Annotated in this window: 36 protein-coding genes (2 of these 36 cut by a window edge); 1 reads left to right on the top strand and 35 read right to left on the bottom strand. The window is 44.2% G+C overall.

Annotated features, from left to right (window positions below; translation table 11 throughout):
- The 7 genes from C4F40_RS11600 to C4F40_RS11570 all read right to left on the bottom strand — a co-directional run.
- Positions 1-35, bottom strand: the start of a protein-coding gene (locus tag C4F40_RS11600; protein ID WP_196939563.1) for a Gfo/Idh/MocA family protein. Its footprint begins 1,036 nt before the window's first position; only the first 35 of its 1,071 coding nucleotides appear in the window; its start codon is at positions 33-35; its stop codon lies off the left edge, out of view.
- An 84-nt stretch (positions 36-119) separates the two neighbouring features.
- Entirely contained in the window at positions 120-1,343 is a 1,224-nt protein-coding gene (locus C4F40_RS11595; protein WP_196939562.1) for an extracellular solute-binding protein, read from the bottom strand.
- A complete protein-coding gene (locus C4F40_RS11590) occupies positions 1,336-2,478 on the bottom strand; it encodes a CaiB/BaiF CoA transferase family protein (RefSeq protein ID WP_196939561.1) in 1,143 nt (380 codons plus the stop codon). The genes C4F40_RS11595 and C4F40_RS11590 overlap by 8 nt, the downstream gene beginning before the upstream one ends.
- A 2-nt stretch (positions 2,479-2,480) precedes the next feature.
- Entirely contained in the window at positions 2,481-3,629 is a 1,149-nt protein-coding gene (locus tag C4F40_RS11585) for a CaiB/BaiF CoA transferase family protein (protein ID WP_196939560.1), read from the bottom strand.
- Positions 3,622-4,788 carry an ABC transporter substrate-binding protein gene (locus C4F40_RS11580; RefSeq protein WP_196939559.1) on the bottom strand — a complete coding sequence of 389 codons (1,167 nt, stop codon included), beginning with the start codon at positions 4,786-4,788 and terminating at the stop codon, positions 3,622-3,624. Before C4F40_RS11580 ends, C4F40_RS11585 begins: the two co-directional genes overlap by 8 nt.
- A gap of 288 nt (positions 4,789-5,076) precedes the next feature.
- A complete protein-coding gene (locus C4F40_RS11575) occupies positions 5,077-6,963 on the bottom strand; it encodes a RagB/SusD family nutrient uptake outer membrane protein (RefSeq protein WP_196939558.1) in 1,887 nt (628 codons plus the stop codon).
- A 36-nt stretch (positions 6,964-6,999) separates the two neighbouring features.
- Positions 7,000-10,131, bottom strand: a complete 3,132-nt coding sequence (locus C4F40_RS11570) for a SusC/RagA family TonB-linked outer membrane protein (protein WP_196939557.1) — start codon at positions 10,129-10,131, stop codon at positions 7,000-7,002.
- Positions 10,132-10,615: 484 nt separating this feature from the next.
- Here C4F40_RS11570 and C4F40_RS11565 point away from each other — a divergent pair, with 484 nt between their 5' ends.
- Positions 10,616-11,377 carry an IclR family transcriptional regulator gene (locus tag C4F40_RS11565; protein ID WP_196939556.1) on the top strand — a complete coding sequence of 254 codons (762 nt, stop codon included), beginning with the start codon at positions 10,616-10,618 and terminating at the stop codon, positions 11,375-11,377.
- Between the two features lie 182 nt (positions 11,378-11,559).
- Here the strand turns inward: C4F40_RS11565 and C4F40_RS11560 are convergent, their stop codons facing one another.
- The 28 genes from C4F40_RS11560 to C4F40_RS11425 all read right to left on the bottom strand — a co-directional run.
- The gene (locus C4F40_RS11560) at positions 11,560-13,140 is read right to left on the bottom strand and encodes a sodium:solute symporter family transporter (protein ID WP_196939555.1); all 1,581 of its coding nucleotides are present in this window, start codon (positions 13,138-13,140) and stop codon (positions 11,560-11,562) included.
- Entirely contained in the window at positions 13,137-14,222 is a 1,086-nt protein-coding gene (locus C4F40_RS11555) for a Gfo/Idh/MocA family protein (protein WP_231390037.1), read from the bottom strand. The genes C4F40_RS11560 and C4F40_RS11555 overlap by 4 nt, the downstream gene beginning before the upstream one ends.
- Before the next feature lie 10 nt (positions 14,223-14,232).
- On the bottom strand, positions 14,233-16,725 hold the full coding sequence (locus tag C4F40_RS11550; protein ID WP_196939554.1) for an L-rhamnose mutarotase: 2,493 nt from the start codon (positions 16,723-16,725) through the stop codon (positions 14,233-14,235).
- A gap of 21 nt (positions 16,726-16,746) precedes the next feature.
- A complete protein-coding gene (locus C4F40_RS11545; protein WP_196939553.1) occupies positions 16,747-19,128 on the bottom strand; it encodes a glycoside hydrolase family 2 TIM barrel-domain containing protein in 2,382 nt (793 codons plus the stop codon).
- Positions 19,129-19,163: 35 nt separating this feature from the next.
- Positions 19,164-20,270, bottom strand: coding sequence for a glycoside hydrolase family 130 protein (locus tag C4F40_RS11540; RefSeq protein ID WP_196939552.1), 1,107 nt, complete (start codon positions 20,268-20,270; stop codon positions 19,164-19,166).
- Positions 20,271-23,003, bottom strand: a complete 2,733-nt coding sequence (locus tag C4F40_RS11535; protein WP_196939551.1) for a family 78 glycoside hydrolase catalytic domain — start codon at positions 23,001-23,003, stop codon at positions 20,271-20,273.
- Positions 23,004-23,064: 61 nt separating this feature from the next.
- Positions 23,065-24,561: a glycoside hydrolase family 28 protein gene (locus tag C4F40_RS11530; protein ID WP_196939550.1), complete on the bottom strand. Its 1,497-nt coding sequence runs from the start codon at positions 24,559-24,561 to the stop codon at positions 23,065-23,067.
- Positions 24,562-24,587: 26 nt separating this feature from the next.
- Positions 24,588-25,472 (bottom strand): sugar phosphate isomerase/epimerase family protein, encoded by an 885-nt coding sequence (locus tag C4F40_RS11525; RefSeq protein ID WP_231390036.1) that lies wholly within the window; start codon positions 25,470-25,472, stop codon positions 24,588-24,590.
- A 150-nt stretch (positions 25,473-25,622) separates the two neighbouring features.
- Entirely contained in the window at positions 25,623-27,002 is a 1,380-nt protein-coding gene (locus C4F40_RS11520) for a DUF4974 domain-containing protein (RefSeq protein ID WP_196939548.1), read from the bottom strand.
- Entirely contained in the window at positions 26,995-28,572 is a 1,578-nt protein-coding gene (locus C4F40_RS11515; RefSeq protein WP_196939547.1) for a sodium:solute symporter family protein, read from the bottom strand. The genes C4F40_RS11520 and C4F40_RS11515 overlap by 8 nt, the downstream gene beginning before the upstream one ends.
- A 3-nt stretch (positions 28,573-28,575) precedes the next feature.
- Positions 28,576-29,700 carry a four-carbon acid sugar kinase family protein gene (locus C4F40_RS11510; RefSeq protein WP_196939546.1) on the bottom strand — a complete coding sequence of 375 codons (1,125 nt, stop codon included), beginning with the start codon at positions 29,698-29,700 and terminating at the stop codon, positions 28,576-28,578.
- Between the two features lie 7 nt (positions 29,701-29,707).
- Complete coding sequence (gene pdxA, locus C4F40_RS11505) at positions 29,708-30,736, bottom strand: 4-hydroxythreonine-4-phosphate dehydrogenase PdxA (protein ID WP_196939545.1); 1,029 nt, start codon at positions 30,734-30,736, stop codon at positions 29,708-29,710.
- Positions 30,729-31,664 carry a dihydrodipicolinate synthase family protein gene (locus tag C4F40_RS11500; protein WP_196939544.1) on the bottom strand — a complete coding sequence of 312 codons (936 nt, stop codon included), beginning with the start codon at positions 31,662-31,664 and terminating at the stop codon, positions 30,729-30,731. Before C4F40_RS11500 ends, pdxA begins: the two co-directional genes overlap by 8 nt.
- Before the next feature lie 3 nt (positions 31,665-31,667).
- A complete protein-coding gene (locus C4F40_RS11495) occupies positions 31,668-32,819 on the bottom strand; it encodes an iron-containing alcohol dehydrogenase (RefSeq protein WP_196939543.1) in 1,152 nt (383 codons plus the stop codon).
- Between the two features lie 17 nt (positions 32,820-32,836).
- On the bottom strand, positions 32,837-33,982 hold the full coding sequence (locus C4F40_RS11490) for a sialidase family protein (RefSeq protein WP_196939542.1): 1,146 nt from the start codon (positions 33,980-33,982) through the stop codon (positions 32,837-32,839).
- Between the two features lie 128 nt (positions 33,983-34,110).
- Positions 34,111-34,743 (bottom strand): DUF3826 domain-containing protein, encoded by a 633-nt coding sequence (locus C4F40_RS11485; protein ID WP_196939541.1) that lies wholly within the window; start codon positions 34,741-34,743, stop codon positions 34,111-34,113.
- Positions 34,744-34,748: 5 nt separating this feature from the next.
- Positions 34,749-37,481 (bottom strand): alpha-L-rhamnosidase, encoded by a 2,733-nt coding sequence (locus tag C4F40_RS11480; protein WP_196939540.1) that lies wholly within the window; start codon positions 37,479-37,481, stop codon positions 34,749-34,751.
- Positions 37,482-37,494: 13 nt separating this feature from the next.
- The gene (locus C4F40_RS11475; protein WP_196939539.1) at positions 37,495-40,272 is read right to left on the bottom strand and encodes a glycoside hydrolase family 2 protein; all 2,778 of its coding nucleotides are present in this window, start codon (positions 40,270-40,272) and stop codon (positions 37,495-37,497) included.
- A 10-nt stretch (positions 40,273-40,282) separates the two neighbouring features.
- Positions 40,283-41,716, bottom strand: a complete 1,434-nt coding sequence (locus C4F40_RS11470) for a sialate O-acetylesterase (RefSeq protein WP_231390035.1) — start codon at positions 41,714-41,716, stop codon at positions 40,283-40,285.
- Complete coding sequence (locus C4F40_RS11465) at positions 41,717-43,546, bottom strand: exo-alpha-sialidase (protein ID WP_196939538.1); 1,830 nt, start codon at positions 43,544-43,546, stop codon at positions 41,717-41,719.
- A 47-nt stretch (positions 43,547-43,593) separates the two neighbouring features.
- Positions 43,594-44,505 carry a glycoside hydrolase family 43 protein gene (locus C4F40_RS11460; RefSeq protein WP_196939537.1) on the bottom strand — a complete coding sequence of 304 codons (912 nt, stop codon included), beginning with the start codon at positions 44,503-44,505 and terminating at the stop codon, positions 43,594-43,596.
- Positions 44,506-44,519: 14 nt separating this feature from the next.
- The gene (locus C4F40_RS11455) at positions 44,520-45,926 is read right to left on the bottom strand and encodes a glycoside hydrolase family 140 protein (protein ID WP_196940397.1); all 1,407 of its coding nucleotides are present in this window, start codon (positions 45,924-45,926) and stop codon (positions 44,520-44,522) included.
- A 149-nt stretch (positions 45,927-46,075) separates the two neighbouring features.
- Positions 46,076-49,237 carry a DUF6298 domain-containing protein gene (locus C4F40_RS11450; RefSeq protein ID WP_231390034.1) on the bottom strand — a complete coding sequence of 1,054 codons (3,162 nt, stop codon included), beginning with the start codon at positions 49,235-49,237 and terminating at the stop codon, positions 46,076-46,078.
- A 286-nt stretch (positions 49,238-49,523) separates the two neighbouring features.
- The gene (locus C4F40_RS11445) at positions 49,524-51,134 is read right to left on the bottom strand and encodes a polysaccharide lyase (RefSeq protein WP_196939535.1); all 1,611 of its coding nucleotides are present in this window, start codon (positions 51,132-51,134) and stop codon (positions 49,524-49,526) included.
- A gap of 18 nt (positions 51,135-51,152) precedes the next feature.
- Positions 51,153-52,790, bottom strand: coding sequence for a polysaccharide lyase (locus tag C4F40_RS11440; RefSeq protein WP_231390032.1), 1,638 nt, complete (start codon positions 52,788-52,790; stop codon positions 51,153-51,155).
- A gap of 146 nt (positions 52,791-52,936) precedes the next feature.
- Positions 52,937-55,480, bottom strand: coding sequence for a T9SS C-terminal target domain-containing protein (locus tag C4F40_RS11435; protein WP_196939534.1), 2,544 nt, complete (start codon positions 55,478-55,480; stop codon positions 52,937-52,939).
- Positions 55,481-55,744: 264 nt separating this feature from the next.
- Positions 55,745-56,704: a hypothetical protein gene (locus tag C4F40_RS11430; RefSeq protein WP_196939533.1), complete on the bottom strand. Its 960-nt coding sequence runs from the start codon at positions 56,702-56,704 to the stop codon at positions 55,745-55,747.
- Positions 56,705-56,735: 31 nt separating this feature from the next.
- On the bottom strand, positions 56,736-57,671 hold the 3' portion of the coding sequence (locus C4F40_RS11425; protein WP_196939532.1) for a RagB/SusD family nutrient uptake outer membrane protein. It continues 930 nt past the right edge of the window; only the last 936 of its 1,866 coding nucleotides appear in the window; its start codon lies beyond the right edge, outside the window — the gene reads right to left on this strand; its stop codon occupies positions 56,736-56,738.

Here is a 57,671-nt window from a genome sequence, read left to right as displayed (position 1 = left end):
GTCTGCGGCAACACAGCCTTATATTCAATATTCATATGTGTAAAATTTGTCTTTAAAGGCGATGTGGAATATCCATTTTTTATTCATTGGTGGTCTGTATTCTAACCATAGATATTTCATCAGTGTATCTTATTTATCTTTTCCTGCGCTTCTGCCAACAACGTCGAACTCGCGTCATCAGTAGTGATGGCTTGGCTCACGGTTTTATCTATTATATGTGCAATATCGGGCCAGTTGGCCAATCTCGGTAAAGTACGAGCTGTCTCATGCAATGCTGCAAGCTTATTGTAAAACGGAATATGGGCATTAATATTGGTGTCGTACCAGGTCGAATAGCGACACCCGACACCCCCCTCCAGCGATAGCGCTTTATCCTGCTCTTTAGCGACTGCAAAACGTATAAAGTCGTACGCCAATGCTTTATGGTTGCTTCCTTCAGCAATCGCATACAGCCAGTACACATTGAGTGAAGGTGCAGCAACATTTTCATTAGCAGGTATAGGTGCAATGTCTACTTGACCTCGTACAGCGGATGTCTCATCAATTTGGGCCCACGAGGCGAAACCAAACCAATTAACCATCATCGCGACCTCTCCCCTTGCAAAAGCCTGTCCTGCCTGGACGGACTCGTACACTGCCGAACTTGGGTGCAAACAGCGCTTACCACGAAATAGGTCTCTATAGAAATCTAAGGCTTCCGCGGCGATTACCTGATTCAAATTAACGTTTCCCTCACTATTGAGTAGTTCTCCTCCTCGTGACCAAAGTTGTATACAGAAGTCAAACACGGCGTTATGTCCATCCGGATAACCGGCAAAAACAGTTCCGTACAAATTGTCGGCAGGTCTTGTAAAAAAGTCGGCAACCAACAGAAAATCTTCCCACGTTTTCGGAACAGCTAGTTCCCGCTTATATATATTGAAAAATTGCTGTTGTTCTTTTTTACTTTCAAAAAGATCTTTGCGAATCACCAGACATTCTGGACCATCGTGAAAGGGAAGCCCTACAATCTGTCCTTCGAAATTTTGAAATCCCAGCAGGCTTGAGCTCCATGCTTCAGAATATTCCTCAGGAGGATTACGATTCAGGTCCTCATTTAAAACATGTAACCCGCCCTGTTCAAAAGCCTGTGCAATCCAGTCGGTATTGATATGTACAAGATCCCAATCGCCATTATCAAGCCCTCGTTTCACAAACAGCGTATCGTATAATTCTTCTAAATCCAACGGCACGAATTCGATATCCACATCTACCGCATATAGTTGCTTATATTGATGCCAAAATTTAAGCATAGATTGCTCAAAAGGGTCAAATTTTCTAACAGCAAAGCGCAGTTTAGCCATACAATTCGTTTATAATTTTTTGGTTATGCTCCCCCAATTTAGGAGAACCTTTATCCGAATATAACACTTCTCCATCAATTCGTATAGGACAGCGGGTAGTATCGTATACGAACCCATCACCCATGGTCACCTGTTGTATCATTTCCAGCACCTTAAAGCCATCGTGTTGCAGCAGTCTACTCCAATCCAGCACGTCGGCACACCAAATATCTGCTGCCTCTAATATAGCAAGCCAATATATCGTTTCTTGTGTACATAAATGCTTGGTAAGCACACTTTTAATCGCATCACGTTGTTCAAAAGCCTGTGCGCCGTCCGAAAAAGCTTTCAGTTCTTCGCAAGCCAATAAGTTCCCGAGATGGGGAATTGACCCCATGGCTAAGGCCAAATAACCATCCTTTGTTTTATATATTCCGTAGGGAGCACCTAAGTAAGCATGCGCATTACTTATGGCTGTACGTTCAGGCAGTTTTCCTCCGTCGCGGTAATAGGTGGTTACCGCCTCAAACTGTATATCGACAGCTGAATCCAACATACTCACTTGCACGTGTGCCCCAATATGCTGTACAACCTTACGATACAGACACGCTAAAATGCCGCTGCACAAATTAGCACCTGCGAACATATCAACAATCGACAATCCCATTGGGATTGGTCCCTGATCCGCGTTCCCGCTTAGCCAGGTCATTCCCGTCATCGATTGCAACAATAGGTCCTGTCCTGGTTTCGCCGACCAAGGCCCATCTGTCCCGTATCCAGAGATTTCAGCATACACCACAGTAGGATTCATCGCCCGAACACTTGTTTGGTCAAAGCCTAATCGTTCCATCACACCAGGTCGAAAATTATGAATAACCACATCAGCTTTCTCGACCAATTTAGCAATAGTCTTCCGATCCTCGTTGTTTTTAAGGTCTAGCGCAACACTTTCCTTATTTCTGTTAATGGCATGAAACACGGTCGATGTTCCATTTAAAACAGTATCTGATGTATACAGTTGTCTACAAATATCTCCTGTCCCCGGCTTCTCTATTTTGATTACTCGAGCACCTAGATCAGCTAGGCGTAGGCTCGCTAAAGGCCCCGAAAGAAACTGGCTAAAATCGACAACGGTATAATTTTCTAGCGGTAACATAGCTAATCGTTTAAGTAATCGTTAACAATAATCTGGTTGTGCTGTCCCACCCGCGGCGCTGGCTTATCACTAAAAAGATAATGCCCGTCAATATGGAATACACTGCGTGTCGTCTGTAACGATCCACCATCCTGTAGCATCACATCCTGCAACATGCTAGATTTTTCCAACCCTTCGCTTGCAAAAAATTGCTCGTAGTTGCTTACGGCTGCACACCAGAGGCCATTGCCTTCAAACAACTTTTCAAGCTCCTGCGTATCCCATTGACCAATGGACCTGCCCAATTCGTCCAAAATTTGGTCACGGGATGCGAACCATTTGGATGGTTCCTGATAGTGGGTACCTTCAAGACCTAACAACTGAGCCATCTTATTCACATCGCCCATTGCCAATGCGATATAACTATTTTTCGTCTTGTAAACCCCATATGGCGCACTTAGGTAAGCATGTCCGGCTCCGCGCACCTTACTGCGCTGTGGCAATTTGTTACCATCATTCAGGTAGGTAGTTAAAACTTCAAACTGCATATCTAACGCAGACTCCAGCAAACTGACTTCCACCAATACACTACGATTTGTTTTGGCACGCTTCAACAAAGCCGCTAATATCCCTTGCGTTAAGTGAGTAGCGCAATACATATCAATGACAGCCAAACCAAAGGGGACGGGTCCATCTCCCTCACTACCTGATAGCCAGGTTAAGCCCGAGATCGATTGCACCAACAAATCCTGACCGGGCTTCTTTGCCCATGGGCCTTCTTTTCCATAACCGGTAACTAAGGCATAGATAATACGGTCGTTGATCTGCTGTACGTTCTCGTAGTCCAAACCAAGCTTTTCCATGATGCCGGGTCTGAAATTATGCGTAATGACATCTGCTTTTTTGACCAATTTTTTGATGACCGCCAGATCTTCTGGATTTTTTAAATCTGCGGCAAAGGACTCCTTATTTCGATTGATCGTATGAAATACCAAGCTACTATCATCTACAAATATATTTTTAATAGCAATCTGTCTTCCTGACTCGCCGGTTCCTGGGCGTTCTATTTTAATGACACGGGCCCCCAGATCTGCCAAACGCAGCCCCGCAGTTGGCCCTGCCATAAACTGTGAGAACTCTAATACGATCAGGCCTTCTAACGGTTTATTCATTACTTCCAACTAATTGTAACGATTCTTTATACATGGTATTCAGCGTCGATAATACCGACAGCTCATCACCACCATTTCTTAAATAATCAACGACGACATCCCCAGCATGGTCTTGGAAATGCATATGACCATAATATCTGGGTCTTAGAAAAGCGCGTTCCAATGTAGGCAAAGTTTCTCCAAAGAAATCTGCTGTACGTCTATTTACCTCTTCGTTTTTCCAAGCCTTCAAATGGCCAGGTTGCCCCCCATTTTCGACGTATAATGTAGCCTGTATTTCGGGTGATGCCACAAAACGGGCATACTCCGACGCTACTTCAATATGCTCCGAATTAGAAGAAATGGCTAATCCTGCACCACCGAGCGTACTTGTCATCGGTCCGTTGTCTTCCAAAGCGACCAGATCGTGAAAATGCAAGACTTTGCGTCCATAGCCGTCACGCGAATAGTTCGAGTAACCGTACGCGAACGGACAGTAAGCGATGTCGTCATTGTTTACCATATCCTCATATACCATAAATGGGTTTTTGCTATAAAAACGCTCATCGACATGGTCAGCTAAGGATTTAAATAACTTTAGCGCTTTAATCCCGACCTCGTCGCTGATGATGCGTTCGGTAGTCAGGCAAGGATTTTCCCCCAGTGAACAACAGAACATATAAAAGCTCATCAATACATCAATCGGAATCAGTGCAAACGCGACTCTTCCTTGTTTTGCCAATTCCAATAGATCGGAAAACGTTCGGGGAACTTCAACCCCCAACTGCACTAGCAAATCTGGCCGACTAGCCGCTACCGGCGTAGCCGCATCTATCGGGAGAGCCCATTGCAACCCTTCAAAATTATAGCTGCTATATGATTGACCAACACTATTTTCCTTCTGGTCTTGTAAAAACTCCTTTGTCAGCACGGAATCAAAGGGAATCACCTTCCGCAGAGCCGCAGCATGACCTGTCCAAGGATGATCGATCACCAACAAATCATACTCCTCCGCTAATTGCGTGATGGATTTGTCGGCAAACTCCTGTAACGTCCGCTTCTTCCAGATAATCTCTACATTTGGATGTAATTCTTCAAACCGTTGAGCAGTAGCAACCATGGGCAATAAGCCTCGGGAATGTCCCCATGTTATACCCTTGAGCTGGATTTTATTTGACATATAACCTGTTATAATTTTTTAATAAAATGACCAAAACCTACTGCAGTCTAACCACATATCGCATAACAAACGCGTTAAATCCGTTATAAAGTTTAGCAGGCAAATACACACGTGTTACCTACTACACTAGGCTTATCATATGATTCAAATATAAATACATTATTTGAGTATAAATACTGATATATCAAATTTTTATATCCCCTTCCCATACTATTTCCATATAACAACGACAAGGTCTTCTTTTGTTCTAAAAGAAGACCTTGTCGCTAACCATTGAGCAAATCCATTTTAATAATTTTCATTTTGCTCGAATTCCGTCGGATTAGCGATCGCATCCAAAAACGGCTGCGGTATGGGACGCACGCTATGTTTTGCGGGATCAAAGAATAAGATCTCCGGATTGGTCTGTCTCAGATAGGTAGGATTCAGTTTACCCATACGCTTGAGATCGTACCACCGTGTTTGCTCGCCCACTAGTTCACGGCCTCGTTCAGCTAGGATAAAATCCAGCGTCACTTCGCTAGCGTCAATCTCCATCTCACTCTGTCTACCCACCACAGCAGCTCTTCTACGAATTGTATTAATGTAGGTCTGCGCCTTGTTCACATCGTTACTGGACAATAGTGCTGCCTCGGCTGCTATCAAATAGACCTCACCTAAGCGAATAATCGGAATATCACCCATCCAGTTTTGGCGGTCATATACCCATTCCAGGCTGGAAAATTTCTTCAAAGATGGATACACTTCGCGATCGTAGATGGCGCTAGCACTACTCCCCGCAACAACCCATTTACCTTCGGCATCAAACATGTCTGCAGGGTCTACAATCCAAAATGGAAGATCGGCTTTTTCAGCTGCTGACATAGTCCAGTTTGGCGCAAAAACGGAAAGTCCATCTAACCATCCATCGCCATCGTTATCTACCATGTTAACCAATCCCATATGGTTGATAGCGCGGCCGCCTTCCACTTGACTCTGGCCAGTGGCAGCCGTATTTTTAATTACGTGCCCCACAAGATTTGGATTCTTCCCGTATGTATTAACCATACCCGAAGAGACCACTTTATCAGACCATGTTGCATTGTAATACGCATAAAAGAAACTTTCTTTGAAACGGGTATCGGCAGGATCAGCCACGGGTTCAAATATCTCTGTTAGCAGATACTTTGTCGGTTTAAAAGCTCGACTGTTCGCTCGGCTTAACCAAGCATCATTCTCCTGCATACCCCAAGGAGCTCCAGTAGTTTTAGCGTCCATCAGATAGTACTGTCGTGTTCGCCCTCTATTCCAGTTCTCCGGATTACGTCCATCTATATGGTCTACAGCCTCCAGAAACAAAAATTCTGTGTTGTTTTTGTTGTTTGCTCCGTCCCAGAGTTTACCAAATCCGGACCTTTGCGCATCAGACTCATAAAGGGCTGCTCCGTACTTATCTCCATTATTAATCAGCTCCTCAGCAGCCTCAAGCGCCAAACGAGCATATTCTTCCTGATCACCCAAACGCGTACGCTGCAGCAATGCTTTCGCGAGCATAGCATAAGCGGCCTTTTTAGTCAAACGTCCCCGCTCTGCACTCGTTCTGTCCGGCAAGTTCGCTGCAGCAAATTGCAAATCTGAGATAATCAGGTTGTAAAATTCTTCCTCGGATGAACGCGTCGGGTTGTTTTGGCTAGCCCGATCCGTTTCCGTAGACGGAACCGTAGTCAATGACACACCACCAAACTGTTCTACCAAATGCCAATTGGCCCAGCCTCTTAAAAAGTGAGCCTCGGCTACTTTCACGTTACGTTCTGCTTCTGTATAGCCCTCTACCATAGGTGCGTAATGGATAGCTGTATTACAATAGTTCACCGTTGCGTACATCCCGCCCCATATTGTATTCAGGGTACCCAACTGTGGATTCATATTACTGTTATATAAAATAAAACCACTTTCGGTATTTGTTACATTCGTCCACAGATCCGTTCCCATTTCCATTGCGCCGATACCATCTACTTTACCATAAAAGTAATACAAACCGTCGTAACAGTAATTGATTAAACTTTCGAATCCACCTCGGTTAGTATAAGCAGTCTCTACATCTACGGTGGACGGATTCCACTCATCTAACGAACAGGAGGAAATACCTATACCCAGCAATATACATAGCGAGAATTTGTAATATATCTTTTTCATTATTTTCTGCATTTAAATTTCACAACCTCTATCTATTTAGAAAGACAGATTAACCCCAAAGACCATTTGACGATATAACGGGAACTCATCCGAAGCACCTGTTTCAGGATCCATACCCTTAAGCAGATGACTTTTGGTAAAGATGACTGGATTAAACATCGTTGCGTAAATACGACATTTCGAAAGTCCGATGTTTTTCCCTATATTTTCAGGAAGGGTATAGCCGAGTGTAATATTTTTAATTTTAATAAATGACGCATCGACAATATTCAACCCTGAGGTTTGTAACGGATTAGAGTGATTGGACGTTCTATTGATATAAGGCCTTGGGTAGTCATTAGTCGGGTTTGTTGGCGTCCAGTAATTGTATGCCGATGGCATATTGATCGCTCTATAATTGAAGTAACCCAACAGGTCCGCTTCAACATGGTGTCCCCATCTTGCTATGGTAAAAATATTTAGATCAAAACCTTTGTAGAAAAAAGAGTTTTGCCATCCTGCATTCCAGAGCGGATCACCTTGACCAATCACTGTTCTATCAGCCGGCGCTATTGAATATGGATTTTGGGCCGTATATTCTACAGGCACCTCTTGCGTATAATCTACCCATACACCTTCACCTTCCCTAGTCAATATTGTTTGTGTCTTCACATCTCCTGGCAATAACCCAAATACCGCAGCATCATTTGCCTCATCCGATTGCCAGATTCCCAGCTTTTTATAATTAAAAATAGTTCTGCTAGGCCGATCCATAAACAGTCCCAAAGAAATAAGATCGTTGACAGATGTTCCACTTCCAAGATCGATCGAGCGAATGCGCTCCTTATTGTATGCGTATGTTAATGTAGAGGTCCACCGGAATGATTCCGTAACGATATTTTTCGTATTCAAGGTAATCTCAACACCTTTGTTATTCATCCGCGCAATATTTGCCGTCATTGTATACGGATTTTTTGGTGTAAAACCACCACTCGTAAACGGCAAGTCTCTCGCGTATAATACATCACGTGTGTCCGTATCATACAGTTCAATGGCACCTTCTATCCTGTTGTTGAATAAACCGAAATCCAGTCCGATATTGAAATTATATGATTTTTCCCAGCCCAGCTCAGGATTACCCACCGCATTAGTCAATACACTAACGGGTAATACCCCTCCGCCCAAGTTGATTTGATCCAAACCTGTACTCGTCACCTCTGTCAGGGTTGAATAGGCATTGATATTCGAATTTCCCGACACGCCGTAAGACACACGAAGTTTTAAATTACTGAGTACATCTCTCGTGCTTTCCATAAAACTTTCGTCACTGATTCGCCAAGCCCCTGCAGCGGCCAAAAAGGTATCCCAACGGCGCGCTAGCTGCGAAACACCATCAGTACGTTGGGTCAAGGTTAAGAGATATCGTCCTTTATAACCGTAATTAATACGAGACGCTACAGACATACGTTTAGTCGTATTGTAGCTGGAGCTTACCGAAGGTACAGTTCCAGCTTGTAGGCTGTAATACAGATATTCGTCATATAAAAAACCTTGATTGTATCCGAAGGCTGTTTCGTTTTGGTTATGCGCCCAAGACGATACTAACGTTGCCGAAAGGTCATGATCGTCGCCAAATTTTGTCTGATAGTTGGCAATGTTTTCCCACACGTAGCTGTAACCCAAATTCGTGGTAACGCTTGCATTACGGACCTGTGGCGAACTACCTGCCAGCATCATGTAGGTACGATCGCTATTAAATTCCCCATCGCGAGAAGTTCTTAAGGTCGCACCTAAGATAGAACGAAAAGTCAATCCTTCCATAATATCAATATCGATATACGGATTGGCCGTTACCACAAGATCTTTTGTGTTTGCTCGTAAGGTATTCGGTATATCATCGGCCAATAAACTCGGATTAGTCATGCCCGCTATAGGATAGACATTAATATTACCATTGGCATCGTATACATCGCCTACAGGAGCGATATCGAATGTTTTATTCATACGACTCGGACGTGTTTCGTTGTTTTTCCAGGTCAATCCTGTCACAATACCTCCCTCGAACCAGTTACCAATCTTGTTGGTAGCACCCGCACGCATCGTAAACAAGTCTGATTGGTCATTACGGTAGATTCCCTTTGTTGAATTATACCCTAACGAGAAAAATCCTTTGGTCTTTTCTGTACCACCGTTAACGGAAAGCAAATAATTTTGTTGGACACCGGTTTGTAAAGTCTCATCTACCCAGTTGATCCATTTACCCTGATCGATATAACTGCCTATTTGCTCTGGGTTTAGGCTCCAAGCCGTCAATAGCTCATTTCTATCTTTGGAGCTCTTGCCATTTGTTGATACAAAAGCATCCTCCAGATACTGTAGCCAAGCATCCTTCTGCAAAGCAGCCGGATAGAGTCCGTTCGAATTTATACCGGCATAAGCATCTAGATTAACCGAGACCCGTCCAGCTTTAGCTTGTTTGGTAGTTATGATAAATACGCCATTCGCTCCAGCCGAGCCGTAAATCGCGGTCGATGATGCGTCCTTCAACACCTCCACGCTTTCGATATCATTTGGATTCAGGTTGGTAATATTACCAGGGATTCCGTCAATAATATAAAGCGGTTCGCTTCCCGCCGTCAACGAGCGGTTACCCCGCAACAAAATACTCGAACCCGAATTAGAACGCCCCGAAGTACGTGCAATGTCTAAACCAGCAACACGACCTTGCAAAGCCTCAATTGGGTTCGCTACAGGCGCCATAGCGATTTCTTCTGCTTTCACCGACGATACCGCTCCAGTGAGATCACGCCGTTTCACCGTGCCATATCCAATAACGACGACCTCGTCCAACACTTCGTCTCCCCCATCTAATATGACCGTAATCACGGTGTCTCGGGATACATTAACTGTGCTATTAGCGAATCCAACAGCCGAAAAAAGAATTGCTCCGGGCGCTGTAAGTTCAATAGCGAATCGTCCACCGCTGTTTGTAACAGCCTGTTTATCTTCGTAATTTATCGTCACGCCAGGTATCCCCTTCCCTTCAACGGTATTTACCTGACCTCCGATTTTGATAGGTGTTTGTTGGCTTACGACCTGTCCTTGTGCCATCACAGTCGAACACCCTGACACGCAAACAGCAACCGTCAATAGCGAGAACGTCAGCAATTGTTTAAATGTTTTTACCATAGAAAAATGTTTTTGTAGTAATACTCCTCGTCACAATCTTCAACCACCACCCCCCTAGTAAGGAAATAAGCTCGTGCAACTTTCAAAAGTAGACACCAAAACATAAAAAATATTGGAGATATTTATCCAATTACTCAAACATCTTATCATTTAATACTAATTACCCTTAAACTTAGCCGAAGCAGCAACTGCCATTAAAATTCTTTTTATCAAATGATTACAAAATCAAAATCATTACAACTTGCTAAAAAATAGATAGTTAGCAAAACAACTACAGAGATAAATACATATAATATGGAACTAATAGTTTTGCACACGAATTTGAATCCGCCACACGTTATCAACTGCGAATATTTATTCGTGCCGAGCATACCACCATCATCATCCAATCGCACTTATCAACCTCATTTACAGGAACGAGAAAATTTTCAACTGTTAGAAGAAGCCTGCAAAATTCTTTATATTCGCCATATCGATGAGTATAATGGAAAAGTACAAGGCACCAGCCCTAGAGAAAGGCCTAGACATTTTAGAATTTCTAGCACTGCAGTCCTCTCCCCAATCACAAGCCGAAGTGGCTGAGGGATTGCAAAAAAGTCCAAATGAAATCTATCGCATGCTCGCGTCATTGGAATCCAGAGGTTATATTCGTCGGGATAGTATATCCGGAAAGTACGCGTTAACACTGAAACTGTATTATCTTTCGCACCGACACTCGTATATAGAAAAATTGCGCGATGCGGCCTTGCAGGAGATGAAAAATGTATCGCAGATTATTCAACAACCTTGCCATCTGAGTTTGATTTACGATAACCAGGTCATGGTTATTGCCTACAGTAAAAGTCCTCTCCCCATTGCAGTTATGATTGAGGAAGGAAATCTATACGCACTTACACAAACAGCATCTGGAAAAACATTGTTGAGCTTCTCGGACAATACGACAAAAGAACAGGCGTTAAAAACCGATGATTATTATCAAACGCTGTCTAAAAAACAACGCGAAAATTTCGAAAAAGATTTAGAGCATATTAAAGTAGCAGGATATGTTGAGATGCCAAGCCACTATGCACAAGGTATTATCGATATATCCGTTCCAATCGGGAACGGTGCTTCCGGTATCATCGCTTGCCTCACGGTCGCCAAGCTCGTCACACTACAACATGAAGATGAAATTTCTAATGCTAAGATAATAGCGGCGTTACTACACTGTAAAGCGGAAATTGAAAGCAATCTAGGCTTATCTTAAAAAAAAGAGGGTGGTAAAAAGGTTAAATGCTATTTTTTGTCTTCCTGACGACAGGAAGGATCTAAAAACCATGTTATTAATCAAGTGTTTAGATCCTTCGACAAACCTCAGAATGACAATTTATACAGTTTGGTTTTGCTTTTAGACACACCCCTTTTATTCAAGTTTCCTTAAGCTTTTAACTATTTAAACAAAATATATAACGCGATCATTACTACAAATAAAATGCCCCAAGCCCATTTCACCTTCTTTGATGGCTTTTCTAATGTTATGAACTGCTGATCCACGTGTTCTAGTTCGTACTTAGATGGCCTTACTGCCAAGGAGACCAATATGCCAATACATACAAGCGCCACGAAAAGGTAAAAAGAGAGCATTAAATAATGAGGCCAAAAATCATATTGATCTTTGGGGAAGATCCAAAGATAACAAATACCTACGCCCAGACTAAGTACCGATCCGAAGGTTAGCAGGGTGTTTACCGCAGCTTTATTCGTTCGCTTCCACAATACAGCTAATAAGAACACAGCAGCGAGTGGTGGAGCAATAAAACCCAGAATTGACTGGAATACATCAAAGAGATTAAGTCCCTTAATCTGATCAATGGCAATCGCCATCAAAACGGCCACCATGCAACCTACAATAATCGTATACCGGCCAACCTGCGTAATCTGCTTACCGTCGGCATCGGGGTTGATATGTTTCAGGTAGAGATCCATCGTAAATACCGTACTTAGGGAATTAAGCGACGATCCGATCGTTCCAACCAATACAGCAATCAAGACCACAATGACCAATCCATTCAATCCGGTCGGAAACAAATTTGTCACCATCGTCATATAAGCCAGCGCCGGATCTTCCAACCCCGGGAAAAGTATGTAACAAATGATGCCTGTAAGAATAAACAAAGGCAACGACAATATCTTTAGCCAGGCGATGAAGTTCACCCCAAGCTGACCCTGTTCCAGGTTCTTCGCTCCGAGTACAGATTGTACCATCGCTTGGTCCGTGCAGAAAAATGCTATCGCAGCAACTGGGTAGCCTAAAGCAATCGCGTACCAAGGGTAATCGGGATCATCAGCCGGTCGAATCAGTGACCAATAACCGCCGGGTGTTTGATCAATTAAGCCGCTGATTCCTCCAATCTTGGAGAGGCCTAAAAAGGTTAATAAGGCCGACACCAGTATCAACAAAATCATCTGAAAGATATTGATTTTCGCTACCGTCCGTAATCCGCCGGTATATGCAAATAGACCCGCTAAGGCCACCAATACAATAACACTTTGCCACATGGGAATGCCCAGAATCTGTCGTACAAGGAAGCCTCCTGCAAATAGCCCCAAAGACAACCAAGAAATCAACATCTTGACCAATGAGTACCAAGCCAAAATGGTTTGGGTTTGTGATCCATAGCGATTGCCCATAAACTCTGGCAACGTCCTTACATTGGAAGCCAAATAGCGCGGGGCAAATACAACAGCCAATAGGAATAGGAAGACAAACGCGTACCAATCAAAGTTGATTGCAACAATACCTGTCGTATAACCTACCGTAGCAAAGGCAAGCAACATGGACGGTCCCACATTCGTCGCCCACATATTGAATCCGATGCTATACCACTTCAACGATTTACCGGCTAAAAAGTGTTCAGCGCCTTCAGCCTTCTTGCGCGAAGACAGCAGGCCAATAACCAACAACGCAACGAGATAACCGATGACGATGATATAATCGTATATGGTTAGTTTTTCAAGTATGGTGTTCATCGTACGTTTGCTGGGTTAACACCAAAACGCGCTAACAAGTCTTTCGGCCGTACAGGTTTGCCGGTTGTCAATGATTCATCCATGGCCTGCAGTAAGGCTATTGTACCAATCCCTTCTTTCATATCCGGAAAAGCAGCCGTCTCATTTTGGATAGCCTGGCTGAAGTGCTCCAAATAATTTTGGTATTCACCCGCGTGATGGCTTTTGCCTTCAAAACGGAAATAATGCTTTAGCTTATGTTCCCATGTTAAAATACGCTCTTCTCCGGTATTATCAGTAATAGCATAACGCAGATCCATATAATCGGCCTGACTGGCACCTTCGGTACCACGCAATATACAGCTCATTTCGCTGTCGCGCGTTACAGGTTGTACAGGCCCCGTATAGGCTCCACTCACTCGAGCCACACGGCCATCTTCGGCTTTGAAAATAAAATGCATCGTGTCGTGATTCTGCAAGCCTCCTTTTCTACCGTTTGCGCTTAGCATACCATACCCCATTACCTCTTCGATATTCGGCAAATACCATCGAATAAAATCTACCGGATGACTGAGCCCCCCGTACAACCATTTGAATTTTGCTTGCAATGACCAAGGCTTGTCTAAAAACCAACGGTGATCGGCATGGTAATAACCTTCAATAGTAATGAGATCTCCAATAAGTCCGGCTTCAAAGTCCTGACGTTGTTTTTTAACAGGTTCAAAGAAACGCGAACTCTGTCCTACAAACACACGCTTACCTTTCTTTTCGGCTAGGGTTAACAGCGCATTGGCATCCGCTAGATTATCGATAAACGGCTTTGTACAGATTACATGTTTGTCGTGTTCCAATGCGAGCTGAATATGCGCAGCATGCAAGTGATCCGGTGTATAGATGGCAATAGCATCAATATTCGGATTATTGAGCATATCACTATAACTGCTTGTATAGGCATGAAAATCAAATTCTTTTGCCCGTTTACGACCTAATTCTTCATTCAGATCACAAACTTGTACCAACTCAATCTGCCCACTTTGCAATGCTGCTGACATGGTACTGCGACCTTCTCCTAGTCCTAGAATACCTAATCTTAACTGTTTCACTTTTGCTTATTTATTTTTTATAAAAAACCCATGTTTCATCTGTTGCCGTTCCTTTGATGCCCTCCTGAAAACCACCCATCAGCTTATTCCATTCCACAACCTTCGGATTGTCCTTAATGGTCAACGGATCTATATCCTCAAATCGACTGCCTTTTGGAAAGGATATATACAACATCAATTGGTTGTCCTTCCTATATAACAACACCTCTTCAAATCCGGCGTTGCAGAATCCGGCGGCTACTTCTGGCCATTGCTCAAACTGTTTATCGTGATAATCGAAATACATTTGTTGCTTCTTCTCATCATCGACCAGCTTAGCCGTCAACAAGACATAATCCACATCCTTCTCTTCTCCGGCATCACCACAACGTGTACGGTCGAAGGTGTAAAACAAATCATTGAATACCTTAAATTCGATCTTCGGATAATTTGCAACCCATGCACTGGCTATCTTTTTGCCGACCCCGTCATCAGTTTTAATAAGACTATAATCCTTCCAATGATAGATCTGCGAGGCGTTTCCACCTTGGCCAGTTACAAATCGAGCCAGCTCATCGCTGGATATCTGATTATTCGGATCATACACCTGTACAAAAACAGGTTTTGTAAAAGGAACATATACATTAAACTTTGCTAACGCCGCAACTTCCTTTTTGTACTGCAGTAAGTGCCGATACGATGCCTCTAACCCCGCATTCGCTATTTTTTCAGGCGAAACATCCGGACCATTATTCTTCCATTCTACGGATGGCCCATTTGCATTTTGTAGTATTTTATATTCCGGAAACCAATTATCTGATACATTCATGTAAGCCGAGCCTTCGTCGGTATAGAGATAAAACCAATGGTCGGGAATGTGAGCATAGGGCGACACATAGATGCTATCAATCCGGTTTTCTTGAATCTTAGTTCCGGGTTGGGCAGATAAGGTGTAAATACCAGCAACGTCGTACATAAACTTACCGTATCGACTGATTCGGTTACGTCGAACGCTATTGTTCTTCATGCTGTTCACCGTAGGTGTCCAGCCCCAACCTAAGCTAATACCCGTATAAGACAGATCACTTAGGTCATTATTCGAAATATCAATATTACGTACAAACCCAGCCCCAATGCCTACAGCGCCCCAATCTTCGTTCGTCGCGTTATTAATTATATTATTACGTACTATAACTCCATCAGTCAGCATACGCTCGTCTTTAGGCGTATACGGTAGATGTGCTTCGAACTGCTCATCCGAAAATTTCCCCAGTAATACCGCGTTGCCACCGATGTCTTGCAATACGTTCCCGAGTAACTGATCTTCAAAATTACCCTCTTCATAATCTATGCCTGTAGCGGCCAAATGTTGGAAGTGACATCCGATGAAGGTAGTATGCGCTGTATTTTTCAAGGCAACTGCTGCTTTTGGCCGCCCTACCCAGGCTTGATTTTCCAGGCCTTTTTTGTCTGGAGTACCTGGGGTCTGCAGCTTGTAAGCGTCTATAAAATACATGCCCGCTTGAAGGGTCACATGCCCATGTGTATGAGGTCGCAACCAAGAAGTGTGTTGAAACCGAATACCTTCTAGACTAATATGTGAAACAGGTTGTTCTAGCGTCCCTGCAAACTGCAAAATCGTCTCGAGGTAAGGAACAACGGCTTCTACTTGATTCAGGTCTTCTTCCGCCCTTTTATAATAATAGATCTTATGTGTGTCTTCGTCCAGAAACCATTCGCCTGGCTGGTCTAAAAATTGCATGGCATTGACTAATCGAAATGCGGAATTCCCATACTCTTCCGACAGCCATGGTTTGGGCCAAGGGTGTTCGCTTTGGAGCTTGCTTTCTGGTTCATGAAAGGCCAAGACAATGCTATCCTTTGTTACCTTGGCATCTTTAATACGAAGTTGCGCGACGGCCCACCATTGATGGATAAAGAACTCCATGCCTTCTTCAAATTGGAAGTTTTTAAAGACATTCGGAATAGTGGCAGTCTGCTGCTCAAAGTTCCAATTCAAAATCCGGGGCAGTTCATAGTTATGATGGCTTTCCGCTCTAACCGCTTTCTTCTCCCCTACCCACATTTGTCGAAACGGGAAAAACTTTCCGCCTACACGCGGTGCATCGGCCACGTAGATATTCTGTTTAAACTTTTTCCAACCGGCAAGCCGTACACCGCCCGACAAGATCACTTCTTTTCCAATGCCTTTAATAAGGGTAGGGCTCTCCGCTGTACCGCTATCTTCAGGACGGAGAAGGATCGTTTGCGCAGGACGATATACACCATCTTGCAGCAAGATCTGTACCCCTTGTGCTACTTTTGGATCCTGCAACCTTCTCCACTCGCGCACCTGCCGCAATGCACCTTCCAGTGTCTCAAAGGGCGCTGTGATACTGCCATCACGTTTACGAGTTTGACTATTTGGTCCTACATAAATCTCTGTAGCTTCACTTTTGAAGCTTATTGTACATAAGGTAATCAGAATAAAGCAGATCGTCCATAGTATATGTATATTTTTCATATTTACTGTTTTAACCGAAAACTACTTCAACACCACTTTCTGTTCACCCAATACGGACTTAATGGTCAATGTTGCTCCTTTCGTTACGTCGTGTTTAGCTACATAAGCAACAGCCAACCCTTTATGTGTTTTTCTAGTTGGGCGGCTCAGACTACTTAAATCTGCCTGAAAACCGTTATCTGTTCCTAAAATTCGGCTATTGCTATCTCCTGCAAAGGTCAACGTTATGTCCTGATTGGGCACCGGTTCCCCCTTCTCATCGCGCAAATCCACTGTCACAAAATATAAATCGGTTTGGTCGCCTACAGCATAGCGCTCATGTTCGACTTTTACAGCTAGTTGCGTCGCCTTTCCTGTAGTCCGCTTGACAACTTCCTGTGTAGCCGTACCATTTTGGTATTTTACCACTTTCAGTTCTCCTGCTTCAAAGGGCACTTTCCACGCCGCATGTAACTGGTCTGCATTTTTAGTCGCTCTACCCAAAGACCTTCCGTTCAGAAACAGTTCCACTTCATCGGCTTTATTATAATAGCACCATACATCTACTGTCTCGCCCTTGTTCCAGTTCCAATGCGGCAAAAGGTGCAATACATCTTTGTCCGCCCATTCAGACTGGTACATGTAATACACATCCTTGGGTAGTCCTGCTAAATCTACTATGCCATAATACGAACTACGTGCTGGATAAGGGTATGGTACCGGTTCACCCAAATAGTCGATTCCTGTCCATACAAAAATACCGCCCAAGAAATCACGTTTCTTCACCTCTAGCCACGCACGTTCATGACTGGTCCCCCAGTACGCGGCTACATTATCATAGGCCGAGACGCTGAAGTCAGCGTTTCCGTTAACAACATATTTATCCTTGCTTGACGCTGGCCACAACTGAATCGTATCGTGCAAATTATCGTACACCCCTCTCGTTTGTAATGCGGAGGTTGTTTCAGAAGCAATCAGCGGCACTCCTTTAAACTGTATAGGTAATTTGTCATAATCAAAGTACTTGTAGTTAAAGCCCAATACATCTAACGTGCCCGCTTGAGCGATAAAGTTTTTCTCATAGTTCGTTTCTGTCAGGGCTGCGGTAACTGGCCGGGTGGGGTCGACCTGCTTCACCACTTCCGTCATGTTTCTTGCAAACGCGATACCAGTGTCGTCAAATTGTTCCCGAATTTCATTCCCAATGCTCCACATAAACACCGAAGGGTGGTTACGGTCACGTTTCACAAAACGAATGAGATCGTCTATATAATGCTCCTTAAAATCAATGTGATAATCAAATTTATTCTTACGCTTCGCCCACATGTCATAAGCCTCATTTTGCACCAAGAAACCTAGCTCATCACAAAGATCTAGGAATTCTTCAGCAGGCGGATTATGCGCCGTACGAATTGCATTAACCCCCATATCTTTCATAATCAACAGTTGTCTTTTTGCGGCGGACTTATTGAAAGCCGCCCCTAAGGCTCCTAAATCATGATGCAAACATACCCCTAACAGCTTCAACGGTTGGTCATTTAGAAAAAAACCTTTTTCCTCATCAAACCTGAAATTCCTAAAACCTACTTTGTAGCTCAGTTCATCCACAACTTTATTGTTTTTATTCAACAAAGCGATCTCTAGTTGGTATAGATTCGGGTTTTCAGGGGCCCAGAGCTTGGCTTGGGATATCTCCAATGTCTCATCAAAGGTTCCTTTTGTAGCCGTTATATTCTTCTGCGCCACTACCTTTCCTTCTGCGTCTACCAACTTTAATACAGCTTGTGCACCTTGTCCCTTGATCATCGATTGAACACGTACCGTGCTCTTTCCGACAGCAACCTCAGGCGTCGTGATAAAAATTTCACTTCGCAAAAGGTGTGAAGGATTGCGCTTCTCTAACCGAACATCACGATATATTCCCGACCCCGTATACCAGCGGGAGTTAGGCTGCAGACTATTATCAACGCGAACAGCAACAACATTTTCTTTGCTTCCAAAGTGCAGATGCTTTGTCAGATCGTGCTCAAACGAAAGATAGCCATTGATATGTTTTCCAAGGTAAACACCGTTGATCCAAACCTCTGTATACCGATATGCTCCCCCAAAATGAAGTACAACATCTTTTCCGCGATCCTGTTCATTCAATGAGAAAGATTTACGATACCAGCCCGTTCCTCCCGGCAGTGCTCCACCTGCATTACCTGCAGGATACTCCTCGCCAAAATCGAAACCTATACTCCAATCATGAGGCAAGGTAACCGATTTCCATGAATTGTCATCAAAATCGGCGTGCCTAAACTTTAAATCATCCGCCAATACAAAGCGCCAATCCGCATTGAAATTAATAAGCTCTCTGGATTGTCCAAACGCCCATTGAAAAGCCGCTAAAAAAACTATAAATGCTACTATCTTACGAATCATATTAAATTTATTACCTAATTTACTATTTAAAGCTATTACTCCTTTACAAAATTCAACGTGCTCTTCCCGATATCCTTTGATGTCGCCAATGCAATACCCCTATTCCCGTCCTTATCTACAGCGCAATAATAGTGGTATACAATACCTTTGTGTTTAATCACAAAAGATTTGTGTGCATACTGTGCATCATACAGTTCCGTAGAATTGATCAAATCCTCACCGTCCCAATCTGTCCAGTGGATCAGATCTTTCGAGGCTGCAAAACGGTTGAATGCCCCTTGGCGATCTTTCCAAAATGCACCGAAATAAAACATCACCCAGGTATTGCTGATGCGTTGAATCATCGGATCACCCGTAATGCCTACAGGATGATGTACAACCGGGTCTTGAAGATAGCGTTTCCATGTAACCATATCATCCGAAACGGCCATCCCAATACGTTCGTACCACCTTGTTGGTTTATTGTTCTCCAAAGAATCACCTACCGCATTATAATACATAATAAAGCGGTGCCCTGTATTTCGCTGCGGATCTTCGATCACGTAGCTTTTAAACAACTTGTGTCTATTCTCCCACCAACGAATATCAGCATCTTCGCTACTTAGTACGGGTTTATCGATCCGGTCCCATTCGAAAGGCATTTTAGGTGCCTTTTTTGTATGGGCGATACCGATTGATAAGGGTTCTGGTTCGTATCCTTCCGACGACCCTCCAAAGTACGACATCCAATATTTACCTTGGTATTTTTTTAATTTATAGCTTCCTTCCCATTTGGTATCGATCAACGCATTGTATCCAGCCTTCTGCTTCGCATCCCATTCATCACCTTTACCGGCTGTCAACTGTTTCCCTAAGGTCTTCCAATTTAATAAATCGGCACTTTCTGCCAAATAGGTTTCATAGCCTACACCGTCAAAGATGATATAGGTCATGTACCAGGTATTACCGATTTTGTACACCGATGGACAGTCCATGAGATGCTTCTTCGATGTCGGCACTACGACCAAACCATACTTATATGGCGTTTTGACTTCATCATAAAGTTTCTGCATCTCTGCTGTAGAAACTTTTACTTCTTTATTCTGCGCCCATAGTGGCTGACAAAACAAAATGGCTAATAATATATAAAGTAATCGCGTCATTTATTCTGTTATTAAATATTCGCCTGATCTCAATTGAATAACCGTATTATCTCCTAGAATTGAAAGCTGCGCTTTCTTTGCTGCTTTGCCGTTAACATTATAATTGCCCCTTCTCGGCAAAATCACCTTCGCCTCAGTTCCGACGGGGATATGAATGCGGTACTCGTGTCCTTTATTTGTTAACTTGCGATCTAGCATCACCTCGCCATAAGGCGTTTCATACATTACTTTTACGGCCTCAACTTTGTCTAGCATACGTGGCTCGATCACCATGTGTTTAAAAGCAACGGAATTTTCGGCCTGACGTATACCTCCTAAATTGGCGTGGAACCACTCCATCAAATGTCCAAGCATAAAATGGTTATTCGACACACTGGGCAAAGCTGCCCAAGATTCCGTCAAGGCTGTAGCTCCTTTTCTAATCTGATATCCATACCCCGGACGGGTATCATCTTTATGCATGGCATAAATAATATCGTCTCTATTATGGTTTGTCAGTGCCTGAATCAAATACCGATGTCCGACGTCCCCAGCAGTAAATGTGGTATCTCTAGACGAAATATCCGCTATTAATGCCTTTAAGACTTTTTCCCGATTTTGTTCTTCGACCAGTCCCATATAAAGGGGCATCGCCTGAGCCGTCTGGCTACCCGTTGCATAGTGACCTTGCTCTCCGTCGAAGAATCTATTATTAAACGATTCGCGCACCGCATTACCCAACGAATCATAGTATAGCTTATCGTCTGTGCGTCCCAGTTCCTCGGCTATGCGTCCCATCACGTTCAAATCGTAGTAATAAATCGCTGTACCTGTCACACCGTGTGGTGTTAATTGAGAGACGCCAGGCCGTTCTGGCCCAATATCGTACCAGTCGCTCAACCCTTGGTAGAGAATATTATCTTTGGCTTTTGACCGTAGATAAGTGATATATTTCACCATCATTGCGTAATTATCCGTGAGATAAGTTTTATCCCCATACCATTGATACGCATACCATGCCAATAAGATGGAGCTGCTTCCCCATTCGGGCGAGTCCCTAAACATATCTCCTCCCCAATCAAACTGCACATACTCTGGTGCTATCTCCGGCACAAGACCATCTGCTGTTTGCGACATGCGCATGTCCCGCAAGGCTTTGGCAAACAAAGCGTCTCCATCAAAGTTGTACTGCACTGATGGGCCCATTAGATGTAGCTGCTCTAACCATCCTAATTTTTCACGGTGCGGACAATCTGTAAAAACAGACACCATATTGCTTTGAATACTCCATTTAATCAACTCATGTATTTGATTAAACAAGGTGTCTGAGGAGACAAATGTACCTACCGTCGCGGTACTATTTCGGATATGATGGGATTCGATATGTAAGACTTCGATTTGACTTCCGGCTATTGGTCTTTTGAATATTTCCGCATAGCGTAGTCCGTAATATGTAAATCGTGGAGACCAGGTCACTTCTTTTTCCTTGCCAAATATATATTGGTAATAGTAAGGACTTCCTGTATGTTTTTGATTAGCAGACCCATCGGCATTCAATAATTCTGCAGGGTATACCCGAATCGTATCACCTTCATTCCCGCGGATTGTCAGCGATACGATTCCTGATGCATTCTGACCAAAATCATATACCTCACTTTTACGTGATGATAAGATTTGATGTGAAACGGGTTTAAATGTTTCCATCACCTTGGTTGGCGCTATTTCCTGTGCGCGTAATATTGGCCCATCGACCACCATAGCATTTTCCCACCTCGAATCATCATACGCTATACTTGTCCAGTCTTTCGGCAACAGACGCGCATCAAAATCTTCGCCACCATACATACTCGAAAAAACAATCGGCGAGGCATGTGTCTTCCAACTTTCGTCTGTATCTATAATCGCAGACGTACCGTCTTCATAAACCGTCACTACCTTCATTTTCAATTTAGGAAGGCCGAACGCTACCTTATGCTTTTGATAACGCCCTTTAACTGGGGGTATATAATAAAATCCATTTCCCAACAGCACGGAGAAGACATTCTTACCTTGTCGCAACGATGCTGTTAAATCGTATACAACATAGTAGGCTTCTTTATCGTATTTAGTCCATCCCGGCTGCAAGAATGCGTCATCCACGCGTTTACCATTCAACTGTAGCTCGTAATGCCCTAGTCCAGACACATAAGCATGACTTGATTTTATCTTCTTATCTAAAGAAAACGTCTTACGAAATACAGGCAGTTGGTACTGCCTATCGATCCGAAGTTTACTCGAACTCAGCGGAAGCGGATTAACCAACGAATCAGGTAACTCTTCACGCGCAATCCACTGCGCTTTTCCCCAATCTGATGCAGATAACAAACCTATATGGAAGTATGCCTTTTCGCTTTTAGCAATCTTACCCTTGTTATCCTTTACCACTACCTGGATAAAATACGTTGTGCCTGCTACAAGCGACTTTCCTTCATACCTATTAAATAAAGGCTGACTTGATTTTTTCCATTTTGAATCCCACATCAAGTTGTCTTTGTTTGCGAAATCTGATGAATTAAATACCTGTATACGAAAAGCCTGCTGTCTTGTATTTAACTGATCACTTGTCAGCTTCCAACTAAAGGAAGGCACTAAGGTGTTAATACCCAATGGATTTTTTTGACCCTCAATTGTAAGTTCCTTTACCCCCAATTGCGCATAAGCAGTTCCACCAATTACGATAAAAAGAATAAATAATATGTTCTTTAAAAGTTTCATGTCAATATTTTATACGTTCTCTTTGGGATCAAATGCTAATTTAACCAAATTGACCAGTAAGCTAGTCTCTTCGTTCCGGTCGATCCGACGAGGAAATATCAACGGTTTCCTCGAAACGCACTCCTGTCTGGATCAAACCCCGCACATTAATGGTGTCTATCTTTTGGTCTTCGACCGAAAAAACAGCATTGTCAATTGTAATATCCTGTGCATCCCGCGCTATCAGATATCTTTCTCCTTTACCTACAATATTCGACAGTTTTACAGCAGAAAGCGGGGATTCCGGGATTCCATCTATCTTAATGCAGTCAGTCGAATTTTCAATCAATATGTTCCGTATGGTGATATCCGAAAATCTCGGCGTTAATTTGTTCGGTTGCACCTGATGATCACGACTTGCAGCATTCCCTACATGTGTGGCACTGCCTAGCATATCCCATCGAAGTGCCGAATGCACGACATTCATCCGTATATTTTCAAAAAGCATATTATTGCCGCCTCCTCCGCGAGGCCTCCGCGTTTTGAAGCGTATACCCACATCCGTACCATCGAACGCACAGTCGTGCACATACACATGCTGCACTTGTCCCGCTGTTTCACTGCCAATAGTAAGGCCGCCATGACCTTGTTCCGCCAAGCAATGACGAATCACGACATTTTCTGTGGGTCTGTTCACACGCAGTCCATCCTCTCCCCTACCCGCTTTCAATGCAATGCAATCATCGCCCGTATTAAATGTACAATATTCAATAAGCACATTTCTTGAAGATTCGATATCTATACCATCTCCCCGTTGAATACCGATTGAATGGATATTAACCCCTCTAATGATCACGTTGTCACAATAAGTAGGTACGATATTCCAAAAAGCCGAACGCTCCAATGAAATGCCTTCAATGAATACATTTTCACAGTTAATGGGGGCAATCAGTGCAGGAGGGAAAATATAATCCGCTGTTTTCCCATCATAAATTCTATCTTCAACAGGCGTATCAGCGAGCACGAGCTTTTCGATGACATCGTGTGTCATCGTGCGTTGACGCACCGTACCCTCGCCAGGACCTCTTAATTTACCTTTTCCCGTGATGGCGATATTGTTAGCATTTTTGGCATAAATACATGCCCCCAACGAATACAGCTCTATGCCTTCATTACGGGTGAAAACAACGGGAAGAAAGTGTTCAATTTCACTTCCAAATTCAATAAGGGCACCCTCCTCCAAATACAAATGAATATTCGATTTCAACTCCAGTCGCCCCGTGAGATGACTTCCTATCTTAACCACCAATGTCCCTCCGCCCATATTGGCTAAGGCATCTATGTGTTGTTGTATATCACCTCCCGGAAAAACAGAATCTATTGCAGAGGGGAAATCCGGACGTTGAAATACGGCATCAAAATAGGGAGAATTTACTTCCGTTATTTCTTCCGGCATATTAGCAGATCCTACCTGAGCATAGGACAATAATGTTCTATTTAGCTGCTCATAATTCAGCTTTTCCGATTTACATCCAGCAAAAAGGATAATGATAATACACCAAACGCTTACTGTCTTCATTTATTTATTTTTTATGTCCTCAAGCCTTATTGAAAGACACTTTTCATATATCGTGTATTTGCCCCAAAATTTTCTTTCACCATCCGAGGTGACAGACTTGCGTCACGCGAGCGCTCGATCACCAACCATCCTTTCCAGCCCATCTCGTCTAGGGTATCTTTCACGTTCTGCATGTTCAATCGGGTATTGTTTTGCAACCACACCCCATCCTCATCGGTGCAATGGATCTGACAAATACGCTTCTTACCTAAGATTTTCAATTCACTAATCAGGTCTCGACCCTCTTTCAATGGGTTCGAGAAATTGAAATAGATCTGTATATTTTTAGATCCAATTTCTTTTAACAAGTCGACGTCGCCCTTGGCATCCAGAGCAGTTTCTATACCGACCACAACGCCGGCTTTCTTTGCCATTTTACCGATTTCACGGAGTCTTGCTACCAGTGCGGGTCTTAATTCAGGATTTTTAACTAAGTCACCCTGAACACCGAGCGGTAAAAAAGCCGTCTTTGCCCCCAACAGTTGACAAGTCTTCAGACAATCCCCAACCATCTGTTTATAGGTTGCTCGAGTCGCCAAAGACTGCGCATAAAATCCCGTCATCGCTACAGCACAAACCGTTATATGATATTGGTTTAACTCATTGATATAGTCTTTCCGAAACTCCTCATCGAAAAATTTATTGTCGAAGGTATCTCGATTTCCAAGGCCACCCATATCCACTTCTAGGCCGTCTGCGCCAATCTCACTAGCCAACTGAACAGCGCTTAATTTCTGGCGCTTCAAGATCATGAGGTCAATAACCGCAACGTTATACCGTTGATTTTTAGTGGTGGATGCCCAAAGTTCTGACGGTAATAGAAACACAGTACCCAGCAATGCAGCGCTTCTCAAAAATTCCTTTCTGTTCATTTTATCCATATCAATTAACTATAGGTCAGCAAGTAGTAAAATCCCATACGTCTTTTTATGCCCATAAAAAATGTGCATAAAAAGACATCCTAAAAGTAAAAAGAATAAAAAAAAGAATAGCGTACGTTATTAGCCAAACGTTGTATTATCTTACTGGAAGAGCTTTTCCAAATTTCCAAATCCATGTATCGCATGAGCTGGTAAATTTTCACCCTGGGCACCAAATGTATACAGTACGGCCTTTTCTTCGATTGTGCAGCCAGACTCATCGTATTCCCCATCTGTACCTTTTAAACCCTGTGTCTGGAGACGAAAGTGCTTACTTAAAAAATCATAAACGGGTTTGCGCTTGGAGTATCCAAAATCATGACCATCCTCTGGCAGGTGTACATTTACCACCTGATTTTGCGCTTCATAATAATCGTATATCTTTTGTAAGTAAGGGAAATCATGTTCTGGCATATGTGCTGTCCAATCTTTACCATCCGATATAACCAACTGTGGCCGTGGTGCAGCCATCGCTGCAAGCTCGACATTATTTGTACCTCCGGCACAAGCATGTATAGGCTGTCCACTTTCGCACGGACATCCCCCAAAATGATAAGAGGATAGCGAAACCACGGGGATACTCAGTGTAATGCGATCATCTAGAGCGGTCATTAGGACGGTATGACTACCGCCCCCAGACCCGCCACATATGCCTACGCGCGACGCATCTACCGCTTTATCTGCCAGCATAAAGTCCAATATGCGCAGCCCGCCCAGTGTTTGTACTGTTAACGCTAAGCTTCTACGATGGTCTTCTGATTTAAACTGGAGCAACGATTCGCCCCATGCAAAAAGATCGTAACTAACCGCAACAGCACCCATTTTTGCAATCATCGCACAGCGAATCTGCGCATCTTTGCGATATCGATGATCTGCCCAGTGTCCATCCGGACTGAGTACTAAAGGAACTTTCCCTTTATGCTTGCTAGGTCTGTAAATAGAGCCATTCACGTACAATCCTGGTCTAATTTCCAATGCAAAGTTTTCAACCGTATATCCCTTAAAATTCCTCTTTTTGGTTACGATTGGCTTAGTGTCTGGACGGTCGGGCAGTGGAAATAATTTTAATGCCTGAAATAATTGTGGGCGCAAAAGCAGCTTTCGTTTTTCCCACGACCGCTTGTCGTCATACCGACTTGCCAGCTGATCCAAGTAATCCCAGCCATCCTGTACTTCCCAACGGAAATATTCATAGTCTTTTAGCTTATATTTGCCCTCACCTTCCTTATTTACTTTCATATCCAGTGGCGCCAGCACGTTATGCAACGTCTCATCAACATCTGCACGAAAACGCCACTCGGCATAATTCAACCATTTTCCATCAACCTGCTCGGCATTGTATTTTATCGTAATATCATATCTTTTTTCAAGCAGCTCGATCACCTCCTTTAACGGCTTACGGTATTGATGATCTGAATCCTGCGCGGAGACAGGTTTGCTCAAAAAAACAAACACACACGCCAAAACAAACCATTTATTCATAAGAGCCTCCTTTTTCTTTTTCGATTTTCTGAGAAGCTTTCCAACCGTTGTAAAATAAATTGGGATCTAAAACGGGTTTGGGGAAGAACAAACTGGCCACATACCCCACAATAATAACGATCAGGTGACTATATACTCCTAACATCAATTTATTATGCGTAAAATTAAATCTTCCCAAATCCAATATCATAATTTGCTCTCCGCGAATCTCTATTTCTGTACTGCTCAGAAAGGCGTATGCCGTAAAAACAATACAAACGACAATCGCAATATTAACCCCCTGGTTGTTGGCACGGGTAGAAAATACACCCAAAAGGAAAACACCAACAATACCTCCAGAGAAAATAGCATACAGCGTGAAGATAATTCCCAGAATACTTTCACTGCCCAAATTGATGTATATGAAACCAATGACAACAGAAATAAGCCCCGCTATAGCAACCATCCATCTGCCTGCCATTAAATAGCTCCTATCTGCCAATTTCGGCCGCAACTTTCTATAATAATCTTCAACACCGACAGCTGCTAACGAATTAAGATCCGCGCTTAAGCTACAAATTGCAGCCGAAACCATTGCTGCCAAAATAAATCCGACGACTCCCATTGGTAAATTACTCATAATAAAGTAAGGGAATACACTATTTGGGCCGATATCATCAGGCAGGCTATTTTTTGTATAATATACAAAAAGTGCCGTACCGATGAACATAAACAACGACCACACCGGAACAGTAAGCAAGATACCCAGTAAAGAAGCTTTTATTGCCGATTTATCGGAGCGAGCAGTCAAATAGCGTTGTATTACCGTTTGGTCCGTGCCGTATTTCTGGATCGCATAAAACATACCGTTAATAGCCATCACGACGAATGTTAATCGTGAGAAGTCCAAATCATAAGGCCCGAAACCTGTCCTTCCATTCTCGGATGCAATCCGCCATATTTCAGGTATGCCTCCTTTTATCGAAAAGATAAGCACCAAAAGACATAAGATACCACTGGCAAATAACATAAAGCCTTGGAAAACATCTAACCAGATCACCGCCTCTATACCTCCTAAGAGATTGACGATAACAATAATGGATCCCACCACAATAATAATCCAATACGTATTTATATTGGTCATACTCGATAAAGCGACCGCCAATAAGTAAAGTACCGTTCCCATACCAGAAAACTGGCGTAAAACGAAAGCAATGGAACTGTAGTATCGTGCAAAATTTCCAAATCGCTTTTCAAAGTACTCATACGTACTCAGCCCTATGACTCTCCGATAGAGCGGCACAATGAACCAGACTGTCCCCAGAAGGACAAGAGGAACCATTAAGCCCTGCACCAAGAGAATCCAGTTGTTGGAGTAACCCTCTGCAGGATAGCCCAGAAAAGTAACGCTACTAATTAGTGTAGCCAACAAAGACATACCAATAGCCCAAGACGGTACACGTCCTTTTGCTGAAAAATAATCTTCGGTCGTTTTTTGATTCTTCGCATATCGTAGTCCGAAATACAGCGTAATCAGCAGTACGGCTACAATAATACCATAATCCAAAACACTCAAAATAGGTTTACTCATTATTTATTGGTTTAAATGCGTATCAAATTTGAACAGATCTCTACGCCAAGTATAACTTCCGGGTTTCAACGTTAGATAGAGCTCCCCGTCTCGTACCTTTGCACGTATCACACCTTGGTCCAACTCGCTGACTGGCGTAAAACCTGTAATTCCTAATTTTTTTAAAACTTCATAAGCCGTCGCTCCGCCTTCGATGCACAATTCCTTTATAATTTGACGGGACTGTACAACAGCCACGATTTCTGCCATTTTTTCTCGGACGACTGCTGCTTCGGCCTGCACCTGTGTATGCAAAGCGAAAACCGCCTTTCCATACGTATTTAACACCGTCGCTAAATCGTAAACGATATTCGGATCTACTCCGTCCCACGATAAGACGTATTGTGAGGGCACTTGGTTTATCCATTGCCGTGAATTTTCGTGGGTTGATCCACAAATAAACAATACCGGTTCTTGAACACGTTCAACGCTATCGTGCTGTTCATTCAGTCCCAATGGAAACCGTTGCGCGAGCAATTCATTGAAAAAAGCCGCGCCTCCTGCTGCAAGACGAGCATCAGCAGACCGCGAGGCCAATCGCTGCACGTCTTTTTGCCTTTTTACTTCAGCGACATAAACACCTTCCTTTTCCAGTTCATCGTCAACCGATAATAATTGCCAATTACTTGCTGCGTCCAACAGATCTAACACCGTCGAAGTATGAATCGGAAATTCCGGATCGTGTGCAAAAGCTGTCTGATGAATAAGTTTATCGTTTACCCAATACATCCCCTTATCGATAATTCGGCCAAAAACAGGATTGGCAGGACAAAATATAAGCCTATTTACCCCGAAAAGCTGTTGATAAAATGTCACCTCTTGGTAGATATGCCCACGCAATGCCGAATCGAATTTAAGGTAAATAAATGTAAAATTATTTATCTCGATTGCCTGGAATAGATTATGCAGATGTGATAATACCTGATCTTCTTTTAAAGATCTGGTATTGGTATTCAATATACACACATCGGTATACAACTTTTCGGACAAGTCGTGTACCACCTCAGCAGTAAGATTGTAGCGCAAAGCAACACCCCCCAATTCGGCGGCCCCTGTCAGATCATCTGCTATAACCAAGATGAATGCCATCGCAGCTTTAAGATTTATTTTGTGTAAGCTGCACTGCCGACTCAATTGCCAAAATCATTGCATCAGGACTTGCAACACCCTTACCCGCAATCTCAAACGCAGTACCATGATCTACCGATGTACGAATGATCGGCAGTCCCATCGTAATATTGACACCTTTTACACTATCCATCTGTTTCTTCTCCGCATTCCACTTAAAGCCTGTCAACTTAAAGGGAATGTGTCCCTGATCGTGATACATGGCTACAATACCACCATAGTGACCCGTCGCCGCCTTTGAAAACAAGGTATCAGCAGGAACTGGTCCATCCACATCATAACCCATTGCGCGCGCCTGTTCTACTGCCGGCAAAATCTCTTCGTCATCTTCTGTACCGAAGAGCCCGGAATCACCTGCATGCGGATTTAATCCTGCAATACCGATTTTCAGATTTTTTTCACCAAGGCTAATTAAGCCATTTTGTAATAGCTCGACGACCTCTATAATCCGTTCCTTTTTCACAAGATCACAGGCCTGGCGGAGCGAAACATGCGTCGATACGTGAATCACTTTTAAGTTATCCTCTACCAACAGCATCGCATACTTTTTCGTACCCGTATAGTGTGCATAGATCTCGGTATGTCCCGCAAAGTGATGTCCTGCTTCATTTATCGATTTTTTGTTGATGGGGCCCGTCACAGTGGCTTGCACCTGTCCCTTCAGCGCGAGGTCAATCACTTTCGTCACCGCTTCAAAAGAAGCCTTACCCGCCTCGGCAGAAATCTCTCCGAAAGTTACCTTTTCCAGATTCGTATTGTTGAGATCGAAGATATCTACCGTGCCATACTGGAATAGTGCATCGGCTACACGGTCTACAGCATGTAATTTGATATCCATCCCGAGCGATCTAGCAATATGTTCGAAAACACCCATATCCCCCACCAGCAAGGGCTTACAGATCTCATAAATATGCGGATTTAGAGCCGCTTTTAACGCAATCTCTGGACCAATACTAGCCGGATCACCCATGGTAATACCAATGATAGGTTTAGACATTATTCGTAATATTCAATTTTATACTTTCTTTGTTAATTAACTCTTGGAATGCGGAAATCAGTTTAGTCTCCTCCGCTACGTCCAATGCGTGTAACGGTGGCATCATATACGCATCACATAGGCCTAGCTCTTTCATCAGAACTTTTAACGCCCATAGGGATTCGCCCAATGATTTGTCCGTTTGGTATAATGCACCCAAATCGTCCGACTGCTTCTGCAATGCATACGCTAAACTCGCGTCGCCATCCTGTACTGCGAGGCACATCTGTTGATAAATAGCAGGGGCAAAATTACCCGAACTGGGCACTATTCCGGCACTACCGTTGATCATGGCATAAGCAGACTGCGCTGCCCACCCCATGTAATGTTTAAAATCTGCCCGATCCGCCCACAACGATAACGACTGATCCAGCCTTTCTATACTTCTTTCGGAATCCTTAACCCCAACGATTTTTGGATGGTAGCTCAATTTGTCCAATAAAGACAGTGGAATTGACATATGTGTCGTCGCAGGAATATTGTAGATAATCAAATCAGCAGGGCATTTTTCAGCTAGCTGCAGAAAATAATTCTCCATCTGTGTATCTGAAAGCTTATAATAGGTGGGTAATGTTGCTGCTACCGCTTTTACACCTAGATCGTACGCCTGCTGCGCCAAATCAACGGATTCTTCCAGTATATTAGACGAAATCCCCACGTAAACTTCTTGCCCTTCCACCTTACTTGCAAAAGCCGCTTGTAGGTACTCTTCTTTGAAGGCATTGGAAAGTGAAGCAGACTCGCCTGTTGTCCCCAATATAAATGGAATTGCATTATGTGCATATAAGTACGCGAAAATACGCCCTACAGCGTCCTTATCCAACGTACGATCCTGATGGAGTGGCGCAACTACAGGAACAATAGTATCTTTCATTTTATCTTCTTTCATAAATTAATAGGCGGCATTAAAAATGGATATCGCATCTGACAATTTAATTTCTCTCGGATTATTCACCAATAATCTTGTAATTTTCATGGCATCTTCCGCCATCTGTGGAATAGCATCTTTCGGGATATCCAATTCGCGCAAGCGAGCGGGTATACCGCAAACTTTTATAAGTTCTTTTATTTTCGCTATTCCAGCGTGTGCTGTTTCTTCATCTGTCGCTCCTCTGTTGCAGCCCAAGGCAATAGCTACCTCAGCATATTTCTTTGGACTTGCGCTATAGTTGTATTCCATCACATAAGGCAACAATAATGCATTTGATAGCCCGTGAGGTAAGTGGAATAAACTCCCCAATGGATAAGACAAGGCATGAACCCCTGCGGTATTGACCGGACCTAGACAGAAACCACCCAAGATACTACCCAAGGCGACCTGGCTTCGGGCCTCCTCATTACCTCCATTATTTACCGCTTCTTCCAGGTTGGACGCAATCAAACGCATACCTTCAAAAGCATACATGTCAATAAAGGGCTGTGAAAACTTGTTGGTGTAAGCTTCCAGACAGTGCGTTAATGCATCCAGACCTGTAGCTGCCGTAATGGAAGCGGGCAGGCTTAAGGTTAGCAGTGGATCAGCATATACCATATCCGGGACTAAAAATGGACTGATTATACCCTTCTTTTGCCCTTCGTCATCGACTAAAATAGCATTGGGAGAGACCTCGCTTCCTGTACCGGATGTAGCCGGTATACAAATCAAACGCTTCCCTCGTCCTTCCAACAACCCATTTCCAACGATCTCCTCTAAGGTTTGGGTGTTGCCCAATTGTGCGGCAACCAATTTCGCAACATCTAAAACGCTACCTCCTCCTATTCCTACCACGGTGTCCACATCAGCAGAATGAAACTGTTCCATAATCTTCCGAAAATCAGCGAAGGTGGGTTCCTGTACAATGCTCGTGTCCACAGTAACCTGAATAGAATGATCGCGCAGCGCCTGTATGAAGGGCGCTAACTGATCCATTAAAGGAGCGATAGTCATCAAGATGATTCCCCTGCACTGCATGTGGATAAGGTCCTCTTCCAGTTGCTTTAACACCCCATTCCCAAACACCAATTTACCCGGGAAATTTATTTTTAACACACGACTTGTTGACATATACAATTAACTATCAGTTACTCCTCTTCTGCTTTATAGGGTTCTTCTTCTGGCAAGCTGTACCCTTTTACCGTTGGCCATATTCCATTTTTAATCTTTCTCTTTTTCAGTTTTGCCGGATCCACGACCACATGTTTCATTTTCTCACGTCTCCAGGTGTAAGCAAAATGCAGCAGTCCATCTTTCGTCTGTATAACAGCGGGATAGGAATATTGGCTGATCGGTGAGTCCTCCAGGATTAATACAGCATCCCAATTTTTACCATCCTTGGAAATAGACACGTTCAATGGTGTGCGTTTTCCCTTCGGATTATCAGACGGAGGTAATACATGGTTGTACACCAGCACATGGGTACCATTTTTCATTGTTACGGCATCCGTACCCGAATTGTTGTTTGGTAAGCTACTCTTTACCAAAGGAGTCCAGGTCTCTCCATTGTCGGTAGACCAAGATTCTACAATAGCCCAATTGCGACTTCTTGCCAAAATTTGCAATTTTCCATTTCCATGATCCAAAATACTGGGCTGTATCGCATTTACATTATCGACACCGCGATCAATCGATCCTGTCTTACGCCAGGTTTTACCAAAATCAGCGCTAATTTCGAAGTGAATATTCCATCCATTTCCTTCGGTACTGGTAGGGCTGATTAAATTACCATTGCTCAACAAAATAGGTTTATTCTTTATCGGGCCCAAAAAGCCGTCTGGCAACTTCTCCGCTGCCGACCAAGTTTTACCATGATCTTTGGAACGCTTTAGCATACCCCACCATTCTGAGGGCTTTGGCCCTACTTTATAAAAAAGTAATAAGTCGCCATCCGGAATCTGGTACAACACCGGATTCCATGTAGGTAGCCGGCTGCTGTCCTCTTGTATGCCATCCGCCGCAGATTCGGGGGCAGTCCATTTGCCGTTCTCATATCGGCAAACATAGATCTCCACATCCGGATTGCGTTCGCGGGTTCCGCCAAAAAAAGCGTAAACCAGTCCCTGAGGAGTTTCGGCCATCGTTGCCGAATGACACGATGGAAATGGTGCAGATTCATAAATAAATTCATCCGTCACTATACCTTTTCTCCACTTGTACAGCGCATTCTCCTGCGCTAACGATACCGACAATGCGATACAAAAAACTACTGCCGCAGCCAACTTCTTTTTCATTCGTCTAAATTTGTTTTTTTAATAGCGATGAAGCTATCAGATTTATTCATCCCATTTTATGGTCTGAAAAATCATGATGGTTTCATTTTTTTTGTTTTTTTTCCTTTAAGGTGATCCGTTCTATTCAATCACTTCTTTTCCTTTTCTGCTTTCACTTTATTCACATAGTCCTTAAACAGCTGACGCCAATTTCTTCCGTTGGCATTCAGATAGGATTCTGACTTTGTTTTATAGATTTCAAAAATGGCCGAAATCTGTTTCATATTTTTGTAGTCGATCGCCATTTCACGCGCTTCTTCCAAGTACCCACGAATCGTTTTCGCCTCTTCTGTCGTAAGATCCGGTACAATTGCGTAATATCCCTTCATGGTAAAGTCCACCTTACCAATCGTATACTTATCAAGAATAAAAATCACCTGTTCTGGAGTTAACACCTCACCTAACCCCTGCATCACATTGTGGTGCACGCTATCGGGCATGGCCGAATCTGCAATAATGGATCGATCCAATTCACTTAATTTCTGACCCGTCAACGGATTGATCCCTGCGGGAACCGTACTGGCTGGATGACTATTGTGCCATTCTTTTACTGCAGAAAGGTGGTCCGTGATCAGCTGTATCACTTTTTCCTTCTTTGCAACATCTGCTAATTTCAATTCAGCCACCCACTCGGTTGCCTTCCTTTCTTCTCCACTTTTGTCTTGCGCAACAGCAGTTGCTGTCATAAATAGCGCAAAGACGATCATACGTAATATTCTCATCCGATTTACAATTTGGTTTTGAATTGATATTGTCCTGATCCAATTTCCACGGTCGTCCTACCGTTTTCCGATCCCAGAACGTTAAACATGCTATTGTTCTGAATCCGCTTACCGTTCTCCGTAATAGATTGCAGATCTTTGGCAGGTATATGCAGGATCGCCTTAGCATTGGCCGGAATACGGACCTGCCACTCAAAGTTTGATTTTGATTTAACCCAGTGCGATTCGATCAGACCACGCGAACTGTTATAGGATGCGTTAACAAATGTCAGATCACCAACGATTTCCGGTTTCATTACAATAGTCTGAAAGGCCTTATCGGCAGATTTGATACCAGCAAGATGCTCATAATACCACACCAACAGATCGCCAAGCATCATCACATGGTTTTGCGAATTCATCTTTGGATGCGCCGTGTTTCCATTCCATAGCTCCCAGATTGTTGTCGCACCGTTTTCGACCATGTATCCCCACGAAGGATACGTTGTATTTGTTGCCAATTTATAGGCTAAATCCGCACGTCCCATATCCGTCAGCGTACGCATCAACCATTGTATGCCCACTACACCTGTACTCAAGTGTCCGTTATTTTCGACTTCAATGTTATGTACAATCTGGCTCTGTAGTCGGGTCTTGTTTTCTTCTTCAACCAAGCCAAACTGTAGCGCTAGGATATTCTCTGTGAGCTTGTTGTCTCCATAAAAGCCCTCTGCATTATAAAACCGTTTGTTGAAGGCCATCCTCATGTCCTCCGCACTTTTTTCAAAAGCTAGCTTATCGTCGTCCTGATCGACTAGGGCACTAAATCGGGCCATCAGGTTAAGCAAATAATAATAATTCGCACTGGATATCAGCGCGCTTGGATACTTCTTGTCGGCAATCTGTCCACGCCCAGCTTCTATCGATACCGGAGGAAAACACCAATCTCCATAACTGTCTTTTGTGATGATGCCTTCCGTATCCATATAACGCGTCGCCATATAGTTTATCCACTTCTTCATCGCAGGGTAGTGCTGCTGTAGTACGCGAATATCGCCCGTTTGCCGGTACAACATATCCGCTATCATCAGATAAGTGCCCGGCCAGGTAATGTTGTCACTGTAATACCGCCAAAAAGCCGGAGCAACATCTGGTATGGCGCCGTCCTCCTTTTGAGACAAACGGATATCTTCCAGCCATTTAATGTAAAAGTTTGTGTTATCAAATAGAAAAGTCTCCCCATAGGCCGTTACGGGGCGATCGCCCAGCCAAGGCTGACGTTCGTTTCGCTGTGGACAATCGACAGGCATCCCTTTGTAATTAGACGCTATGCCCCACCAGGCATTCTGATGAATTTGGTTTAACAGCGTATTAGAAGACGTGAACGTGCCTACTGTTTCCATCGCATCATAAACAAAACGACCAACAAAATCGGCTTTGGTCGGTGTGCCGGGATAGCCATTTACCTCAACATAACGGAATCCGTGATAGGTGAAACGGGGTTCCCATTCTTCGACCTCACCTCCACGCAACGTATAATGGTCTGTAGCCTTAGCATCGCGCAGATTTGTCACAAAAAGATCGCCATTATCCGACAACGATTCCGCAAAACGAAGCATTACCTTCGTGCCACTCTCCCCTTTTACCTTCATCTTCACCCAGCCCGAAAAATTTTGCCCGAAGTCGAGAATATACCGGTCATTTCCTTTTGGCGTGATGGTCACAGGAACAAGATCGCGCATCACCTTCATGTGTCCATTCAGCTGTGCCTCGTAAGTACCTCCCGGTTCCTGCACGTATTCAGAAGGCAACCATTCAGCATCATCAAATCCTGCATTCGTCCATCCGACGAATTCCTTACGGGCATCGTAATCTTCCCCATCGTACTCATTGTTTGCCGTGATGGGCCCGTTCGCCGTACCTTTCCATGAGTTATCTGTTTTGATCGTTTCCGTAGAGCCATCCGTGTACGTAATCATCAATTGAAACTGTAACTTCGGAAATCCAAAGGTTTTAACTTTGTACGGCTTTGCTTGCCGCATCGCATAAAAACGACCATTTCCTAAAATTACGCCCAATGCATGATCCCCTTCAGTCAGCCGATCCGTCACATCAAACACATTATACTTGATATTTTTCGTATAATCCGTCGGTGAAGGCGCCAATACCTGATCACCTACTTTTTTGCCATCTATATACAGCTCATATAGCCCCATACCCATAATGTATGCCATGGCTTTCTTCACTTTTTTCTCCGTCTTGAATTCTTTTCGAAGATAACGCGCCGATAACCGTCCTTCCTCCGCGTTGTCGGTAGGGAAATAACGATCGAAACCGATCCAGCGGCCGGTCCAATCTTTGTAGTGCAACAAGCCCATTGTCCAGGAAGCCGGTGCAGACCAGGGCAAGTCGCCTTTGTTGGTGTACACACGTACTTTCCAAAACGCTTTCTGTCTGCTCCGCAACGTCTTGCCGGCGTAGCTCACATGAATCGAATTACTAGATTCCTGCCTTCCGGAATCCCATAAATCCCCTTCATTCTGATCCAACTTTTCCAAAGAAGAAGCCACCAACACTTGGTAAGCAAGCTGTACCACATTTCTTTCGTCCGTATTGATGTTCCAACTTAGACGAGGATGTAGCACATCCATACTGATTGGATTGTGCAATAACTCACAACGTAAAGCATCTACTCGGGTTTGTGCAAAAGTGGTTAAGCTTAAACACAGCAGGAAAATCAAACCTATACTCTTCGTCATCTCTTTCATTTTACTACTCTCCCGAAAAATCAAAGTAAACCACCATATGCAACGCCCTTATCGGCTCTTTCTCAAAATCATAATACACATGTTTCATACCCATTGGCCCCGTAGTTTCCGGCTTCTGTGTTTTCGTGCCTATCGCCGATATACCATTCATAAAAGAAATATCGCCATTTGGAAAAGTCGGTTCCATATTTTTCCAGTCCGTATCTTTTTGCTCTTTAGGTGTAAATAAACGTAAGAACACATCCTCCCTATCCGTAAATGCCTTAAAGGATTGATCCTTCATAATAAATTTAGTCCAATACATGTTGCTATGGTATCCTTTAAATTCTGGATACTGGAAAGGAACTTCGCCGGTAGCGACATCGTTATACTCCTTTTCCCACACACCAAACTGATTCCCCTTCATGCGGTTTTTCCAAACGCGGTATGGCCCCATACCCATGTATTCCACCCCTTTAATCTGATCCTCCGGAAAAGAAAAATTCACGCCAACGAACTTGGTAAAATACGCTTCCGGGAAATACTGCACATGCATTTTCAATTGGCCCGAAGCCGAAATCTCCCAACGGAGTGTGTTATAACTTTCCTTTTTATCAAATGTGGACGCAATTACGACTTTATCATTTTCGTTGGTAAGCTTAAAATCCTTAAAGTTGTTCACAGCTTCCTGCAGTACAGGTCCATTTGCAAATGGAATCCGCCCCTTTGCATTCTCAACCTGTTCCAATAATCCAGTCGTCTTATTAATATGGAATGTTATCCCATTTGCTTTGATAATATGGCTATCGTTATTTTCGGCGACCTGAATGGTACCACTCCCAGCTGTTATCAGTTGTTTTGCCTTCTGCACGGGCAAGGTAATCGGAAAGCTCCAGGTATACACTTCGAGTCCATGCGCATCTTTGGCCGTAATATACAGTGCATCGTAGCTATGCCAATCGGTTGGAAAATTAACTTTCAATATCCCCCTGTCGTACGGTTTGATATCTGGCGAAGCAATTGTGCCCGATTGGCTTCCCTTATCTTCGCCAAATTTTCCAAGTTTCCGTAGTTCATACGAAAATGTACATTGATTGATATTAGTGAACGAATACCTGTTTTCGATCTGAAAAGCACCGTCAAATCCCTTGGTCATTTCTCTTTTTTCAAAGAAAATCGGACTCCACACTTCCTTAATCGTATAAAAGCTACCCTCTTTTTCGTAGTACGGACCAACAATACCATCTGCACCGTGGTTACCATCCGTATCAATACTGTCCTGCTTATCAGTCCGTATCACCCCTTGATCCTGAAAATCCCATAGGAAACCGCCGGCAGATAGCGGATTTGCCCACATCGCCTTCCAATAGTCTTCTATCCCTGCACCGTGACCACCATCAAACATGCCGTGCAAAAATTCTGTTGGCATCACGATGTTATGTCCATGATCATAGGTACCAATACCATAATTATACTCGCGGTAGTGGGTCGTTTCAAATCCGCCATAGACCGCCCATGGATAGATCAGCGGGCGCTTTTGGATATCCTCTTCGAAAAAAAACGCATCCAGCTCGGCGTTGTGTCCGCCCTCGTTTCCATTAGCCCAAAAAATAATCGATGGGTTATTTTCAGAAACCGCCATCATTTCGCGCAATAATTTTGATCCCACTTGCGTATCATAGTGGCCATGCCAGCCGGCCAATTCATTCATCACATATAGCCCTAAGGAATCACATGCTTCCAAAAAATGATTGTCTGGCGGATAATGCGCCATACGGACGGCATTCATGTTCATTTCTTTCATGAGTTTGACATCATGGACGCTAATTTCTTTACTAGTCGTTCTACCGGATTCCGGATGAAAAGAATGCCGGTTGACACCCTTAAACTTTATTTTTACCCCGTTGATAAAAACCCCGTCGCGCTCCTTGACTTCAACAGTACGAAATCCCAACTTCTGTTCGATCTGGTGCTGCACTTTTCCTTTCTTTAATAAGGTGAACTGCGCTTTATATAAATTGGGAAATTCCGATGACCACAATTTTGGATCAGAAAACGTCGCGTTTAACCAGGTCTCCGTTCCGTTTAGCTGCTGTTCAATAGCCGATCCATACGCTTTCCCCTGATCATCATACAACTGCATACGAACCCTATCTGCAGCGCCTTCCGTCCGAATTTTTGCACGAAAGCTACCATCTGCCTTCGCATCCAACGACACGCGGGCGAGATGATCTTTTGGAAGCGCCTCGAGATACACCGGGCGAAAGATACCGCCGAAAATCCAATAGTCAGCTTCCCGCTCTGCAGCATTTACCGATGTATTGGCAGAATGCTTCGCGACATTAACCTCCAAAATATTCGTTTTTCCATACTGCACTAGGTCGGAAATATCATACTTGAAAACGTAAAAAGAACCTTGATGAATTTCGCCAGCCAATTTTCCATTGATCTTGACTTCCGTATCGGTCATCGACCCTTCAAAAACGATATTGACTTTCTTCCCTTTCCAAGACTTATCCAGCACAAAAGTGTGCTTATAACGCCCTTCTTCCTTGCCCTTATTTTCTACCTTATTGAATCCGTAGTTGTACTTACCGAATCCTTGCAGCTCCCAATTAGATGGCACAGCGATCTTGGTCCACGACCCCGATTGACGCCCTTCGGTTACGTAAAAATCCCATAACGTAGTATTATCTTTACCTCTTCCGGACAAATATTGTATTTCGGTTTTCTGGGCAAGGATGTCCCCTCCAATACACAGGATCAACAGTAAAGAAAATGCTATTTTTAGGCCAAATTTCATCGTATATCAGCTATTTCAGTTTTAAATTTTTAGTGGGATTGTTTGTTCTAAAAGGTGCTGCCGGCAATCCAGCACTGTTCACGAGATTAGGCTGTGCTGCCTCATCCCACGCGAAACGCACCTGCCGAATCTGCGGTACCTGTTCACTTTGCAACACAATCGTTGTGTTCCGAATAATCGCATCAGCAGGATAATACTTATCATCTATCCCCGCTACTTCAAATCCAGTTAACGGCTTTCCATCTACTGCCTGCAAGCCATCGCCTGCACCGCTAAAATGAACCAAAGCTTTGTTGCCTTGGTATGTCACCTTCCGGAATTCAGGGCCGTCGGCCAGTATATCTTTTTTATAGGCGTATTTTAATGCTTTCAGCGCATGCCGACGTCCTATTTCCCATTTATAATTGGGATGAATATCATGAATATTATCAACCAGATCCGTCGTAATGATACGTGCAGTAAAAGGTATTTGAAGTACCAGATCCTGCGCCTCACGAAACTCTGGCAGTACCGTTCTGTCCATACTTACCTCGCCCTTTTCGTCCAATGAGTAATGGAAAGGCGCTATTTGCGTAAAGTAGAAGGGCATTTTTTTATTTTGCCACAGTGCTCTCCACGCGCTTATTAACGCTTTCATTTTGTGCGCATATGCCACCGTTTCCTTGAGAAAAACATTCGTCTCTCCTTGATACCACACAAAACCCTTAATCGTGTACGGTGCGAGCGGTTCGATCATGGAATGGTAAAATTTACCCGGGTCTCCGCCCACTTTTTTATCTTTAAAATAAGGAGAAGCCTGCAACGACGATTCAGACAACCAAGGTTCAATGCGGCTACCGCTCACCGCCGAAGAGATAATCCCGACCGGTACGCCGAGTTCTTCCTGAAGTTTTTTACCAAAGAAATAAGCGGGTGCAGAAAACTGGCGTAAAGCCGAATCCTGTGCTACACTCCACCCCTCATAGCGGCCATCTGGTTTCGCGAGGAACTTTCTGCGAACTAGAAAAACCCTTATCTGTGCATTGTTAGCTTCCGCTACAGCATGTTCAGGAAACTCCCCTTTCAGCGGCGCTTTTTCCTTTACGATCTTACGCATGGGATACTCCATGTTGGATTGTCCAGAACACAGCCAAACTTCCCCTACCAACACATCGTTCAATCGAATTTCATTTTTGCCACGAATCGTCAACGTCTGTCCTACAGCATTTGCCTTCATGGCTTTAAGCTCTATTTTCCAGTAACCATCCGCATTTGCACGAGTAGATTTGCGTTGCCCATCGAATTCCACTACGACATCTTCACCTACGTCTGCAGCACCAAAAATAGAAACCGGTTGATCCCGTTGCAACACCATATGATGTGCAAACACGTTTGGCAATACAACATCAGCTTTCGCTGATACGCAAAAAATAGCCAAATATAGGGATATGACGATTCGTATCATTTAATTTATATTTTCTGCCTTAAAGGAAAGAATCTTATATACTGCTTCCGCAACCGCCGTACCTGGACTCTTAACATCAAATTCCTGATCGGTCGGTGTATCGGCATCTGGATAACGTCTCACATCCCCCGTGCGGAAGGAGACGCGACTGATCTCGCTCACGGGTTGGAAGAATAAGCGTGTCCCCTTATCCACGCCATTGATAGACATCTGGAATGAACGTGTAGTGACATCGGCAGTTAGCGAAACCACATATTGCTGTCCTGCTTGATACGTTTGAACACCAGCATTTCTGTAGCCTGCCTTGTTTTTAATCGAGCCATCTGCATCGAAGATCAAACGTGCCGCAGCTAACCCTTTGTTGTTTAAAAGCTCGATCTGAAGATTCCCTGTATCGGCCTGCTCTGCAGTTATGACAAATTCAACTTTAATTTTTTTGGACGCTGGAACCACACGTTCGGCTTTCGCGTAGTCGTATGGATCTTTGTCGCGTAAGACCAGGGCATTGCCCTCTATCTTAGCACTTGCCCATAACGGGCTATAGATATTCCACTTGTTGTAGGCTTCGCTACTTCCGCTTGAGAAGTCGTCTTTTACATTTCCCTGTACAGTCGACACAAGAGGAACAGGCACTTTAGCGACCCACATATCTTCCTTATTCATGCTGTATGTCAGCCACATATTGTTGTCCGGTACGACTCCATTTCCTTCCAGAATACCCCGAACATACTGTGGGCCGTATGACTTGTAATTGCCTCCATAACGCATGGTACTGATCTCACCATTTAACAGCATGAGATCGGTGTAATTCAGTCCATCATTGCTCGTCGATACGGCAAGGGGCCATCTGAACTCGGAAGGGTTGTACACTGTCGCAAAGCGGCCATCTGCAGTCCGCTGTCCCCAGATTTTTGCGTTACTGTTAACAAAGCCCGGAGCACGGAGCGGTGTATACGCCCAACTTCTGCCTCCATCCTTACTCACGGAAGTCAAGGCATGTTTCCAAAAACCAACCACATCACCGTTGTCTCGATGGTAGTATGCAAACGCTTTAATAGGCCGACTGTATGGCACCAACGGATCATTGCGATCAGCTTCCTCTACCCATTGCTGCATCATTAATGGTTGCTCCATCAATTCCTTACAGGCTTGTACAAATGCCTTATCTTTACTCTTTGTATAAAAAGGATACTTAGCTAATTTTTGATTGAACGAAGAATTGAAACGGATAAAGTAAATCGGCCCAAAAGAACCATCTGCATTGATTTCCCGGACGACACGACCTATGCCATTTCCATCGTTTGGATCATCTTTGGCATCAAGCGCGACGCCATAATAACCGATGCTCAGCAATTTTCCGTTTTTAGCCGTGTAAAAACCCATCCGTTGATGCATAATCGCATACAGATCTTTACCAGCCTTATCGGTACGCCCTGGCTTCGTAAAACCTTCCGGGACCAGATAGGGTGGAAATATTTCTACGGGAGCGGTCCAGCTATAGCCATCTTTAGAGGTTTGCAGTAAGCTTTTACCCTCCGCGATGTGCTCCCCAATCGGATTACTCAAAAACTGTAGGTAGTATGTATTGTTCCAATACGCCAAAAACGGCTGGTGATTATAGGTAAACCCATGCCCTCCAGCAAGTTCAGGAAACGCTCTATTTGCGCGGAATACCTGAATATTATGCGTACCCACGGCAGGAGTTAGTTGGCCGTGATGATAATCCACGTTTGAAAGCGTTTTGCCCACATACCGTACCGTATCTTGTGCAAATGCTTGCTGCACCAATCCCAAAACAGCTATCCCTAATATCGTTGACTTTATTTTCATTCTTTTATTTCTTATTTGCGGATTCGCAGATATGCAAATCAGCTTCTTTATCTACTTAATAACCTCTTCAAATCCTTCCGAGACGCTTTGAATATCGTACCGTGCTTGTGCCCTTCAGGAACAGAAATTCTGTCATTTGCCTTTTCAAAAGTTTTAAAATCTTTGGTGGCGACGGCTTCGTAGCTCTTACTCCCATAAGAGTCAAAATAAATCAACCACTCGTCCTTGATCTTGATCACAGAAGGGCCTTCCGTCAGGTAATCCGAATATGGTTCAGAAACATCGGTATACGGCCCCAGTGGATTATCTGCAAAAGCAACTTTTAGATTTCGGTTGGGGCGCGTATTATCTTTCAATACCAGTACATAATCATCCTTGTCCTTTTTCACAATGACTGCATCAATAATGCTGAAGCCCGGATCAGCAAATAACTTCGTGGGCGAAAACGTTTCAAAGTCCGTCGTCGTCGTGTAGTACATACGCTGATTGTTATCCTCCGGTTCTATTCCACGTGGAAACCGGCCGGGAATGGTAGAAGCCCAGATGATAATGAACCGATCCACGTCCTCATCGTAAAACAGTTCTGGCGCCCAGACATTCACCGTGCTTGGTTCATGTTCCATGACGGGTATGATTTTTTGCTTCTCCCAGTTGATCAAATCTTTGGACTGCGCATACCCGATTCCCTTATCGCCTTTCCAGGCGATTGTCCATACCAGATGGTATATCCCGTTCTCGTCGCGCACCATTGACGGATCGCGCATTATTTTTTGAGAACCCAGTTCAGGTTTCAAATAAATGCCGTCGATCGCATTCCACTTGTAGCCATCCGTGCTGTACAAATACCGTAAGCCCTCATCGGCTGGTTCATGAAAAGATGTAAACATGTACACATCCTTTTGGCAAGACACCAAAAGGATGATTACACCAGAAAAAAGAATGTTGCGGATCAAACCCATCTAAATCCTCTTATTTAATTTTTACTTTCTAAAACCAACACCCAGTCATTGCCGTCCTTCTTACCGCCTTCAGGCTGAAAAACCTGAACACCTTTATTTTCGACGTCGCCAATGGCCGTTTTCTCCCCATTACGTGGGTTAAACCAGGATGCCTTAACGTTATCGCCCTTTATCTTACCCATATTTATCTTCATCTCCCGACCATTGTAGTTGTAAATAAAGGCATAGGAATCTGTACGGGTAGCCAATAAGCGATCATACTTTTCACCGTTTTCCGCTACGATAGACTGATCCGGTATACGATTGAAATAATCGTCTTGGGAAAGCAAAAGCTCTTTGAGGTACTTCATTTGCCCTGCTCCAGGTGCATGTAAGGCCTCCGACCATAATTCCGTCGAACCGTAAGCAGTCGTGGTATCTGTTTTGGAATGCATTTGCATCACGGAGTTTTGACCGTAGGTATAACCAAATGCCCCGGCAAACACCGACCAATAGCCGTATCGGCGTACATCTGCGTCATTCCAGCGCGGCTGTTCGATATCATGCAAACCATGTGGTATGCCTTCGTACGATGGTTCGCCATCAATCGTCGGTTTGATCGGTTTTAAGTTCCAATCCACTTCCATGAACTTCCAGTTGTCTTCGCCGTAGTGCTTCTGTTCGTTTGCAGACGTATCTTGGTCGTACCTTCTGTGACCCGACTGTACCATGTTAAAATCTAACCAAGGCTCGTTGTGAAACCAGTCTGAAGAGGCTGTGCGTCCACGCGGGTGGTACGTGATCAAATTATTGGTATCAATCGCGTTGATCGTCTTACCAATCTCCTTCCATACCTCGAGTGAATCCGTCGCTTTGATGTCGCCGCCGTTCAACCATACAATATTTTGCTTATCCTTCCAACGTTCCGCAAGAAAAGCAGCATACACCTTTGCCTGTTCCGGAGAGACCTTTCCATCCTTTACGGGCGAGCCCCAGACCGGCACCAATGCCATATAAATTCCCTTTTCAGCCGCTTTATCGATCATAAAATCGACATGATCCCAATAGTCGTATTCGTCTGCATTATCCGGGTTATTACCTTCCGTAACCAGCGGACGGGCGATGTCGCCATTGATCATTGCCGAATCACCATATACATTGACAGCAGGCACGGTATGTAATACCATGGCTTGAATCACATTAAATCCCTTTTGCTTTCTGTCTTCTAGGTACGACTCTGCTTCCTCACGGTTCAGCTTACCAAACAACAACCAGCCGGTATCGCCCAACCAGAAGAAGGGTTTGCCGTCTGCAGAAGTCAGGTAACGTCCGTTTTCAGAAACCTTCAAAGTTGATATTCCCGTTGATTCTTGTTCCGACTCGCAAGAGAACAATGCGCCTGCCAATAGAAAAGGGAGTAATTTATGTCGAATAGCTTTCATATACATTTAGTTTGTTTTTAATGGTTCACAATAGAAAGTAAACATCGGCGCCATCGAACCGAAGGAACGAAGATCGCCACGTCATTCTTCCTCGCGATGACGTGTTTTTTTAGATGTTTGAGACTTTTAAACCACTTCTTCACGTTATTTTATTTTTTACTGATCCAAATGACCAAATCCGATGTGTTAAATTTTTTGGATAACGGTTGTTTGTCCACATTAATCCGCTCCGACCCCAATAGTTTTCCCGTTTTAGGATCCACATAATGTACGGCGTACACCCCTTTCAACTCGGGAAAGAGCGTCTTCAATTGGTGCACTTTGGGTTGAAAGACGATACCGCCATCCTTTCCTTTCAAAATCCAATGATCTTGGACGGACTCCGCTTTCATCGTCGCCGCTGCCCGATAAAATTCACCGTCGCCGACTAGGGGTAGATTGGCCATCGATCCGCCTGCCATAAAAATGGCCCACGCCATCTCTGGATAGTTGGGACCGTGGTAGGTCACCGCTTTATCCGGATACGCCTTGCGGTACTCAGATACCGCCCGATACACCTGTTTTGCAGAAGTCTTCTTCCCAAAACCATGCTGCCTCGGCGCAAGGTTCTTGCCGCCTTCTGGGGCGTGCGTCGAACCATCTTCCTGATAGTGCCAATAGCGAATATCGATCACATCAACGGCAGCAGCACGTTTCGGGTCGGCCAATATCGCATCCTGCACATCCTTTGGCGTGCTGAGTGCAATGATGGAGCTTTTGCCCGTTTCTGCTTTCCACTCGGCGATCACATCAATCCAAAATTGTGTAAAATGAAGCGGACCGGTATATTCTGCGCTGATCAACTGTATCACACTCGCGTTGTCGCTAAAATTGTCTAGACATTGGCGAATATAAGCACGGTGCAATGCCCGACGTGCCGGATGGTTCACATCATAAAACTGTTCGGCCATAAAGATCCGCTTATCGCCTGCATAGGGAACCGGTTCCGGAAAGCCCACCTCATTGACGTTATTAGCCGTACGCCAAGGAAAGTCGGTATAATGTGCGCCGGCCTCCAAAATATTATGTTGAAAATAATTTTGATGAAGCAATATGAGTCCATTTTGGTCCGCCAGATCAGCAAATTCCTTTAGACGATTCCAGTAGAATTTATTGTATTTGGTCAAATCGTATTTGGACAGGCCGTCATATGCTAATCCCGTTCCGGTACGTGCAAAAGGGAGTTCATAAAATGGAGGCCATACTTCGCCATTTATCCGACGAACGCGTTCGTGATCATCTCTACGACGGTCGTACCACAGACCGTAATTGTGGTCTATACTGAGTACGTGATTGGCTTTCATTGTCGCTGCCACTTCTTCCAGATCGTCGGTAAGGCCAAGGCCCATTTCACCAGGTACAAAGCGGGTGATATGCGGCTTTGCTTTTTCTATACTGTGTGGCTTGGCCGTACTGCTCCACCATTGAATATCTGTCTTTTTACCGACCAGTACCTGTTGATTACGCTGCAACCAACCATTCGCTACGGTCATGGATCCCTGCGCTGTATGCTTAACAGGCTCTTTATAACCCACCTGATCTATCGTGCGCAGGCCCGATGTAGAAATTTGCAAAGATTGACGGGTTTTGGCTTCACGAATAAAATCAATCAATTGTGGATTGAGATTATACGCTTGCTTACTTAGCTTCATCGCAACACTAACGGGAGGTCTACTGGACGCTTCTGTCAAGATAGGCAAAAGGACTGTTCGCTCAACAGCCATGCCACCGATTCTATCTTTGAGCTGTGCATAGTACAAGCTTCTAGGCTTGACGAATTCGTTAGACTGTTCCCAATGGCCATTTCCCTGAAACTGCGCCCATACACCAAACGCCCAGTTTTGGGCGGTTGGTGGCTGATAATTTTCCACCAGAGCTGCGGAGATCTGCCAGAACACGGAATTAGCCGCTGTCCAGCCCGCACCTTGCCCGTCCTGCCCTCTATTTTTATAGCTTAATGCTTGCGCATCGATATCGATCACATCAAATAAAATTCCCGAAGCCCAGCTGTCTATCGCACCGCTGAAACTGTAGGGCTCAACAGCCTGACATTGCACAAAGGCGTTAGGTCCTGCCGCTAGGTAACCTACCGCAAAGTCGTGATAACCTTTTTCGGAATACAAACGCTGAAATAAACATTGTTGACCTTTTGTGTAGAAGGTATAGCGTCTTTGTCCACCGATTTCGGAAACAGGCTCTACCGAAATACAATCCTCTACAGTAACCTGCTTGGCTGTAGCCAATACATACACTGCAGAGCCGGCAAAATGCTTAAACTGCATCCGGCGCACCCAACTGTTGGCAGCATTCTCGATCGTTATGCCCATCCAACGGTGATCTTCATCCTTTGGATTAGTAGTGTCGTAAGCCGACAATAACATCATATTTTCTACGCCCACATTTTCGATTCGCCCAGGCCAGGTGTACTTTTCAATTGTAGCACCGCCATACTGCTGATCCAATGCCGTGGTAATCGGAACATCTAATTCAATGGTGTTCCCGTCTACGGATACCACATTTCTATCCCATGACAGCTCAAGTCGCCCCGGTTTCCATCCTAAGGAGGTAATCCCACCCCCGAAGTGATCTGTACCCAGTATATTAATCCATTCTTGTGTAAATGGCCTCTTGATCATTACCTGATCACCCACGTTAAATTGCGAAGGCTGGTCAACAGTCATCTTCCGGGCATTAACCGGCACGTAAGCAGACGTTACATTCGCCTTTACCTGGGTCTGCTGATCTTCTTTACCAACAATGCGGATTAAGGTTTCCCGATTCTCACCCGTACCCAACAGCACTGTCCCCTCGTTATCAAAGCCTGCGCCCCGCAAAACGACGCCTGAACTGTGCAATTTAAGCGATCCAGCCACCTCGTATTCACCTGCCTCTAACAAAACGCCCCCGCGAAATCCATTCTTGTCTAACGGCAGGCCCGAAACGTAGTCAATAGCCGCTTGTATCCGTGTAGTTGCATCGCCACTCTTCCGCGGAACAACAATTTTCACGGGTATTTCTGGTATGGCGTCATTGCCGCTTTGGTAACCGGCATAGGAAAAATCAGGGACTTGATTCCCTAAAGAATCTACGACATACTGCAACGTACCCGTTGCCGAAAGCGAGATCGGGCCTTTCTTCTCTTGCGCAAATCCTACAACCGCAACAGCGCACAACAGTACGCCTAAAGCACCATGTTTTAGGCGTAAAAACGGTAAATATGTATAATAATTCTTCAATGTAATCGCTCTTGTTAATTTGATTTCAAGCTTCACATAACCAAGCCCTTAGCAAAAATAAAATAAGGTGTTTGTTTTTGCACAAGACATCTCGCTAATAGCTTATCCCTCAACTACAAACATAACTTAAATCGCGCAAAAGTAGTTATAGCATTTTCTCTAGCTATTGTAGTATTTTACCAAGGGCTTTTCCCTCAATCTCCCCTTTACATGCCCTTCGAGCAACCCCCAAAAACTTTTTAAAAAAAAGGCCGCACATCTGCGACCTTTTCGAAATAAACCAACCATAACCAACCCTAACCGTATGGGAGACACACGTGCATTAGGGTCTAACCGTCTTAACAGGAACCACCCCGTTAAGAAACTCTTCTATATTTGAGTAGCCTGACTTTGCGATTGCAGTGGCATCACTTGGATCGTTCGGATCTAATCCATGCTTGCTTTCGTAGTCGTCTGGCATACCATCATTATCTGAATCTTTATAAGGCTGTCCTTGATAGACCGGATAACCACCCACCTGATTGACGTCCGTGATAATACCTAACTTGTAGGAGTCCATAGGCAAACGGCGCTTGACATAAGGAGAGGGCTCAACAGGTTCCTTTGGCTCCGTGTAAAAAACCTCTCCGGTACGCACCTGCTTCACAATCCGTTCATCGACCGCATCGCGACGGGGCAAGGTTGCCCCCACATTTTGCAACACGTAGTTATAGGTCTTTTGAGCAGATAATATTTTCCCGAAGTTTGATAGCGCAAACGGCTTATCAACTTTGATTTCCCTCAGCAAAGCCGCCTCATCACCCGAGGTTTCCGGCTGCACGCCCCCATCCCAGTTATTTTTGCTGACACGCGGATGTCCCTCTACGATATTACCCGCCACGTATGCTTTTCCAAAAACATCCGCGTTGGCCTTGTCGCGGCCCGATTCGGGCTTAAGGATGCGGTAGCCAATAGGTTTATCGCGGGGCGTAATCGGCCCCGGTTTAAAGTAATTATTGACAATATTGTACGCAGATTTATGATCTCCGCCGTCAATACTCCTGTTCCACCAATTCCAGATTACATTGTTCACAAATCCAAAATCGCCATACATCCCTATTGAAGGATTACGACTGATATTGGATGCCCACAAATTACGCATAAACGTACTGTTTAACCCACCGATTGTACTCCCAAACGAATGGTTATACGTATCCAGACACTCCGAAAAAATAGAGTTTTGAATGGTGATATTAACGGTAGGTAACTTTAAGTTTTGCCCCGATCTGTCGTATACATGTCGATAGACGGACATGTTTTCATCCAGACCCCAACTTGCCGAAATATGATCGATCATAATATTACCAACGGCATTGCCGCCCACGGCATCATCTCGCCGGGTGACATCCGTTTCACCTCTACGAAAACGTAAATACCTTAGGATCACGTCGTGCGTATCGATCAGAAAGGATTCGCCCGCGATACATACGCCATCGCCGGGTGCTGTTTGTCCCGCAATTGTAATGTAAGGTGCTTGTACAACGATGGGCTTTTCCAATCGGATAATACCTGCGACATTAAAAACTACGATCCGGGCACCTCCGGCTTCACAAGCCTCACGCAATGTACCGGGGCCACTGTCTGCCAAACTGGTCACGACATAGACCTTTCCACCGCGGCCTCCAGCCGTATATGCACCTCCACCTTCCGCTCCAGGAAAGGCAGGAATAGTTGCTTGAGGCAAATCGGCAGGTTTAGCTGCCCAAGGAATATAAGGTTTTCCCTCACGTTCCATCACCAAACGCGCCTTTGCCCATACTTCATCAAGTCGCTTTTGTTCCAACTCTTGCTGCAGGCTAGCGGCCTCTTCCAATGACGCTGGAATAACAGGATACTGTGCATGTAACAAAACAGGGCTCGCAAGCGCAAATAAAATGAAAACAACTTTTTGCATATACAACATATTTACCTCTTATTTTGCGGCTAATTCATTGAGATAAACTTCAATATTTGCATATCCTGATTCGGTAATTTTAGCCGAATCCGATGCATCATTTGGATTTAAACCCATCCGTTTTTCCACATCATCGGGAATACCATCATTGTCGCTATCTTTATACGCTTTCCCCTTATATTCAGGATAACCACCCACTTGCGATATATCCGTTATGATCCCGATTTTATACGAATCTTTTGGCAACCTTCTGTGTTCGAAATCTTTTTCTGGCAGTGTTACATTTTTCAACGGTGTTGGCTTCCCTTCGCGAACCTCTTTCACAATACGTGTATCAACAGGATCTCTTTTAGGCAAAGTTGCGCCCGCATTCTCCAGTACATATGTATAAGCTTCTGTCGTAGGAATAATCTTCATATCGGCCATGGGAAGAGGCTTGCTTACCTTCATTGCAGCAAAGTACGGGGTCGCTTCCTCAAAGCTCATTTCATTGCCCGCTTTGTTTTCAATTTGAACACCACCGTTCCAGTTGTCTGCCGTTACTTTTTCGTTTCCGTCGATTATATTGCCGCTTACATAAGCACGGCCAAATACAACATACGGTAATTTACTTCTTCCCGATTCAGGCTTCAGGATACGATAGCTGATTGGCTTTCCTTCCGGTGTTGCTGGTCCGGGTTTAAAGTAGTTGTTGATAATATTGTATTGTGCGGTATAATCTCCGCCATCAATCGCACGGTGCACCCAGTTGTAGATTACATTATTCGAAAAATTGAATATACCGTTCCAACCTATGGAGGGGTTTCTAGCTGCATTATTCGCCCATAGATTTCGCATGAACGTGCAATTCTCGCCTCCAAGTGTACTTCCAAATGCGTGGTTATACGTATCTAAAGCCTCCGAAAATATCGAATTTTGTATGGTGATATTGACCGTACCCAACTTAACTTCTTGCTTACCAGTACTATCATTGTACATATGGCGGTACATCGACATATTTTCGTCTAGTCCCCAGCTTGCAGACACATGATCGATCATGATATTTCCAACTGGATTACCACCTATCGCATCATCCCTTCTACCCACAAATGTTTCGCCTCTTCTGAACCGCATATGACGGATCAGCACATCATGGGTATCAATCCAAACGGATTCACCCGCTACACAAACACCATCACCGGGAGCGGATTGCCCTGCAATGGTAATATAAGGTGCACGTATAATTAGCGGTGTTTTGAGACGAATAATTCCGGCCACATTGAAAACAATGATCCGCGGACCACCTTTTTCACAGGCTTCACGCAGGGTGCCCGGACCATTATCTTCTAGGCTCGTAACGACATATACCTTTCCGCCGCGACCTCCAAATGTAAACTTACCACCGCCCTCTGCTCCCGGAAATGCTGCAATCTCTGCCTGCGGAAGATCTGTTGGTCGTCCCGCCCATGGAATATATGGTTTGCCTTGCTTGGCATATTCTTCGATAACCGGTAAAGCCTTTATCCAAGCTTCGTCCGACTGCTGTTTGGCCCTTGTCATCAACTCGTCAGATGCTTTCTTTACATCTGCCGGAATTTTCGGATATTGCGCCTGCGCTTCATGCTGTGCGAATAATCCGCAGATCATGAGCACGAATGGAAATATGTTCCTCCTCATCTTTCTATCTCTTACTATATTAATCAAAATTACTATTTGTGTTTTTGTATTACCACTAATTTATAACTGTAATTCAAATTAACGTACTTTTAGCACGCTAATCGTAGCTGTGGTTATCCATTTATTCTACGATATTATCATCGATATCATCCCTTCGGGATATTAAACTCAGTCTTTGCCACATTTACTTTTCGCGTCATAACATGACCTTCGCTGTCTGACACCGTAAATTCAAAAGAACACAAACCTTCTTGTGCCGGACTAAAGGTAACTACACCATCGTTGAGCGTAGCAGATCCATTCACACATTCACCAACAGTATAAACGGGTTTCAATTCAAAACCACGCGAAAGTTCCTTTAGATCAACTTCTACCTTACTTCCTTGTACCGCACTGTAGTGAGGCTGTGCCATCCATTGCATATAATTATCCAGATTCGTAAATCCATCTCTGTCCACGTCGGCATTGGCATCGGAGAAATCGCCTGCAGCAGAATTTGGATTAAGCCCATGCAGCTTTTCCCACCAATCCGGCAAGCCATCGCGATCCGAATCCCAGTTTTTATCCCGAAGGGTAGTCGGATAATCCTCATAGCCCCCCGCATCCTTTTCGTCATCCGGAAATCCCGGCTTACCTGTTACACTGCCCTTCACAGAGAATGTACCTGCCAATGTCTCGTTGATCATACGCTGATCATGTGTATCAAAATAGGGTTGCGTCGCACCTACATCAGACAATACCATTTTGTACGCATGCTTAGCCGATTGCGTGGTAACGGGTGCATCAAAGAAGGGTTCATCCACAAATGTTTCATATTCTTCAATGGCTCCATTGCTGTAGCTGGCTTTTCTACCCTTTACTTGTGTGTTCTCGTCGAACACGTCTGGAACGACGTTGCCGCTAAAGTAAACGCGCTGCGTGCCAAGCCCAATATTTTCGTGTTGTTGATTATAGATTTCCGGCAAACGTTTTGTCCCCGCACCCGGTTTGTAATAATTGTTCACGAAGTTTACTTCATGTGCCCCACCATCGGTGGCCCTATTTCCCCAGTTGTACACCACATTATTGCGAATATCCAATAAGCCCGTTTTGTAGTTATTACCATCCAATCCACCACCTAGGCTCCAGTTGCGCCCGTAACAGTGTGCAAGCAAATTATGGTGAAAGCTTCCTTTGCTACCGCTGATCGTCGCCGCATAGCCATGCTCTTTACCTGCGGGGTAATTTTTGTGCCCTGCTGCGTTGAGCGCCTCGGATATGAGTGTACGTTGCAGCGTTATATTTTTAGCTCCCCTGGAGCTAAAAGACTCGTCGATTGTCCAGCTTATCGAGCAATGGTCCATGATGGAGTAGTTGCCATTCATGCCCATCCCATCGGCAGTAGGGCCTGCACCTAAGCGCAACCGTACAAACCGTACCACTGCATCGCTCGCCCCGATACCGAACGGCGCCGAACGGATCAGGATCCCCTTACCCGGCGCCGTTTGTCCCGCGACGGTTACGTAGCGATCGCTAAGCACTAACCTTGATTTTAACTGGATAACCCCGCCCACATTGAACATGATTGTACGCGGGCCAATGTTGTTGGTTACCGCTTCGCGTAAGCTTCCGGGGCCACTGTCGTTGAGGTTGTCAACATAGACCACCTTACCTCCGCGACCCCCACGTGCCCAGCGTCCAAAGCCTTCCGCACCTTCGAAGGCCAGTTGTGCCGTACGAAAACGCCATACATGGCCTTTCTGCTTGCGCTCGTTGTCTAGTACTTGGTCGACGCGCCAGTAGTACGTATCCATGGAATGTAGGTCGGCCACAGCGTAACTCGTGTCACTTTTCGCCTGTGTACTTTTAAATGTAGGCGACGTCCGATCAGCCGATGCAACCGCTGCGGAATCGGTTCCGAAATAAATATCATGCGACACCACATCCTTTGCCGCGCGCCACTTTAAGACTGTGCCCTGCCCACTCGGCACATCGAGATGCTCATCGCCATTACGGGGATAAGCCGCTGCCGCGAAGTCCGCTGGATTACCCGCATTTAGGTAAAAACCATTGACGATCACGTCTTTGACCACCTGCTTGCCGGCTTTCACTGCGCGGAACGAAATGACTATATCTTCCTTTTCTTTCAACGAGAACACCAACCTTGCCGTAGCAATATCGTTTAGGTGCTCCAAGCGTACCGTGGGTACGAGGCCTTCTACAGTAAGCTTGTTGTTTACATAGATATCCATTGGGCACGGATCTTCCTGTGTAAGGTCGTCGATCATATTATGGAAGGTCTGCAAACTATGTGTTCCTTTGGGAAGACCTTTAATGATCAGATCTATCGAAGCCTCTTGAGCTCCATCTTCCCCGGCGACCAACAGCCCGTCGTTCGTAAACCGTGCATCAAAACTTCCTTTCTGCACAGACGCCTTGTAATAAGTAGGCGTTAACTGCGTTCCACGTGTACCGTTCTTGACGATAAAGGTTAGCCCTTGAAATGTAGCTTGGTCTTCTGTGGCGCCTTGCACTGTCCATGGAAAATGGCTACCCATATTATGCTCATATTCTACCTCCTGCGGAGAGCGGCCGGTCATGTTGAAATCGACCTTGACCATTGGTCGTTGCTCTTGTCCGTTTACGGCGTTCATCGCACCCGTCAGCATTAAGAGCCCGAAAACTCTGTAAAAAAACTCTTTTATCTTCATCTGTTAACCTTCAAAAAAAATATTAAAATTCAAAAACGAGTTGCTTTTGACGTTGAATCAAGGCTCATACCGAAAGTTGATTGCTATACGTTAGCGACTCGTTAGATCTATAACTATGGTGAAGGTCGGGAGAATGTGCATGCCAATATTGTCTGCCATTAGCATATTGTTGTAGGATGTTGAGCATCCGAAGGGTCTATAAAAAACATCCTGCTAGCTCGAGCTAGCAGGATGTGATATAAAGGATGATAAAGCTCAATTGCGCTAATTTTGAATCTTTGTCGTAATACTTAGATATTCGTTACCGGCTGCATCCTGCGTATTCTGCTTAATAAACAACACGCCGTATTTACCTTCAGGTGTTAAGAAATAGAACATACAATCAGCTTTTATGGCCTGATCATATTGCTGAAAGCTTGTGTGCCTTTTATCTATCGAATATTTTTTAGCCTCTTCCTCTATTCTACTAGCCGAAATTAGCGTATTATTAAAAGCTTCAGAAGTACCACTTACTAACATATCACTAAATAAGGTTTGGCGCTTTTCCCAACCGGAGATATCAAACTCCGGATGAGGATTTGGTTCTGTACTTATAGAATAAATATTGTATATCGTTCGTCCGAAATTACCTGTAGTAGAATCGATTTCGGTACGAATTCCAAAATCAATATCTGCAGAATTTGCTAATCCTTCGGCATAGGTATATGCCTTTCCCTGTCGAATAGAATAGAAAGTAGGTAGTTCCGGTTTATCTAAATCGGGACTATATACCTTTCTATCCGGTAGTATGGTATAACTTGGTGCACCTTCCACTGTTACTGACTTGTAGCCATCTCCCATATATACATTCAGTTCATCCAGTGCATAGATTCGGAAGGTAGCTTTACCATCTCTATTTATCTTGTAGCGAATTCTACCGCTGTAGGACCTTCTCTCACTGTCTTTCAGATCAAATGTTCGCAGTCCTTTTGCTCCTGTACCAAGTGTGCTATCTACCACCAATTTCATCATATCCTTGTTGGCCGAAGTAATGGTAAAACTGATATGTACACTATCGCCATCATTGTACCGCTTATAATCGGTAACCGCATACGGACTATCGTCGTGAAAAGTGATATTTACATCCTCAAACATGTTAAAAATATTTTCCGACTTCTTACTACAGGATCCCAACGTGACAATCGTGAGTACAATAAGCAATGTCAATAATTTTCGTGTTATCATCTCTATTGATTTAATTTTTTTGACCATCGTATTAATTATCTAAAGGATCAAATGTTCCGCCGGCCCAACCAATAGTCGGGTAAATATCTACCCCTCTCCACACATAGTCATTATGAAAAGTATAGAAATTATGGTACTCCGGAATATTCATGGCACCAAATCCAGTTTTCTGTTGTTGAATCGACATTCTGAAATTCTTTTCGTAATCTTCTTTATCCTCCACATTAATTTCATCCCGATCACCGCCATTCAAATCATCAGCTTTCACACCATCCTTCAATTCAATCCGTATGGTCTCTAAAGATTCGCCAGACAGCAGGTGCCATCTGCGCGTCCGACGTAGATCGGAATTACGTTTATTTTCAAATGCAAACTCTATCATACGCTCATTTAAAATAAGATCACGCATTTCTGCTATACTAGCTACTGAACCTAAACCATAGTCATTGGCTCCGGCTTCTATACCGGCACGCTGTCTAATGGTGCGCACCATGTTTTTCGCCGTTCCCATATCGCCAGTCTCATTCGCACAGTCCGCATAGTTTAACATGACCTCCGCCAGACGCATCTCAATCCAATCCATACCACTCCCTCCCACGTCATTAGTTACAGCCACATTTCCTGCAGGCAAGCTAGGTGTAGTAAACTTCTTGGTATACACCCCCCAATTAGCGTCCTCGGCTATTCCATCGACTGTAGCGCCGACATAGGTCCATTGTATCCTACTTTCACCTTTACCGCTTAGCGGGTAAGAACTCCCGTTGTAAGCAAAAGTAGCCGTAAAGCGCGGGTCGCGATTTTGCCAGAACATAACCGCATCGTAATCATAATTGCCCGCTTGATTGATACGATTGCCATCCTTCATCGGATAGGCCTGCAGTAACTTCCACGTAGCTCTATAAGCCCGATTTGGCGATCCACGTTCTGAGACTGGACGGTTACTACGTTCCTCGTTATGTCCTCTCTT

It is taken from the genome of Sphingobacterium pedocola, from assembly GCF_015209965.1.
In the GTDB taxonomy this organism is placed as follows: Bacteria; Bacteroidota; Bacteroidia; order Sphingobacteriales; family Sphingobacteriaceae; genus Sphingobacterium; species Sphingobacterium pedocola.
The sequence above is the reverse complement of the archived record's forward strand: the minus strand, read 5'-3'. Positions and strand labels throughout refer to the sequence as shown.

Bases quoted from the DNA above. Each gene is read 5' to 3' on its own strand.
- C4F40_RS11585 (WP_196939560.1), bottom strand. From the start codon at position 3,629: ATGAATAAACCGTTAGAAGGCCTGATCGTATTAGAGTTCTCACAGTTT.
- C4F40_RS11550 (WP_196939554.1), bottom strand. From the start codon at position 16,725: ATGAAAAATATACATATACTATGGACGATCTGCTTTATTCTGATTACC.
- C4F40_RS11475 (WP_196939539.1), bottom strand. From the start codon at position 40,272: ATGAAATTTGGCCTAAAAATAGCATTTTCTTTACTGTTGATCCTGTGT.
- C4F40_RS11535 (WP_196939551.1), bottom strand. From the start codon at position 23,003: ATGAAACTTTTAAAGAACATATTATTTATTCTTTTTATCGTAATTGGT.
- C4F40_RS11560 (WP_196939555.1), bottom strand. From the start codon at position 13,140: ATGAACACCATACTTGAAAAACTAACCATATACGATTATATCATCGTC.
- C4F40_RS11430 (WP_196939533.1), bottom strand. From the start codon at position 56,704: ATGATAACACGAAAATTATTGACATTGCTTATTGTACTCACGATTGTC.
- C4F40_RS11530 (WP_196939550.1), bottom strand. From the start codon at position 24,561: ATGAAGACAGTAAGCGTTTGGTGTATTATCATTATCCTTTTTGCTGGA.
- C4F40_RS11455 (WP_196940397.1), bottom strand. From the start codon at position 45,926: ATGAAAGCTATTCGACATAAATTACTCCCTTTTCTATTGGCAGGCGCA.
- C4F40_RS11480 (WP_196939540.1), bottom strand. From the start codon at position 37,481: ATGACGAAGAGTATAGGTTTGATTTTCCTGCTGTGTTTAAGCTTAACC.
- C4F40_RS11445 (WP_196939535.1), bottom strand. From the start codon at position 51,134: ATGCAAAAAGTTGTTTTCATTTTATTTGCGCTTGCGAGCCCTGTTTTG.
- C4F40_RS11460 (WP_196939537.1), bottom strand. From the start codon at position 44,505: ATGGGTTTGATCCGCAACATTCTTTTTTCTGGTGTAATCATCCTTTTG.
- C4F40_RS11575 (WP_196939558.1), bottom strand. From the start codon at position 6,963: ATGAAAAAGATATATTACAAATTCTCGCTATGTATATTGCTGGGTATA.
- C4F40_RS11540 (WP_196939552.1), bottom strand. From the start codon at position 20,270: ATGACGCGATTACTTTATATATTATTAGCCATTTTGTTTTGTCAGCCA.
- C4F40_RS11545 (WP_196939553.1), bottom strand. From the start codon at position 19,128: ATGATTCGTAAGATAGTAGCATTTATAGTTTTTTTAGCGGCTTTTCAA.
- C4F40_RS11500 (WP_196939544.1), bottom strand. From the start codon at position 31,664: ATGAAAGAAGATAAAATGAAAGATACTATTGTTCCTGTAGTTGCGCCA.
- C4F40_RS11440 (WP_231390032.1), bottom strand. From the start codon at position 52,790: ATGAGGAGGAACATATTTCCATTCGTGCTCATGATCTGCGGATTATTC.
- C4F40_RS11490 (WP_196939542.1), bottom strand. From the start codon at position 33,982: ATGAAAAAGAAGTTGGCTGCGGCAGTAGTTTTTTGTATCGCATTGTCG.
- C4F40_RS11590 (WP_196939561.1), bottom strand. From the start codon at position 2,478: ATGTTACCGCTAGAAAATTATACCGTTGTCGATTTTAGCCAGTTTCTT.
- C4F40_RS11495 (WP_196939543.1), bottom strand. From the start codon at position 32,819: ATGTCAACAAGTCGTGTGTTAAAAATAAATTTCCCGGGTAAATTGGTG.
- C4F40_RS11510 (WP_196939546.1), bottom strand. From the start codon at position 29,700: ATGGCATTCATCTTGGTTATAGCAGATGATCTGACAGGGGCCGCCGAA.
- C4F40_RS11520 (WP_196939548.1), bottom strand. From the start codon at position 27,002: ATGAATAAATGGTTTGTTTTGGCGTGTGTGTTTGTTTTTTTGAGCAAA.
- C4F40_RS11570 (WP_196939557.1), bottom strand. From the start codon at position 10,131: ATGGTAAAAACATTTAAACAATTGCTGACGTTCTCGCTATTGACGGTT.
- C4F40_RS11515 (WP_196939547.1), bottom strand. From the start codon at position 28,572: ATGAGTAAACCTATTTTGAGTGTTTTGGATTATGGTATTATTGTAGCC.
- C4F40_RS11470 (WP_231390035.1), bottom strand. From the start codon at position 41,716: ATGATACGAATCGTCATATCCCTATATTTGGCTATTTTTTGCGTATCA.
- C4F40_RS11485 (WP_196939541.1), bottom strand. From the start codon at position 34,743: ATGAGAATATTACGTATGATCGTCTTTGCGCTATTTATGACAGCAACT.
- C4F40_RS11525 (WP_231390036.1), bottom strand. From the start codon at position 25,472: ATGAACAGAAAGGAATTTTTGAGAAGCGCTGCATTGCTGGGTACTGTG.
- C4F40_RS11565 (WP_196939556.1), top strand. From the start codon at position 10,616: ATGGAAAAGTACAAGGCACCAGCCCTAGAGAAAGGCCTAGACATTTTA.
- pdxA (WP_196939545.1), bottom strand. From the start codon at position 30,736: ATGTCTAAACCTATCATTGGTATTACCATGGGTGATCCGGCTAGTATT.
- C4F40_RS11595 (WP_196939562.1), bottom strand. From the start codon at position 1,343: ATGGCTAAACTGCGCTTTGCTGTTAGAAAATTTGACCCTTTTGAGCAA.
- C4F40_RS11580 (WP_196939559.1), bottom strand. From the start codon at position 4,788: ATGTCAAATAAAATCCAGCTCAAGGGTATAACATGGGGACATTCCCGA.
- C4F40_RS11435 (WP_196939534.1), bottom strand. From the start codon at position 55,480: ATGAAGATAAAAGAGTTTTTTTACAGAGTTTTCGGGCTCTTAATGCTG.
- C4F40_RS11465 (WP_196939538.1), bottom strand. From the start codon at position 43,546: ATGAAAATAAAGTCAACGATATTAGGGATAGCTGTTTTGGGATTGGTG.